The sequence below is a fragment of the Oxalobacter paraformigenes genome, from assembly GCF_000158475.2.
Classification (GTDB): Bacteria; Pseudomonadota; Gammaproteobacteria; order Burkholderiales; family Burkholderiaceae_D; genus Oxalobacter; species Oxalobacter paraformigenes.
In genome coordinates, this window is the sequence record NZ_KI392031.1 from 1,475,815 (window position 1) to 1,533,485 (window position 57,671).

A 57,671-nucleotide genomic window follows, 5' to 3' on the forward strand; every position below is an offset into this window, starting at 1 on the left:
TCGCCTGTTCTGGGAAGAAGACCTGTTTGCGTTCGATCCGCTTCATCCGGTTTTCAATTGCAGTTGCAGCCGCGAAAAAGTGGCCAGCATGCTTAAAATGCTCGGCAAAAAAGAAGTGGAAGACGCCCTGAAAGAACAGGGAAATCTGGCGATCAGCTGCGATTTTTGCGGACAGACTTACGCATTCGATCCAGTCGATTGCGCCCAGCTTTTTGCGGAAAATTCGTCTGGCGAACCGCCACCCTCCTCCCTCCATTGAAAACGGGAAAAGCGGTCTCCATGAAAAACCCGGTCTTAACCGGGTTCGTTCAGTTTGAGAATCAGGGTATTGATCCGGCCGATATCTTCCTCATCCGTCAGGACGGGCAATTCCAGCAACTGCCGTATTACCTCGCCGGCGACAAGCTGCTCGCTTCCGCCCATGGCTTCCTGTAACACTTCCATCTGTTTCCGGCGTCTTTCTTCTTCCAGATAGTGCGGCGAATCGAGACCGTAAACGATTTCAAACCGGAGAATGTGTTCCTTCATGGAAGGAACATTGTTCAGCAACCGTTTTCCATAAGCCCGGTTTCTGGCAGCCATCGCTTTCAAACCGTTATAAAAACGGTTTGACAAAACATTTTCCATTTTTTCCGGCAGCGGAGGCAAGGCTTTCCAGGCAGTTTCGTATTCCTCATCTTCGCAAACGGCATCGACAGAACCATTTTCTGTTTCCCGACACAAATCGACTACCCTGTTTTCGAGAGAACGACACAACGCGAGTTTTTCGTACAGGGATTTCAGGGCTTCCGTCATTTTTTCCGTTTTCAGCAATCCTATCCGGTTCCGGCATGCCAGAACGGCACTGTCAAGCCGTTTGCGGATGTGGGATTCGGCGTCTTTCGGAACGCTGCCCAGACTCTTCCAGCGATTCAGAAGCTCTCCAAGACGATGTTCCAGATCACCGGACTCGTCGGCCGCGCTCATGGCTTCCAGTTCGGCGCATATCGCTTCCTTCTGTTGCAAATGCTGCCATCTTTCCAGATCAACGGCCTTGTTTTTTTCCATCCGTCTGGCATGAAGATTTTCACAAACTTCGCGAAAACGCGACCATAACTTTCTGTCTTCGCGATTGTCCAGCGGAAAGGCTTTGGCGCAATTTTGCCACTTCTGCTGGACATCCCTGAGTCTTTTTCCGGCTTCCCTGTGCTGCGGATCGATAGCTTCCACTTCCCCGATCAATTGCTCGCGTTGCCTGATCTCCAGTTGCGTCTGCTCATACAGCTTTTCCCTGACAGGCTGCATGACGCTGGAAAACGCGTCATCCAGTCTTTTTTTCTCTTTCCTTCCTACCATTCCGATCTGGCGCCATGACTGTGACGTCTGCCGGTAAAAATTGATGACGGGTTTCCAGTCAAATTCGCCGTTACGCGCGATCGCATCGGCATAATTTGCATGAAACTCTTCTGCAAAAGCCCTTATTCCGGCGATAACGGTTTCGGCCTGAAGAATATTCTTTTCTTTTTCTTCAGCCTGTTGCCTTGCATGGGTCAACACCGGTTCATAAGCGCGATTGCAGGCATTGTCGAATTCGATCCACTGTTCACGGGTCGCCATACCCGAAACGCCATTCAGCGCTTTCCATTCTTCCCTGGCCTGAACCACGGCATCCGCCAGTTCCTCGACTTTAAGCTTCTGTTCGGGAAGACCCTGCACAAAAGAGATCAGTTTTTCGCGAGACAATTTCCCGCTCCATTTTGCCCAGCCTTTCAGGCGGCGAAGCTCGTTTCTCAAATGACCAAGCTGTGCCATCCTCTCTCCGGCCATACCCAGCCTATCGAGATCGAGCCGGCGCAACGCTTCATCATGCGTCAGGGCATCCTGAACCGAACCCGATTCCACAGCCTGTTGCAGCCCATTGATGTGTTCCGCGAAATAGGCCTGCGCTTCGGAAGGCGACAAATCGAATTTGGGAACGGAAACGGCAATAACAGGCGTCTTTACAGCCAGTTGTGCGAGTACCGCATTGAAACGTCTGTTCAATTCGGACTGTCTTCCCGCATCTTTCACGGCGGGAAATTCCGCCCATTGTTTTTCCAGTTCACTCCTGTCCAGTCTGGAAGGATCGGACCGTTCCCATTCCTCAAGCCGCGCCAAACGGTTCCGAAACACGTCATATTCCTTCTCGTAACGTTCGGAAGCTTCGGACAGATCGTTGAACTTCGCTTCGAAGTCGGACAACAGCTGGCGCGGCAGCGAAAACCGTTCCGGAGACTGTTTCCACTGCGCCAGTTTTTCCGAAAAAGTCTCCAGAAGACCGGCCCGTTCAGCCGGGCTCAGACTCAGGTTTTTGTCCATACCGGACAATTCTTCATAGCAGGATTTGACTTCCCACTGCAAAAGCAGCTGGGCTGACAGTCTCGACTCCAGTTGCAAGCGCAAGGTCTCGAACTGCGTTTTCAGTTCCGCTGGCAGCTTTTCAAGATCATCAGACGGTATGGCCTTCCATTCCCGATCCAGATCCGCAACGAGATTGGGAGCAAGGGCTGCTCCATCCACCAGCGCGGCTGCGCTGTCTGCAAGATGTGCAACTTTGGCAAAAACCGCTTCGATATGCGCAATTTCGTTCAGACGCGTTTGCATCAGCCTGTATACGCGACGGTCAGTCTTCCGCATCGCTTCCCTGACCTTTTCCATAACGGACACGGAATGAACTTTCTGCGCAGCGACATAGCGCGCATCGGCGAAGCGACACTGCAAGAGGAAATCGACGACAGCCGATTCATCGTCAGGCAATTGCCAGGCCATCTCCAGAGCGTCACGTTTGGCGTCGCGCGAAACGGAAGACTCTTTTTTATCTTCTGGCGGAGCGGCCTGACTGACCGGACGTTTTTTTCCAAAGAGCTGCGATAGAAAATTCAACATAGCATGTGAAATCCGACTTCATAAAAGAAGACATGATATCAAGAGGCGGAACAAATTGTTTTTTTCTTGCCTAAAAAAAAGAAAAAAAATCGGGAAAATTGATGAAACAAGGCGTTTTGCACCTTGCTGGCGCAAAAAGAAAAACCGGATGGAGAAAACGAAAAAGCGATCCGCGCCACGATCGATTTCATGTACGGTTTTCGCCTTCAGCGAACCCCCATCAAAATCCAATCGTGACAAAAGGCCAGTCAAACAACGGCAAAACGATCAGAGAACGTGAACATCCTCATCGGGAATTCGTGCAATTGCAGGGATGAGGCGATTCATTACCGCAACAGTCGGAAACGCGCGGTGTATTGACCTGGGTATGAATATTGGCCAGCAGATCGTAAGCCTGAGCCTTGCGGCTTTGAACACCAAGCATAATGTCACGATCCAGTCCCATGCTCATGTAACACCGTTTCAGCAGGTCTGCATGTTCTCTGGACATTGATTTTTTCATATAAAAAATCCTTTCCTTAAAATCTTTTTGAGATAATCGGGATTTTTCAATTCCGGCAAATAACCTGATAAGGCCAACCGTTTTGACGATCCCGCCGGTTATCGCGCATGACACATGCCCGATAACCGCGCTGCCCCGTCTGTCCTAACGGGAATCGAATACCGGTCGGGTTTTTCGATCTTTCGCGCTCTTCTATTATATCCGGTATTCCGTTTCAGCGATATGACTCCCGTAATTTCCAGGGCAGTTCCATTCCCTTTTTTCCTGAAACCCGAAACGGTTTTCATCGCTTTCCCAAAACACCGTGTCTTCTTCCATGATGGTTTCTGCCATTTCAAACCAGTTTTCATCGGACAAAACCGTTTTTGCCTGTTCCAGAAGAAAAACTTCTTTCTCATCGACCAGTTCCTCAATCAAACCGGTATAGACAGCGATCTGGCGTTTTATAAAAATGTCGCCAGCTTCCGGCCGCCAGGGAAAACAGGTCAAGATGAAATACATTTCGCTGATACTGTTTCGGCAAGCTCTGAGTTCATCAAGCACGACTCCGGAAATTTTTCCCGTATTCATTATTAGGGGCAAAACCGTTTTCTCGAAACGGCGAAGCCGGCATTTCTCATAAATTTCCGCAATGTATTCCACGATCTCTCCAGAACAGGAAACAGAGGCATCCGGCCATACCGTTTTTTCCTTCAGCCGGTCCAGTTTTCTCTTGAGCTTTTCATTGTCAATGGCTATGGCAACCTGAACATACATACTCGATAACATAATGTTTCCAGGGAATTTTTGAAGAAAAAACAGAACAGTGAAAAACGACTTTCACTTAAGGCCGTCCATTTTGCAAACGGCTTCGATAGGGAGGAAAAATATTAGCGAATCGCTTTCAGTCCTATTTTGAGAATGGGCAAAAACGGCTTTGGTTTCCAGAGGGAAACAGGCATTCCGGAAATCGGGCTCTCTTCAGATACCCGACTACAAAACGGGCTCACAGGAAGCAGCCAGGACAAAACTGTTCCATACGGAGGAAAGCATAAATCTGTTTCAACCCGCTAATACAGGCCAAAACCGGTATATTGCCTGTCAGGCAGGCTACCTATTTGACGCCAGGCCGCATCCGGTAGCCGAAATCAATGTCGAGTATCCTGTCCTGAAAAACGGCCTGAACAGTTTGTACAAAAACCTCGACATCGCTTTCGATCAGTTCAGGAAGGCCTTTCCGGATACTTTGCAAACCGCCCTGACTTTCAGCGAGCCCGATCAGCCTTCCGGCAGTGCATTTTTCCAGGTGGGAAAAAACGATTTCCCTGGCATACCTGAAATAAGCGCTGCCCCGGATATGGTTCAACTATTCGGCCTTGTTCCGGCGGATGAAAGAGGTAATGACGACATTATCTGTTTTCCCGATATACGCTCTCTTTTCAAACAGGTCGGTACAAGCTTTTTCGACCCGCCAGTCGGAAACGGGAGGCCAATCGCAATCGACTGTCGAAAAAATGCCGCCCGGTTTCAATACGCGATTGATTTCGCGCAAGCTGGATTGAGGTTCCATCCAGTGAAAAGACTGGCTGCACACCACCACATCGACCGATTCATCCGGCATGCCTGTACTGGAAGAAAACCCCTTTCTGGATGAAACGCCGGTCCTTTCCTTCTGTCTGGCCACAGCAAGCATGTCTTCGCTGGGTTCGATACCGACAAGCTCTTCACAATGGTTTCGCCAGACCGATGAAGACAGACCGGTGCCGCATCCCGGATCAACCACTATTTCAGGTTTTCTGCCAAGATACCGGCTAATGATTTCAACCGGATAAAGCGGCATGGCAGGACGCGCCTGATCGTACAGTCCCGCAAAACCGGTAAACCGTCCGGAATTTTTCGAAACACTGTCATCCATATAAGGCTCTTCCATTAAATAAAAAACCCTGCAAATACCGGATGTACTTGCAGGGGGACGCTCTGAAAAGGAACCATCAGCCGCAGGAACCGATCGCACCGCATGCGGTACAAAAGTCGCAGCCGTCCTTGCGGATAACCGTTGTATTGCCGCATTCGGTACACAACTTGCCGGCCATTCTCAGGGTAGCATGCCGAACTTCCCGGGTCGGTTCATCCGCTACCACGCCCAGCGGTTTCACCGGATGGCCGTCTGGCATGAGGATTCCCAGCATGGCATAACGATGAATGACCAGTTGCGCAATATAAGCGACAGTGGACGGGAAACTGGCCTGACGGGCCGCACCCGGAACGCGCGCGAGAAAATCGCCGCGCGGTTCGGCATAATTCAACAACTTGCGCAGTTTCATGCCTATCCATGCCGGATCGATCACGCGCATGTCCACTGACAGGAGTTTACACAGACCATCCAGCGCACGCGGGTGACCGCCCGTCAATCCCATACTGTAGGGACGGCGCGTTCCATCCGGCATTTCCAGTTCTTTCAGCATCAGGACAAAATCATCGCCCGTGGACGGATTTTGCACATCCGTCACCCATGCCAGCGTACCGTCGGTTCCGGTTCGGGGTTCATGAGGCGAAAAAAGCGCGTCAAGAACCGGCGACGGTTCATCCGGGTGATGATCCAGCGCGCCGAGCTGGTTGTAGCGCCACATGACAAGTCTGGCGAGAGCCGCCGTGGCGCTGGGAACCTGAATGAATTCGCCATTCGGCGGCATTGGCATTTCAAACGCATCGCCTCCGACATTGGAAAGCATGGTGAAACGCTTGTGCAGCCAGCTCCGGTCGTTGGCGCGCATATCGATCGACAAGGTTTTGGCAATGGCGTCCAGACCGCGGGGCGTCTGGCCACCCAGTACCCAGACTTCAAACGGAATACCGTCATGATCGGAAACGGCAACGGCAAATTCGCCCTGGGGCGACTGGATCTGTTCACTGACCCAGGCCGAAGCGCCTGCCGGCAACAGCGGCCTGGAAGGCCAGCGCAATGAGGAGAGAGGAGGCGCGATAGTCACTTCCTTCAGGATAATGCGCCTGTCCTGTTCCGACAGGGTAACGGAGTGGGTAGTACTCTTTTCTTCCGGGGCTTCCGCTTTCTTCTCCTCGGCGGGAACCGAAAGAATGGCCGTTCTGACATTGTTGGGCCGGTAAGTGGTAATCCCTTTCAGACCTTTTTTCCAGGCTTCCATATACAGATTCTTGAAATCCTCATACGGATAATCCTCCGCGACATTCACCGTCTTCGATATGGCCGCATCAATATAGGGAGCCACTGCCGCCACCATCAGCATATGGTCGATAGCCGATATTTCCAGGGCGGAAACAAAATAATCGGGCAGTTTCGACACGTCGTTATTCATCGAACGGTAGACACGATACGCATGGTCCTCTACCGTGTAATTTTTCCTGGAACCGTCCGGCATGCGCTTGACGCGGTTGTAGAACCAGGAAAATGCCGGTTCGATACCGTTTGAGGCATTGTCTGCAAAAGCCAGTGAAATGGTACCGGTCGGCGCAATGGAAGTCAGATGCGAATTGCGGATACCGTGTTTCCGGATTTTCTCTTTCATCTCTTCGGGCAAACGCGATACAAACCCGCCCTCCAGATAACGTTCGACATCCAGCATCGGAAAACCGCCGCGTTCTTTTGCCAGTTCGATCGAACCGGTATAGGCGGCATCGCGCATGGCTTTGGCGATCTCGGCCGACAGTATGCGCGCTTTTTCGGAATCGTAACGGATACCCAGCATGATCAGCGCATCGCCAAGGCCGGTAAAACCCAGACCGATACGGCGTTTTGCCGCCGCTTCCCTTGCTTGTTCTTCCAGAGGCCATTTCGTTGCCGTCAAGACGTTATCCAGCATGCGGACGGCAATTTTGGTCACCCGGGTCAACAAATTGAAATCGAATAGCGGCTGCGCCGAGAAAGGCGCGGTGATAAACGACGTCAGATTCAGACTGCCGAGACAGCAACAGCCATAATCCGGCAAAGGCTGTTCGCCGCACGGATTCGTTGCCTCAATGACTTCGCAATAAGCCAAGTTGTTTTCACGGTTGATGCGGTCGATATATAACACACCGGGTTCCGCGGCATTGTAGGTGCTTTTCATGACCAGATCCCACACTTCTCTGGCCTTTATCCGGTTGTAAACCCACTTGCCGTCAGCCCGCTTGAATGCGCCTTTTTCTTTCAGCTCGTCGTTTGGCTCGGCAGTATGAGCCAGTTCGAAATCGCTGTCGGTTTCGACAGCACGCATGAATTCGTCGGACACACCGACAGAAACATTGAAATTGCTGAGCTGGTTCTGTTCCTGTTTGACGGTGATGAATTCAAGAATATCAGGATGATCGATGTTCAAAACCGCCATTTGGGCGCCGCGACGCGCGCCTGCCGATTCAACCGTTTCACATGACCGGTCGAAAACTTTCATATACGAAATCGGGCCGGAAGCGCTGCTGCCCGTTCCGCGAACCTTCGCTCCACGTGGCCGGATAGACGAAAAATTGTAACCGACGCCACCGCCCCGGCGCATGGTTTCGGCGGCCTGAGCCAAAGCCGTGTAAATGCCGGGCTTGCCATCGACCATGTTGGTTATCGAATCGCCCACAGGCTGGACAAAACAGTTGATCAGGGTCGTTTGCAAACCGGTTCCTGCCGCGCTGCTGACCCGCCCTGCCGGAATGAAACCGTTTTGCATGGCCCACAGAAACTCTTCCGCATATTTTTTTCTGCTCTTTGGAGCCTCCACCTCGGCCAATGCACAGGCCACTCTTTCCATTACCTCTTCCGCACTGGTTTCGTCGCCCTTGGCATATTTTTCGAGCAGCACTTCGGTGGAAATTTCCTGTGGCGCAAATACAGACGAGGTTTCACTTTCAGAAACTGGCATAACGACTCCTTGATTCGAATGGTTTATTCGAAAACGGCTCTTCCCGGACCGGCAATTTTTCCAGACGCAACCGTACGATTTTTACAGCCTTCTCACGATTCAGGCTTTTTTGATGTTCAACTTAACTGCAATTTTACTGTTCAACTTGTCCGCGGTCAGCATCTGTGCAATTAGTCCAGTGCGGCAACCAGTTGCGGAACCAGTTCGTTCAAATCCCCGACAATACCGTAGTCGGCAGTCAAAAATATCGGGGCATCCGGATCCTGATTGATGGCAACAATGGTCTTTGAATCCTTGATACCGGCAACATGCTGGATAGCACCGGAAATCCCGATGGCAATATAGAGATCGGGAGCGACGATCTTTCCGGTCTGTCCGACCTGCAAATCATTCGCGATATACCCGGCATCGACAGCAGCGCGCGATGCACCGATCGCCGCACCCAGTTTATCTGCCAGTTGTTCAATGAGCTTGAAATTTTCAGCAGAACCGACACCCTGCCCGCCTGCGACGACAATTTGCGCACTGGATAATTCCGGCCTGGACGATTTGTCGGTCTGTGACGAAAGATATATGGATTTATCGCTGCCGGAAATGGCGACTATGGCTTCAACGGGCACGGAACTTCCTTTTTCCGCGGGGCTGAAAGCCGTGGTTCTGACAGTAATGGCCTTGACCGGATCGGATGACTGCACTGTTGCAATGGCATTGCCGGCATAAATCGGCCGCTCGAATGTATCTTCCGAAATCACTTTGGTGATTTCGGAAACCTGTTCGACATCCAGCCGGGCGGCAACGCGTGGCATCACGGCTTTTCCGAACGATGTGGCCGGCGCCAGCAGGTGGGAATAGGCTGAAGCGATTGCCAGTACCTGTTCAGCCAGGTTTTCAGGCAAACCACGCTCCAGCGACGCCGCATCGGCTAGCAGTACTTTCGAAACACCGGTAACGGTTGCCGCTTCATCGGCGGCATTTTTGCATTCATGGCCCGCTACCAGCAGATGGATATCCTGACCGCACTGCAAAGCGGCACTTACGGTATTTAAAGTACTGTTTTTCAAAGACTGATTGTCGTGTTCGGCAATAACGAGAATGGACATTTTCGAATTCCTGTATGAATCGTGTACGGTCGGACAAGGCTCAAATCACTTTGGCTTCGTTTTTCAGCAGGGAAACCAGCGTCGCGATATCCGAAACCATCCGGACTTCCGAGCGTGCAGCCGGTTCGGCAACCTTGAGAATTTTGAGACGGGATTCAACCGATACACCCAGTTCATCGGGTGTAGTCGATTCAATTGTCTTTTTCCTGGCCTTCATCATATTGGGCAAAGTTACGTAGCGCGGTTCATTCAGCCGCAGATCGACTGTTACCACCGCAGGCAGTTGCAATGCCAATGTCTCCTGACCTTCGTCGATTTCACGGGTGACTATCGCTTTTCCGTTTTCGATCACCAGTTTCGAAACCGAAGTAGCTTGCGGCCAGTCAAGGAGCGCTGCCAACATCTGTCCCGTCTGATTGGCATCGTCGTCGGTTGCCTGTTTGCCCAGAATAACGACATCCGGCTGTTCCTTTTCGACGATTTTTTTCAGCATTTTGGCAACCGCCAACGGCTGCAAAGACGCTTCCGTTTTGACCAGAATGCTTCTGTCGGCGCCGATAGCCATGGCCGTGCGCAAGGTATCCTGCGATTTTTCGACACCACATGAAACGGCAACGACTTCAGTTGCAACGCCTGCTTCCTTTTGCCGTACCGCTTCTTCGACAGCGATTTCATCGAACGGATTCATCGACATTTTCACATTGTCCGTTTCAATGCCGCTCCCGTCCGGTTTGACGCGGATCTTGACGTTGTAATCCACAACCCGTTTGACGGGCACCAGTATTTTCATGCGCTACTCCAAAATAAGCTGCTGTTTCCTGACGCTATTTTCTTTTGACGATAATGGTAAAGATACCGTTTTCTTCCGCCTCGCCCACCACTTCGTTACCGGTCTGGCTGCCGAAAAAATGAAAATCGCGAACCGCTCCCGGATCGGTTGCCAGTACTTTCAGCAACTGGCCCGACTCCATATTCGCCAAGGCCTTTTTTGCCTTCAAAATCGGCATCGGACATTTTGTCCCGCAGGCATCGACGGTCAAATCGGCATGCTTCAGCTCCCTGTCTTCCATTTCCGATCCATTAACCCAGACGTTCTTCTACCCAGTTTTTCACACTCTTTAAAGCTTCGGGCAAAGCGCTCGGATCGCTCCCCCCCGCCTGAGCCATGTCAGGACGGCCCCCCCCTTTTCCGCCGACTTGTCTGGCGACATGATTGACCAGTTCCCCAGCCCTGATTTTCGCCGTCATGTCGGATGTGATGCCTGCAATCAGACTGACCTTGCCGTCTTTTACGGACGCCAGCACAATCGCCGCCGTTTTCAGCCTGTCTTTCAGCTTGTCCATGGCATTGCGCAAACCGGGTACATCGGCGCCTTCTATCAGGGACGCCAGCACCTTGACGCCCTTGACATCCACTGCCTTTGCAGCCAGATCGTTTCCCTGACTGGAAGCGAACCTGGCTTTCAGAGTGGACAACTCGCGGTCGAGCCCTTTCATCTGATCCTGCAACTGGACAATACGGTTAACCAGTTCATCCGGCTGGGTTTTCAGCGCCACAGCCGCTTCACCGACTTTACGGGCCATTTCCTGCACCCAGTACATGGCGGCCAGCCCCGTTACCGCCTCGATACGCCGGATGCCGGCGGCAACGCCGCCTTCCGACACGATCTTGAAAAATCCGATATCGCCAGTCCGGGAAACATGGGTGCCCCCGCACAACTCGCAGGAAAAACCGATATCCAGCACCCGAACCACATCGCCATATTTTTCACCGAAAAGGGCTGTAGCGCCATGCGCAATAGCGTCATCGAAACTCATCTGCTGCGCCTGTGTCGGATTGTTTGCCACAATTTCACGATTGACGATTTCTTCCACCTGCCGGATTTCGTCATCCGTAACCGGGGCATTGTGACTGAAGTCGAAACGGGTTTTGTCCGGATCGACCAGCGAACCGCGCTGTGCAACGTGCTGCCCCAGTACCTGACGCAAGGCCTTGTGCATCAGGTGAGTGACAGAATGGTTGCGCATCGTCTGGGCACGCAATTCCATATTGACCCGCGCATCGACCTTGTCGCCGACAGCAATCGTTCCGGCAACGACCTTGCCATGGTGTCCGGCCACATCGGCCTGTATTTTCTGCGTATCTTCGACGTCAAACCGCATGTGCTGGCCAAGCAGCGCCCCCACATCGCCGACCTGACCGCCGGATTCCGCATAAAACGGCGTCACATCCAGTACGACGACACCGCTCTGCCCTTCCACGATTTTTTCCACAGGTGCGCCATCCTGGTACAAGGCCACAACCGTACCGGTTTCTTCCAGTCTCTCATAGCCGACAAAACGGGTCTTTTCACCGTTATATTCCAGCATGGCGGCCATTTTGAATTTGCCGGAAGCGCGAGCTGTCGCTTTCTGTTTTTCCATAGCGACGTCGAATCCCTGTTCATCGACCGTAATTCCCCGTTCGCGGCAGATATCGGCCGTCAGATCCAGCGGGAAGCCATAGGTATCGTACAGCGTGAAAGCCGTTTCGCCATTCAACACTTTCGTTCCGTCAGCCAGTGCGCTTTCCAGAATCTTCATGCCATTGTCGAGCGTTTCACCGAAACGCTCTTCTTCATGCCGCAGGATTCGCTGCACGTATCCGGCCGATTCCGCCAGTTCCGGATAGGCCGCCCCCATTTCCTTAACGAGATCCTCGACCAGTTTGTAAAAGAACGGTCTGGTCTGGCCCAGCTTGTAGCCGTGACGCAAGGCACGCCGGATAATCCGGCGCAAGACATACCCATGCCCGTCGCTACCCGGAATCAGGCCGTCCACAATCATGAACGTACTCGCACGGATGTGGTCGGCAATGACTTTCAGTGAATTATTCGTCAGATCGGCCGTTCCCGTTTCGCGGGCGGCAGCCCTGATCAGATTCTGGAACAGATCGATTTCGTAATTGCTGTGGACATGCTGCAAGACGGCTGCGAGACGTTCCAGCCCCATGCCGGTATCGACGCAGGGGCTTGGCAAGGGTGTCATATTGCCCTGTTCGTCCCGATTGAACTGCATGAACACGAGATTCCAGATTTCGATGTAACGGTCACCGTCTTCATCCGGACTTCCCGGAGGGCCGCCGGCGATTTCAGGGCCGTGATCGTAAAAGATTTCACTGCATGGGCCACATGGTCCGGTATCGGCCATCTGCCAGAAATTGTCGGAAGCGTAACGCGCCCCCTTGTTATCGCCGATGCGGACGATACGTTCTTTGGGAAGACCGATTTCATTGGCCCAGATGTCATAGGCTTCGTCGTCTTCCTGATAGACGGTCGCCCAGAGTTTTTCAGGAGGCAACTTGTACACCGTCGTCAGCAAATCCCAGGCAAAATGGATGGCATCGCGTTTGAAATAATCGCCGAAACTGAAATTGCCGAGCATTTCGAAAAAGGTGTGATGGCGCGCCGTATAACCGACATTCTCGAGATCGTTGTGTTTGCCGCCAGCCCGCACGCAGCGCTGGACGGAAGTCGCCCGGGTATAGGGACGCTTGTCCAGTCCCAGAAAAACGTCCTTGAACTGGACCATACCCGCATTCGTCAACATCAGCGTCGGATCGTTGGCAGGAACCAGCGGACTTGAACGGACGACAGTATGGCCTTTTGCTTTGAAAAAACTCAGGAACTTTTCACGAATTTCGGCAGATTTCATTTTTATGGCAAGAAAAGCAGTAATGCTGAAGAAAGGATTATAAAAGAAAAACTCCGGACACACGCGACAGTTTTAGGCTATCCGAAATGGCCCAAACCTTCCGGAACGGTTACAGAAAACGCGCTGTAAAAGCGCTCCCGGACAATCAGCATGCCAAAAATGAAACCTGGCAATTTTCATGGCTGTGGTTTAAATAAAACACTCCTCCCAACGGAAAACAGCCTGTCTTAAACAGGCTGTTTTCAAGCGCTTTAAAGCGGCTTCATCCGTTAGCCGACCCATTTACGGGCATTGCGGAACATACGCATCCAGGGGGAACATTCTCCCCAGAAATCCGGCGCCCAGGATTGCTGCACCGTTTTAAACACCCTTTCCGCATGCGGCATCAGTACCGTAAAGCGGCCATCCGGCGTCGTAACCGAAGTGATCCCCTGCGGAGAACCGTTCGGATTCAGCGGATAAACCTCGGTCGGCATTCCGTTGTGATCGATGTAACGCATGGCGACCAATGCCTTGCCGATATCGCCCTGTTGCGAGAAATCGGCCCTTCCTTCTCCATGCGAGACGACAATCGGCGCTTTCAGCCCATCCATCCCCTTAAAGAAAATGGAAGGCGATTTCGGAATCTCGACCATGGTGAAACGGGCCTCGAATTGCTCGGAGCGGTTCCGGACGAACTTCGGCCAGGCATCCGCCCCGGGAATAATGGCGGCGAGATTGCTCATCATCTGGCAACCGTTACAGATACCCAGCGCAAAGGTATCCTGCCGGAAGAAGAAGGTTTCGAACTGTTCTTTCAGCCTTTCGTTGAACAGGATGGTTTTCGCCCATCCCTCGCCTGCGCCGAGCACGTCGCCATATGAGAATCCCCCGACAGCGATCATTCCCTTGCAGTCGTCCAGAGACAGTCGCCCATCAATCAGATCGCTCATATGGATATCAACTGCCTCAAAACCGGCCTTGTGCATGACATAAGCGGTTTCGACATGGGAATTCGATCCCTGTTCGCGCAATATGGCGACACGCGGACGCTGGCCTTTGGCAATGAACGGGGCGGCGATATCTTCTTCCGGATCGAAGGGAACCAGCGGCGTCATGCCGGGGTCATTCGTATCCAGTATCCGGTCATATTCCATATCGGCGCACTCGGGATTGTCGCGCAGGCGGGCGATGCGCCAGCTCGTTTCACTCCAGAGGCGATGAAGATCGACGCGGGAATGCGTATAGACCGGCATGCCGCGCAATTTGAATTCCAGTGTTTCACCATCGGTAACGGAACCCAGGTAATGGGTGGCTCCTTCGAGACCGGCCGTTTTCAGTCTCGCCTTGACCTTGTCCAGATCGCCGAAACGGACCTGAATAACCGCGCCCAGTTCTTCATTGAACAGAACCGACAGAACATTTGCCTTGTCAGAACCTTTGGCAACCGCCGCATTGACCACGTAATCCAGATCGATATCGAGTCCGCAGCGGCTGGCAAACGCCATTTCACACAATGTAGCGAACAAACCGCCATCGGAACGGTCATGATAGGCCAGCAATTTGCCTTCCCGGTTCAGTTTCTGGATTACAGCAAAAAAGGCTTTTAGATCGCCTGCATCGTCCACATCCGGCACAGCAGAACCGATCTGCCGGGTCACCTGTGCCAGCGCCGATGCACCCATCCGGTTTTTACCGCGACCGAGATCAATCAGGATCAGCGCCGTTTCACCGATATCCCTCTTCAGTTGCGGCGTCAGCGCCTCGCGCGCATCCGTAACCGGCGAAAAAGCGGAAACGATCAGGGAAACCGGGGAAGTCACTTCCTTCTCGGTTTCGCCGTCCTTCCAGGTCGTTCTCATCGACAGGGAATCCTTTCCGACCGGAATACTGATACCGAGTGCGGGACACAACTCCAGGCCGACGGCCCTGACTGTATCGAACAGGGCTGCATCCTGCCCGGGCTGGCCACAGGCCGCCATCCAGTTGGCTGACAGTTTGATATCGGAAATGTCCCCTATCGGAGCGGCAGCGATATTGGTCAGGGCTTCGCCGATCGCCATACGGCCGGAAGCCGGCGCATCAATCACCGCCAGGGGCGTCCTTTCTCCCATGGCCATCGCCTCGCCGGCATATCCTTCATAACTCATCAGGGTAACGGCACAATCCGCTACCGGAACCTGCCAGGGCCCCACCATTTGATCGCGACTCGTCAAACCGCCGACAGAACGGTCCCCTATCGTGATCAGAAACGATTTGTCTCCAACCGCAGGCAACAGCATCACATCGCGGGCGACTTTTTCGATTTCGAGCTGGTCCAGCCTGACGGGAGGATAATGGCGAGCGACATGGGTAACATCACGGTGCATTTTCGGCGGTTTGCCGAGCAGGACATCCATGGGCATATCGACAGGATTGTTGCCATATTCGGGATCGACCACTTTCAGTTGCCGTTCTTCCGTGGCAACTCCCACGATGGCATAGGGACAGCGCTCCCGGCCACACAGTTCATCGAACAATTCAATGTCTTTCTGGGCGACGGCCAGAACATATCGTTCCTGTGACTCATTACTCCAGATTTCGCGCGGCGACAGTCCGCTTTCCTCCAGTGGCACGTTTCGCAAATCGAAAACGGCGCCCCTGTTGGCATCGTTGGTAATCTCCGGAAAAGCATTCGAAAGACCGCCGGCGCCCACATCGTGAATGGAGAGAATCGGATTGTTTTCTTTCATCGCCCAGCAGGCATTGATCACTTCCTGCGCCCGGCGCTGCATTTCGGGATTGCCGCGCTGGACGGAATCGAAATCGAGATCAGCCGTATTGGCGCCAGTTGCCATGGAAGAAGCGGCTCCGCCCCCCATCCCGATGCGCATGCCGGGACCACCCAGCTGAATCAGCAGGGTTCCGGTCGGCAACGGGTCTTTTTTCGTATGCAAGTCGGAAATCGAACCAATACCTCCCGCCAGCATGATAGGCTTGTGATAACCAAACACGCTGTTATCGACGTTCTGTTCATAGGTACGGAAATAACCAGCCAGATTGGGGCGGCCGAATTCATTGTTGAAGGCAGCGCCCCCGATCGGGCCGTCGATCATGATTTGCAGGGGAGAAGCAATACGATCCGGTTTTCCGTAAACCGTGTCGCCGTTCTCCTGATTCGCTTTCGTTACATCGGAGGCTGCTTCCCAGCTTCGCACGGCATCAGGCAATTGCAGATTGGATACAGTAAAGCCTGTCAGCCCGGCCTTGGGTTTGGCGCCACGGCCCGTTGCCCCTTCATCCCGGATTTCACCCCCCGAACCGGTCGCCGCCCCCGGAAACGGTGAAATGGCTGTCGGATGATTGTGGGTTTCCACTTTCATCAGGATATGAGCCAGTTCCTCATTGGGCCGATAAACGTAATCGCCTCTTCCGCCCTGCGGATAAAACCGCATGACCCTTTTGCCTTCGATAATGGAAGAATTGTCCTTGTACGCGACAATGGTTTTTTCCGGATGCCTTTCATGGGTATGGCGGATCATCGCGAAAAGCGAATCCGGCTGTTCCTTTCCATCAATCGTCCAACCGGCATTGAAAATCTTGTGACGGCAGTGTTCGCTATTGGCCTGGGCAAACATCATCAGTTCGACATCGGTCGGATTGCGTCCGGCCTGGGTAAATGCCTCGAAAAGATAATCGATTTCATCGTCAGAAAGCGCCAGCCCCAGTTCCCTGTTTGCCGCCACCAGCGCTTCTTTTCCGCCTGCCGCAATATCCACAAACTCAAGCGGTTTCGCGTCCAGTTCCTGAAACAGGGCTTTGGCATCGCCACGTTTGTCGAGCACCATTTCCGTCATGCGGTCATGCAGCCTGCCCACCAGTTTCAGACGTTCGGTTTCGGAAACGGGCGGCACGTTTTCCTGACGCCGGACACAATAGGAAATACCCCGCTCAACCCGTTTGACATCGTCCAGCCCACAATTGTGGACAATATCCGTCGCTTTCGACGACCATGGAGAAATAGTTCCGATACGGGGAACGACAACGTATTCCTCGCCTTTTTCCATACCGGTGAACGGATCTCCATAAGTCAACAACGTTGTCAGACGAGCAAGCTCTTCTTCCGACAGTTCATCAGCAGCGTCTACAAAATGCAGATAGCGCGCGGTAACTTCGGTAATGGCAGGATCGATTTCCTGCAAGGCAGACAAAAGGCGTTTGGCACGGAAAGCGGACAGAGCATTGGAACCCGGCAAAATAAGCATAGCGTATGTACAAAGAAAGGAAAAAAAGAACAGACCGACAAACTGTTATTATACCCTTGCCGCCGAAACAGAAACAGACAGCTCCCGAAAAAGACGCCCTGACAGACGTCCGTAAAGACAGTCTCAGGATGCTTTCGGGAACTTTGCCGCAGGAAAAGAAACCGAAACGATAAAGCCGCCGTTTTCCCGGTTTTCAAGACGGACACGGCCGCGATAACGTTTGGCAATTCGCGATACGATCGCCAACCCGAGTCCCGATCCGTTCGCCTGCCCCCGTGCATTGTCCATCCGGGTGAATGGACGCAACATCCGCTCCAACTCGGTTTCAGGAACACCGATACCGCAGTCTGCCAGTTCGATTTTCACCTCGTCCCCTGCCCGGTAGCACGTTATATCGACCTCGGCCAGATCGCTACCGGGCGTTTTCCCGTAACGCCCGGCATTGGTCAGAACATTGTTGACCAGCCGCCTGATATCGACTTCACTGGCGACAACAGTCAATCCGTCTTCTATCCGGGCAGTCAGCCGCAGCCCGGGACGACGTGCCGCTTCCTCGACAATTGAGTGCAAAAGCGAACTGAGATCGACAGTTTCGGATGCGGCCGGCGCACCCAGGCGAGCATAATCCAGAAACTGTCCGACAATGGCATCCATTTGGGAAATATCCGACTGCATCCCCTCCCGGCTTTCGGCAGGCAAAGACGACATTTCCAGTTCCAGACGCATGCGCGTTAACGGCGTTCTCAAATCGTGCGAGATGCCCGCCAGAATTTCCGTCCTGTCCGAATCGACCCGCTCGAGATCTTTCACCATCTGGTTGAAGCTGTGGTTCGCTTCCCTGATCTCGGTTATTCCTTTTTCCGGCAACGGTTCAGGCGATTTTCCGTTCGCCATCTGCCGGGCGGCATAAGCCAGTCTGGCCAGCGGTTCATTCAGGAGCCTTGAAATGAACCCCGCTCCCAAAAGCGAAAGAACCAGCACGATGCCGCCCCAGCCCAGCCAGCGCAAACCGGAAATTCCCCTGACGCGTCCATTATCCAGCCTGAGCCAGTACACATCGTCTTCTTCCAGTGCGAAACTGATCCAGAATCCCGGCATATCGTTGACTCTCGGAGACAAAATCGTGTCACTTCCCATTTTCTGCTGAATATAAGGCAACATGCTTTGCATCAGATCGTCGCCGCTGGCGGCCGGTTCGATCTGGTCTGTCGGTTCCAGAGGATAAATCCTGATACCTTCGTTACTTGCCAGATCGAACAACAATTCCCGTCTCGACTCCGGTTCGGAATGCACGAGCGCGGCACGGGTAATCGTCACGAGCGACACCACCTGTTCGGCGATCGCCCTGGCACGGGTTCCACGCTGTTCCAGACGGAAACTGGCAATCCATGCGCCCATACTGATGACCAGCACAATCCCGACAAGAAAAAAAGTCCGCCAGAAAAGGCTGCTTTTCCACCATGGCACAGGTGAAACGGGCAATACGGATTGCATGGAGCGGAGCTGCGAATGGTCGGACATGGCAGGCACTTACGATTTACCGGGCTGAGACACTTTATCCGGTATGAAAACATAACCCAGTCCCCACACCGTCTGGATATAGAGCGGGTGGGACGGATCGGGCTCGATCAGTTTCCGCAACCGGGATATCTGGACATCCAGACTCCGGTCAAACACTTCATACTCCCGCCCTTTGGCCAAAGACATGAGCTTGTCCCGCGACAAGGGTTGCCGGGCGTGGCTGGCGAATGCTTTCAGAACAGCGAATTCTCCCGTTGTCAGGGATATATTTTCACCATTCTTTCTCAAGGTCCGGTTACCCAGATCAAGCTGGAATTCCCCGAAATGGAAAACCTGTTGCGTTTCCGAGGGAGAACCGGGAATTTCGCCGGGATGCCGCCTTCTCAAAACGGCACCGATACGGGCCAGCAATTCGCGAGGATTGAACGGCTTCGGCAAATAATCGTCCGCTCCCATTTCGAGCCCGACAATCCTGTCCGTATCCTCCCCTTTGGCTGTCAACATGATAATCGGCGTTGTATCCCCGCCACCACGCAGGCGACGGCAAATCGACAGTCCGTCTTCTCCGGGCAACATAAGGTCAAGCACCAGCAAATCGAAACGTTCGCGCATCCAGAAGCGGTTCATGGTTTGTGCATTTTCTGCCGTCGTCACAGCAAAACCGTGTTCCGCAAGATAACGCCGCAACAGGTCTCTCAGACGAACATCGTCATCCACTACCAGAATTTTTGTCTGACGTCCCTGCTTTTCCAAATTTTCTTCTGTACCCATAGTGATATTGTCCGCAATTATAAAACCGTCAAAAAGAGACTAGACCAGAATTCAAAATTTCATGAAACGGCATTACACAAAGTTACAAACTTTAACGTTTTTTTATGACGGGATATTACTTTATTGACTACACTTGGGGAAACGGTAATTGATCTTTTCTTTATCCTCATTGAGGTGGAACGCATTTTCACCGATCGTAAAAGACATGAAAGTTTTTTTCTCGCTTATCTTCGGCTCGATTCTCCTGATTTTCGGGATAAATCCCCTGTTTGCCGGTTCCGCCTGCAATTCCTATGGCAACGCACAAAGCTGTTCGTCCGACAACGAAAAATCCTCCCTAGGTATCCGGGAAGATAAAGCCCACATGCGCTCTCTGAGAAGACAGCACACACGGGAAGCCTACAACCGGAACAACACGACCAATACCTCTCTTTCCGACGCCGATTGCCAGCGCTGCTACAGGGGAAAAAGAATGACGGTGGATGAGCGCATGCGCCTGAGACAGCAGATCGACGAAGCCGGACAGGCGATTTATCATCACTGAAAAGAAAAAACCTCCCACGTCAAATCCCTGAATGGGAAATCTGTTACGGTTACCGGGTTAAAAGTTGGCGGATGAATCTTTTTATGGCAGAATAATGTGTTTAAAAGTTTTGGCTGATCCAGTAAACTTTTTTAATCTTACCATTTGACTTAACCGGGCAAGTGGCCGGCAATCAGGTCGTGAAGCAGGCGGGACCTATGAAGTGCCGGTTGGCTACCACTATATCAGAGGCAATAAATGAAAGAAGGCATTCATCCAGAATATCGTGACGTCGTGTTCCAGGACGTTTCATGCGATTTCAAATTCATCACGCGTTCCACCATCCCGACACGTGAAACCATCATGTTCGAAGGTAAAGAATACCCGCTTGTGAAAGTTGAAGTTTCAGCGGAATCGCACCCGTTTTATACCGGCAAATACAAGATCGTCGATACAGCGGGCCGCGTTGAGAAATTCCGCCAGAAATTCGGCAAGGTCGGTTCCAAGGTTTCTGCCGGCTGATCGTTCAATCCGTGAAAAAGGCAGCTTCGGCTGCCTTTTTTTTTCCGAACCCCCTGTTTGGCTGAATCTGTACCTGTATTTGTCCGATGCCCGATACACAGCCCAGTCTGATCCCTCCCACCAAACCGGTACGCCTGCCGGCTTCGGCCACGCTGACCCTGCCGCGTTGGGGAATCCTGCTGCTCTGTCTGCTTTATATATTGCCCGGGCTGGTCGGTCGTGATCCCTGGAAAAACAGCGACGCCGCCGATTTCGGCGTCATGTGGACCATGGCACAGCACGGCTGGCAGGACTGGTTGTGGCCCAACATTTCGGGACTTCCTGTCGCAGGCTCCGGCCCGTTGACTTTCTGGCTTGGCGCGCTCTGCATCAAACTTTTCGGAGGAGTACTGGGCGCTCCGCTGGCGGCCAGAATCGCTCCCCTGTGTTTTTTCCTGATAGGCGCCTATTCTGTCTGGCACACGACTTATCTTCTGGGACGCCGTACAGAAGCCCAACCCATGAGACTCGCATTCGGTGGACAGCCTGAAGCGATGGCCTACGGCCGGGTTCTGGCCGACGGCGCCCTCCTGATTTACCTGGGCTGCCTCGGCCTTTTAATGCACAGTCACGAAACCAGCGTCGAAGCGCTGTTTGTCGCCCTGATCGCCTATACCCTTTACAGATGCACCCGTTATATCGACACCCCCAGCCTGAAAAACGCCTGTCTGCTCGGGCTTGCGCTGGGTGCCCTTACCTTGACCAACGGACTGGTTACGCCTTTGGGTCTGTATGTGTGCTTTATGACCGGGATTTTTTTCTGCAAGCCACCGAAAAGAAAACATGCCGTCAATCTGCTGGTTTCCTTTGCCGTCACCGTTGCAATCGTCTTTTTGTGGTGGGCAATATTGAGTCTGGCGCGCCCATACGACAGTTCGCCTTTCAATGCCTGGCTCGTCTGGAATTCGATGCAGATCGGTCTTCCGACTTTCGACTCTATCGGAAATTTTTTCCGGAACGGTATCTGGTTCTTTTGGCCGGCATGGCCTTTTGCGTGCTGGGCCATTTATGCCTGGCGAAAGGAGTGGCGTTCCGCTCATGTTCTGTTGCCTTTTTTGTTTACCGTTACTTTTCTTGTCCTCGCTTTTTTCAATCCGCAAAAAGAAGAAACCGTTTTGCTTGCGTTCCTGCCGCCGCTTGCCATACTGGCGGCGCTGGGACTGCCGACTATGAAACGGGGCGCCATTAACGCCATCGACTGGTTTTCGGTCATGACGCTGACCCTGTGCGCCTTGTTCATCTGGCTGGCCTGGCTGGCCAGACACACAGGCTGGCCGGCGGGCATTGCCAGAAACGCGACAAAACTGGCGCCCGGTTTTCTCCCGGAATTCAGCATCTTCGCCACTTTAGTGGCGGCATGTGCCACCCTGTTCTGGTTCGCTCTGGTTTACTGGCGCATTTCCCGCCAGCCCTCCGTTTTGTGGCGTGCGGTCGTCCTCTCCACAGGCGGCGTTATCCTGTGCTGGGTTCTTCTGGCAACCCTGTGGCTGCCATGGATCAACTACAGCAAGAGTTATGCCGGTATTGCCGTTGAAATGGCAAGCCATGTAAAAAAAGGCAAATACAGCTGCATCAAGACCAACGTATCGGCTGCCCAACGGGCATCGTTCGCCTATTTCGGCAACGTGCGCTTCGAAGGATTTATTGCCGAACCGTGCGATTATGTACTCCTGGGCGACCGCGTTCCCAAATACAATCGCCCCATTTCGCCAAAGACGTATAAGCGCATGAAACTCGTCTGGGAAGGTCACCGGCCAAGCGATCGGGGCGAGCGCTTCCGCCTTTACCAGTCCACAGAGTGAAAAAGGAAAAACGGACTTTCCGTCACTTTTTCGCCATCCTCGGCCTGGCGCTGCCGATATGGATCGGCCAGCTGGCCGCTATCGCCAATCCGGTTCTGGACACGGCCATGGTTTCACGCTATTCCGTTACCGATCTGGGCGCGCTTGCCGTCGGAGCCTCTGTCTACATCAGTGTTTACGTGGCCTTGAATGGCGTTATGCAATCGCTGGCGCCAACATTCGGACAATTGTATGGCGCGGGGAAATTCGCTGAAATGGGTAAAGAAGCCAAACAGGGCGTCTGGCTCGCCATTTTTCTCTCACTGGCCGGTTCCTGCCTGTTATATTTTCCCCAACCGCTGCTTTCGATAGCCGACGCCACTCCGGAAGTGACCGAAAAAGCGACCTTCTATCTCCGCATTCTGGCGTTTTCCCTTCCGGCATCGCTGAATTTTCTGGTCTATACTACCCTGAACAACGCCATGGCCCGTCCGAAAATGGTTATGGCCATTCAGGTCGCAGGCCTTCTTCTGAAAATACCACTCAATACCCTGTTCATTTTCGGCGGAATGGGCATTCCAGCCTTTGGCGGTCCGGGATGTGCGCTTGCCACGTTTGTTATCGTCTGGCTTGAACTTCTGATCGGTTATCTGATCCTCCGCTACAATCCTTTTTACAGGATAGTGCACCTTTTCGGAAACGGAATAGCCGGACCGGACTGGAAATCGCTGAAAGCGCTTCTGGCCCTCGGTATCCCCGTCGGTCTTAACTACTTTATAGAAGTCACCTCTTTCACTTTCATGGCCCTGTTCATTGCCAGACTCGGCATCAACGCTGTGGCCGGACATCAGATTGTCGCGAACTTTTCCGGCGTTCTGTACATGCTTCCCTTGTCTCTTGCCAGCGCAACCAGCACGCTGGTGGCCCAATCCATTGGCGCCGGACAGCTTGAAAGGGCACGCGACATTTCCTCGTCCGGCATCCGTCTGTCCGCGGCACTGGCCCTTCTGGCCGCCTGCTCCGTTTGGCTTGCCAAAGACTGGATCATCAGTCTCTACACAGCCATTCCTGTTGTCGCCGCCAGCGCATCCCCGCTTTTTCTCTTTTTGTGCAGCCTGCTTTTTTTCGATGCCATCCAGGTTAGCTCATCCTATGTTCTTCGCGCCTATAAAGTGGTTCTTGCGCCGACACTTTTATATGTCCTGACACTCTGGTGTATCGGACTGGGCTGCGGTTATGCCTTTGCCTTCAACCTCATCCCTTCTCTCATACCATCCCGGATAACAGGCTCCTCCGGTTTCTGGTTCAGCAATTGCATCAGTCTGGTCATCCTTTCCATCGGCATGAGCGTCCTCCTGAAAAAAACGGAGAAAAAAGTCAGGAAAGAAATGGAATCGTCTGTAAACTATCCAGACTGATGAAAAACAATCGTTTCCGACAGTAACGCTCCGCAAAGAAAGTATGCCATTCGTTTTTTACCCTGATAAATTGCCGCTACAGTCGAAAAACAGACTGCCTGGATATCGCTTTCGATAACGCATGATTTAAAAAGGCCGCTCCATGCTCCCTGAAACGCTTGCTTTACACCTGCCCGGAAACGCTGAAAAAACCCGGAGGCTCTTTGTCGCCTTGTTGCCGGACAGGCACACCAAAGAGAAGCTGGCAAGCGTACAGAAAAAGATAGCCGGCAGGAAAACCCCTCCGGAAAACTTCCACCTGACCCTTTTCTTTCTGGGCAATCAGCCTGAAAGTATTCTTTTTCCCCTGAAAAATTTTATGGATCGGGTGACTTTCGATCCTTTTGTTCTTTCACTGGACAAAACAGGTTATTTTTCAAAAATCCGCCTAAGCTGGATCGGCCCGACGGAAATTCCGCCCGGCCTTGTCCAGCTCCATAACACAACACGCCAGTTTCTGGTTCCGGCTTATCTTGAAGACAAAAGGGAATCTTTCCGCCCCCATGTTACACTCGCCAGAAAATCGCTGCCGCCATCGGTGAAAATAACATCCCCCGTCGTGTGGACTGTCGATCGCCTTGCCCTGATGGAATCCATTTTAAGCAAGGAACCCGGCAGACATCCCCAATACCGGATAATGCATGAAAAAACCGCCAATACCCCAACCGGATATCCCGATATCTGAAAAACGGCCACATTTTGGAACAGAAATATCCGGAACGGGTTCGTTCCCCTTTTTTTATGTTCCGTTTCCTTCCGCATCGGATCGTTCCGACAGAAACACACTCCCCTGTGAAACAGAAGCCGTCAGACCGCGCAACTGTCTCCAGCCCATCCCTCGCAGGGCGTCCGCCTTCCGGCAATTTGCCTTCTTTTTCAGACGCGAGCAATACGTTTCAAAACGTAGGCGGCGGCAGCCATCCCAAAACCGGCCGTTACCGCCATCGCCGTCCCGAAGCCTGCCGGATTCAGCCCTGCAATTTTCACCGCGCTTTCCGGTTCATTTCTTTCAGGGTCTGGATAGCGGACCGGTTCCAGAGAATAAACGGCATCAATGCCGAATCTGTTTTTCGGATTGCGCGTGAATCCATATTGCGAGCGCAAACGCTTGCGTACTTTTGCCAGCAAGGGTTCCTGTTGTGTTCGAGACAGATCGCATATGTCGATACGGGTTGGATCCATCTGTCCTCCGGCGCTCCCCACCGTAACGACAGGAATCGAACAGTCGCGGCAGTAGGCAATCAATTCAGCCTTGTCCCGGACACTGTCAATGGCGTCGATGATGAAATCGAACTTGGCGCTTCCAATCAATTCATCGATATTTTCCGGCGTCAGGAAACACTGAAGGGATACGACTTTACACTGCGGATTGATGGCGGCAATCCGGTCGGCCAGAACGGATACTTTCGATCTGCCCAGCGTATCGTCCAAAGCCTGAAGCTGCCTGTTCATATTGGAGACGACAAGAAAATCGCCGTCGATCAGGGTCAGGGAGCCAATCCCGCTCCTTGCCAGGGCTTCTACGGCCCATGAGCCGACTCCACCGACACCGACAACAGCTACATGAGCCTGTTGCAAGCGATAAAATCCATCTTTCCCGAACAGACGGACTGTACCGGCAAAACGGAGAGAAATGTTTGAATCGTCCATCATTGACAAGGGCATTTTCCATTCAGACTTTCCTTAAAACAAAACCACCCGGATTAAAGAAAGATGACTTGTTTTTCAGCAAGGAAAGCCTGTCGACTCTTCCATGAAGTTCAGGTAGCATGCTTTCAGCGCTATTGCATGAGCCAGCCTGGCAGACCTGACCGGTTATTTTATCGGACGCGCGCCACCATAGCCAGTAGCCCAAGGGATAAAACCCGTTGAAAACAGGCAAAAACGGCGCACCGCCCGTTTTCCTGGCGGGAAACCTTTATCTTTTTTATTCAGCCTGTTTAACAAAACAAGCTCTTGCTTTTTAAAAAAAGAGTAAATCGGAAAAGAAATATGCTATTAATTTCATATTAACTGCCCTGCCCCTTCCATTTTCCAACACAAAGTGGGATATGCCTTACGGAGAGAAAAAAACTGATTTAAAATCTAAGAGTAATAACGTGCCCATCAATGGTGTAGCCAGATCGGGGACGCGAAAGAATTTTCAGATAAAACCATCATGGGGAGGGAAACTGTGTTCTGGGAAAAGAAATTGGCAAACTGGGTTAACGACGTACGCAAAACGTCTCAATTACCGTTGCGTCTGGAATTATGGACCGGACAAAAATACGACCTTAACCCCAATGAAGACCCGAAAGTCGTCATAAGAATACCTGAACTCGCATCCCTTAGCTATCTTTTGAAGCCGACCCTGGATAATCTGGGAACCGCTTATGTAGAAGGCAAAATCGAAGTGCAGGGTACCCTGAACGACATGATCACCATGGGCAATTCGCTGGCCGATCTCTTCGATACGCCCGCCTCGGCCACTGCGGCCAAATTCAGACATTATTTCGGAGGACGCCACAACCGGAAAATCGACGCCGAATCCATCGGTTACCACTATGACGTTTCCAACGAATTCTATCAGCAGTGGCTCGATCCCAATATGGTTTATTCCTGTGGATACTTCGAAAATGGAGACGAAGATCTGGCGACAGCTCAAATCAAGAAAATCGACCATATCCTGACCAAAATCAGGGTACGCCCAGGCGACCGGTTACTCGATATCGGCTGTGGCTGGGGCGCGCTTGCCATCCGGGCGGCGGAAAAGTACGGCGCCAATGTCGTGGGCATCACCCTTTCCAAAAACCAGTATGAACTGGCGCGTCAACGCGTCCGTGAAAAAGGTCTGGAAGACAAGATCGACATTCGTATTCAGGATTACCGCGATGTAACCGGACAATTCGACCGCATCACCAGTGTCGGCATGTTCGAACACGTCGGTCTGCGTTATCTTGTCGATTATTTCAAGATTATTCACAAGCTGCTTAAAGACGACGGGATTGCCATGAACCACGGCATTACCAGTTGCGATGCCGAAAGCGGGGAAACGCCTTTCGGCGGTGGCGAATTCATCGAAAAGTATGTTTTCCCGAATGGCGAACTGCCTCATATCGGCCTGGTACTGAAAAACATGCAGGAAGCGGGACTGGAAGCGCTCGATATCGAAAACCTGCGCCATCATTACGCAAAAACCTGCGGTATCTGGGCGGAAAACTTTGAAAAAGCGACCTCCGCCATCAAGCAGTTGACCGACGAAAAACGATACCGGATATGGCGCGTTTATCTGGCAGGCTGTTCCTACGCTTTCGCCCTGGATCGTGTAGCCATCTTCCAGGTTGTCTGCATCAAATCCGGCCGTACCTCGCCTCTCTTGCCGATGTCGAGAAACTATATGTACGAAAAAAAGGACTGAACGCCAGCGGTTAATACCTTGTCGCTCTCATCATGACATGCCCGGCACTGCCGGGCATTTTTACAGGGATGAATCTTTTAGACGATCGGCAAACATTTTCCGGAATTCCGCAAGCTTCGGTTCAATGACATAAATACAATATCCCTGATCAGGATTCTGCCGGTAAAAGTCCCGGTGATAATCTTCCGCAGGATAGAAACCTTCCAATGGAACCAGTTCGGTAACCAGAGGAGACGACCACACACTTCCCATAGCGGCAATCACCTCTTCCGCGATTTTTTTCTGTTCCGGAGAGTGGTAAAAAACGACCGATCTGTACTGCGGCCCGATGTCGTTGCCCTGTTGGTTCAATGTCGTAGGGTTATGCACAGTAAAAAAGATGTTCAGGATATCACGGTAACTGATCACATCCGCATCAAATGTAATCTGTACCACTTCCGCATGTCCCGTCATCCCACCGCAAACTTGCAAGTAAGAAGGGTTATCGACATGCCCCCCTGCATATCCCGACACAACCCCCGTTACTCCTTTCAATTGCTGGAAAACCGCTTCCAGGCACCAGAAACATCCGCCTCCGAGCGTCGCTTTTTCAAGTGTCATATTGTTTATCTCCGATTAATGCCAAATACAGTATTTCATAAGTCACATCTTGAAAGAATATAATAAACTGTTTTTAAAAAAGTTTTTTGACATACCCATAAAAACCGAAATAAAGCTCAATTTATTCAGGATTGACGGTACAGGCAAAGGCCTTAAAAATAAAATCGCATTTCATCATTTAATGCAACACATTCAACGAAAAACATTCATGCAGGATATCAGTATCGCTGTTATGGCAATCCTGTTTGATAACCGGTTTTTTCTGGGAGAAAAATCATGTTCAAGAAAATACTCATCCCGACAGACGGCTCTGCACTGGCTACCCAGGCGGCACTGGAAGGTATCGATTACGCAAAAAAAGCAGGCGCTGAAATTGTTTGCGTTTTTGCCGCGGGAGAAAATCAGGCGGCCGTTTTCGACTTTACCCATATCCGGCCTGAAACACACTGGCCAACCGATGAGGAGTACAGGCAAGCTGTCACAGACACATCCCGGGCATTCATGGCTCCCATCCGCGAAGCTGCGGCAACGGCAGGCGTCAAATTCAGTGAAGAAACCTACATTTCCAGATCCCCGGCGACCTCTATCGTCATGGCCGCCGAAAAGAATGGATGCGATCTGATTTTCATGGCTTCCAGAGGACGCAGCGGCTGGGAAAAAGTCCTTCTCGGCAGCGTCGCCGCCAGGGTAATGGCTTCAAGCCCGATTCCGGTACTGGTTTACAAAGTCAAAAAAGAAGCGCTTCCGGCAAATTATATGGATTACACCCCGCTGGAATAAGCCTGTTTTTGCCGTTTCGCCGTATCGGTCAACCTTGGCGAAACGGCTATCGCAAACGCCTTTTCCTCACTATTCCTGCTAACACTTAACTGGAGGCAGCCAGAAATAGCCGGAAACACGAGGTTTCCGGCAAATAACGTTGCCATAAGAGACAAAAAAAGGCGCTCCCTGCCGCTGACGCGCCCGGTTCGGCAAAAGCCGCTAACCGTTTTTCACACAAAAGCGCCCTGAACCACGAAAGTCCCACAGATGACGATTCAGGACAATACCACTTTTTCCAGAAAACACCGGACAGGCAGCCTTGTACCGAAACGATGGACAATTTTTGAAGAGTGCTGCAAGGACAGCACTCCAGCGTAAAAGGACGCTTTGAGTGCAAAAAACATTTTTCGGACAAGACGTTTTTCAATGTCTCTTTTTATCCTGTCCGAACTCATGAACCTTCATTTTGAAAACCGTTTAAAAATAATACAATCACCTGTTTTTTAAAACTTTTTTGAAAAAGTGGCAAAACTCAAAATAAAACTTCTTTAATTAGTCATTGACGGCCTATGAAAAATGCATAAAAATGAAACAGCAGTTAACGAGTTTTACACAGCGATGTCCAGAAAAAATACTGCCAGTATTAATGTCGCTGTATTGGCAATCCTGTTTCATAACCGGTTTTTTCAGGGGAGAAAAATCATGTTCAAGAAAATACTCATCCCGACAGACGGCTCTGCACTGGCTACCCAGGCAGCACTGGAAGGTATCGAGCTTGCTAAAAAAGTAGGCGCTGAAATTGTTTGCGTTTTTGTAGCCGGGGAAAATCAGGCGGCCGTTTTCGACTTTGCGCATGTAAAACCGGACAACAGCTGGCCGACCAATGAAGAATACAAACAAGCGGTCAAAGGTGCTGCAAAAGAATTCATGACCCCCATCCGTGAAGCGGCTTCCGCAGCCGGCGTCAAGCTGGATGAACAGACCTATATTTCCAATTCGCCAGCGCTTTACATTGTCTCCGCGGCCGAAAAAAATGGATGCGATCTCATTTATATGGCTTCCCGGGGACGTGCCGGCTGGGAAAAAATGCTTCTTGGCAGCGTAGCTGCCCAGGTTATTACGGCAAGTCCGATTCCTGTTCTGGTCTTTAAGGTAAAACAGGAACAACTCCCGCCGAAAACCCAGAAGATCGCTTACCCTGACCTTATCCCGATGGTCTAGGAAAGCGTTTTGCCGTTTCGCCTGTTTTTATCCGGAAACTGGCGAAACGGTCAGTCTGTTTCCTTGACTCCAGCCAATTGCTCGATCGTTCCCAGACCGTTATAGGCGGCTCGTTTCAGTCTGTCGTTTACGCCTTTCCAGGTTTCCGTCTCAGGGGTTGCCTCAACCAGAATCACATCTGCGCCAGACCTGTCCAGTTTGCGCAATGAGGCATATAACTGATGGGAATAGACATCGGGGGCGCAATACAGTCCGACTTCCCCGGCCAGTGACATTTTCCTGGAAGCCGGAAGCGAAGAGTAATGCAGCAAGGCAACACGATGCCCGTTCTCTTCCAGACGAACGAGTAGCTGTAGCAGTTTATCGGACGGTATCACAGCAACAGGCGTTCGAGGTGCATAATGGGAAGCCAGCGTACCGGAAGCACGGGGAGCCCCATTATCGGGAACTTTCGGCATCATGCCGATTACTTCCGCAATTTGAGAAGCGCCGATTTTCCCCGGACGAAGCAAAACCGGACCCGCTGTTTCAATTCGGGAAAGGTCGAGAATCGTCGATTCAATGCCCACTTCACTCTGTCCGCCATCCAGTATGGCGCCAAGACGGGGATCGTCACCGAATTCGTCCCGTACATGCTGCGCCATGGTCGGACTGACATGCCCGAAACGGTTGGCTGAAGGGGCCGCGACACCGCCCCTGCCCTGTTTGAACAAACCCAGCAAAGCCTGGGCAACCGGATGGGACGGACACCTTAAACCAACCGAATCCTGCCCGCCCGCCACATCGGGAAGAACATGGGACGCCCGTTTCAAAATCAGGGTCAACGGCCCGGGCCAGAAGGCCGCCATCAGTTTTCTTGCCTCATCGGGAATACGGTCAGACCAGTAAGCGATATCGGAACCGGATGCCACATGGACAATAAGCGGATGGCTTGCCGGCCTGTTTTTCAACGCATAAATGGCTGCAACAGCTGCCGGATTTTCCGCGTCCCCCCCCAATCCATAGACCGTTTCTGTCGGAAAAGCGACCAATCGCCCGGATTCGAGAATCCGGGCGGCCGCCAGAATATCGTCCGCATTTTTCATTGCTACATCACGCTGTCAGAAGACGCAAAGCCTCATTGTATTTTTCCGTCGTTTTCTGCGCGACTTCTTCCGGCAAACGGGGAGCAGGCGCTTTTTTGTCCCACGGTTGCGCCTCCAGCCAGTCCCGAACGTACTGCTTGTCGAACGAAGGAGGCGATATGCCGACCGCATAACTGGCGGCAGGCCAGAAACGGGAAGAATCCGGCGTCAGGATTTCGTCGATCAGATAGACCTTGCCTTCCTCATCGACACCGAATTCAAATTTGGTATCGGCAATCAGGATACCTTTTGTCGCCGCAAAATCGGCCGCTTCCCTGTACAAGGTAATAGCCAGATCGCGGACTTTTTCAGCAATATCGGCGCCGACGATCTCTTTCATTTTTTCAAATGAAATATTCTGGTCATGTTCCCCGACCGCGGCCTTGGTCGAAGGCGTGAAAATCACTTCCGGCAATTTCTGCGCTTCTTTCAGGCCAGCAGGCAATTTTATGCCGCAGATGGCTCCGGTTTTCTGATAATCTTTCCATCCTGTACCGATGATATAACCGCGAACGATAGCTTCGATCGGCAAAGGCCTGAATTTTTTGACGACAATGGCACGACCTCTGACCTGATCCCGCTCTTCCGGCGCCACCAGCGATTCCGGATCAATATCCGTCATGTGATTCGGCATCAGATGACCGAACTTTTTGAACCAGAAATTCGACATGGCCGTCAGAATCCTTCCCTTGTTGGGAATAGGGTCTTCCATGACCACATCGAAGGCGGAAAGACGATCGGTCTGGACGACCAGCATCTTGTCGTCGCCTACCGCATAAATATCCCGTACTTTTCCCCTGTGCAGGAAAGGAAGGGATTTGATAGTGGTTTCCATTAAGCCTGGCATGAAAATACCTCCGTCAGTCCAGTTCAGGCAACGTTGCCTTGCGGACTTTTTCCGACTGCTTTTCGCGGAAAGCGATCAGCTTCTTCTTCAAATCGTCGTCATTGATGGCCAGAACCGCAATAACGGCCAGAGCGGCATTGGCAGCGCCCGCTTCACCGATGGCCAATGTGGAAACGGGAATGCCTTTGGGCATTTGAACCGTTGCCAGCAGGGAATCCAGACCCTTCATGTATTTTGAAGGAATCGGAACCCCGAAAATCGGCAGAATTGTATGCGAAGCGACCACACCGGCCAGATGCGCCGCGCCGCCTGCGCCCGCGATAAACGCCTTGCAGCCGCGTTTTTCCATACTGATGATCCATTCGCCGAGTTCATCGGGCGTCCGGTGAGCCGACAAGGCACGCGCTTCGAACGAAACGCCGAAATCCCGGCACATTTTCGCCGCTTCCTTCATGACATCCCAGTCGGAAGTGGAACCCATCACGATTCCGATCAGTTTTTCATCTTTATTGTTTTCTGCCATTTTTTACTCAAATTCATCAAACGCAACAGTCAAAACGACACAGGTGCGACCGGATCCGGTCGCACCTGCATATTGTGCTACTTTTTTCGGAAAAACGATATTATTTCACGATTTGGGCGAGTTCGCCTTTTTTATATTTTTCCGCCATCTTTTCCAGAGGAATCGGTTTGATTTTCGAGGCCTGACCCGCACTGCCGAAAGCGATATAACGCGACATGCACATCTTCTTCGCTTCTTCTTTCGCCGCCTTCAGATAGTCGCGCGGGTCGAAATGCGAGGGATTCCGGGCCAGATAACGGCGAATGGCCGCCGTCATCGCCAGCCGGATATCCGTATCGATATTGATCTTGCGAACGCCGAACTTGATGCCTTCTTGCAACTCTTCCACCGGAACGCCATAGGTTTCACGGATATCGCCACCGTATTCCCGGATAATCGCCAGCAGTTCCTGAGGTACGGAAGACGACCCGTGCATGACCAGATGCGTATTGGGAAGACGGGCATGGATTTCTTTCAAACGGTCGATCGCCAGAATATCGCCTGTCGGTTTCCGGGTAAATTTGTATGCGCCGTGTGACGTCCCGATAGCGATCGCCAGCGCATCGCACTGGGTTTCACGGACAAACTCGGCAGCCTGTTCCGGATTGGTCAGAAGCTGTTCGCGTGTCATGGTTCCTTCCGCGCCGATGCCGTCTTCCTTGTCGGCCTTCATCGTTTCCAGCGACCCCAGTACCCCCAGTTCCGCTTCGACAGTAATGCCGACGGCATGCGAAAACTTGACGACTTCTTTCGTTACCTCCAGATTGTATTCATATTTGGCCGCCGTCTTGCCGTCCGGCATCAGCGAGCCATCCATCATCACCGAACTGAACCCCGAACGGATCGCCGTCATGCAAACGGCTGGCGACTGGCCATGATCCTGATGCATGACGATGGGAATATCAGGGTAAGCTTCGGCAGCGGCCTCAATCAAATGACGGAGAAAAGGTTCCCCGGCATAACGTCTCGCTCCGGCGGAAGCCTGCATGATAACCGGCGAATTCACTTCGGAAGCCGCTTCCATAATAGCCTGAACCTGTTCCAGATTGTTGACGTTGAAGGCAGGCAATCCGTAACCGTTTTCTGCGGCATGATCCAGCAATTGGCGCATGGATACAATAGACATCTGTTTCTCCTTGACTGTATTTTTAATGATTGGCTCGTTGCATCAGAATGTCGACAGCGGGCAAGGTCTTTCCTTCGAGGAACTCAAGAAAAGCGCCCCCTCCGGTAGAGATATAACCGATCTTGTCGGCAATGCCGTATTTGGCGATTGCCGCCAGCGTGTCGCCGCCGCCGGCAAGCGAAAAGGCTCTGGAATGGGCAATCGCTTCCGCCACCGCTTTGGTACCGCCGCCGAACTGGTCGAATTCGAATACGCCGACCGGACCATTCCAGATAACCGTACCCGCCTTCGCAATCAGGCTGGCATAAAGTTTCGCCGTTTCCGGGCCGATATCCAGTATCATGTCGTCCGGTTTAACATCGCTTACCTTTTTGACAGTCGCCGGCGCACTCGCGGCAAATTCCTTGGCGCAAACGACATCGACGGGCAAGGGCACAGACGCTTTCCGGTATTTCATCATCGCCATAATCGATTTCGCTTCCTCTACCAGATCCTCTTCAATAAGCGATTTTCCCACCGGATAACCGGCAGCCAGCAAAAACGTATTGGCGATACCACCACCGACAATCAGGCTGTCCACCTTGTCAGCCAGTTTGCGCAATACTTCCAGTTTCCCGGAAACCTTGGAACCGCCGACAATCGCCATCATGGGACGGTACGGATTGGTCATCGCTCTGGTTAACGCATCCAGTTCGGCCGCCAGCAAGGGACCGGCACAGGCAACCGGCGCATATCTGGCGATACCATATGTCGTCGCTTCCGCACGATGGGCCGTACCGAACGCATCATTGACATAAACGTCGCAAAGCGCCGCCATCTTTTTCGCCAGTTCGTCGCTGTTTTTCTTTTCGCCCTTGTTGAAACGGGCATTTTCCAGCAAAACGACCTGTCCGGGCTGGACATCGACCCCATCGATCCAGTCACGCTTCAATTCCACCGGCTGTCCCAGCAATTCAGACATGCGTTTCGCGACAGGAGCCAGCGATTCTTCAGGAGTAAACTCGCCTTCTTTCGGACGACCCAGATGGGACGTTACCATGACGGCCGCGCCGCCTTTCAAGGCATCCCTGATGGCGGGGATCGATGCACGGATACGGGTATCTTCCGTAATATTGCCTTCGGCATCGCGTGGAACATTCAAGTCGGAACGGATAAAAACGCGCTTTCCCTGCAGTTCGCCTTTATCCACCAGATCGGTCAGTCGTTTATATGAAGGTTCGGATTGCATGATGGTGGTTATGGATAGTGAAAGAATACTGTTATTTTACCGTACCAGCTGGATGAATAACCATTTTGCGGCCTACAGATTGTCGCAGGTCATACGCCAAAAAGTCACACAAACCGCAGTCGTCTTTCACAAATTCATTGTGCTGTCTGTTTATTCGACTAAAATAACTTTTTTGACTGAAATTCAGGAGAAATCTCATGTCACCGATGCACGATCGTGATGGAAAAATATGGCAGGACGGTAAACTGGTCGACTGGCGAAACGCCACCATTCATGTGTTGACTCACTCTTTGCATTACGGCATGTCGGTATTCGAAGGCGTCCGCGCCTACAAGACAGACAAGGGAACCGCCATCTTCCGTCTTCCGGAACATACGAAACGCCTTTTGAATTCGGCCAAAATATTCCAGATGAACGTGCCCTACGATATGGAAGCGCTGATGGAAGCCCAGAAACAGGTTATCCGGGAAAACAATCTGGAATCGGGTTATATCCGCCCCATCATCTGGGTCGGTTCGGAAAAACTGGGCGTATCCGCCAAAAACAATACCATCCATACCGCCATTGCCGCCTGGCCGTGGGGAGCCTATCTGGGCGAGGATGGCATCAGCAAAGGCATCCGGGTCAAAGTCTCTTCCTTCAACCGTCATCATGTCAATGTTTCACTGGTACGCGCCAAGGCATCGGGCTACTACATCAATTCCATCCTTGCCAATCAGGAAGCGACTGCCGACGGTTACGATGAAGCGCTGTTGCTGGATACGGAAGGTTTCGTTTCCGAGGGTTCCGGAGAAAACGTTTTTATCGTCAAAAACGGCAAACTCTACACACCGGATCTGGCAAGCTGTCTGGATGGCATCACCCGCGATTCTGTCATTACGCTCGCTGGCGACCTGGGCATAGAAGTCATCCAGAAACGCATTACCCGCGATGAAGTCTATTGCGCCGACGAAGCCTTTTTCAGCGGAACCGCCGCCGAAATCACCCCGATACGCGAACTCGACAATCGCCCGATCGGTATCGGTTCCCGTGGCCCGGTCACCGAAAAAATCCAGTCGCTCTTTTTCGATGTGGTTTCCGGCAAAGTGCCGAAATATGCCCACTGGCTCAGTCCGGTCTGATAAAGAGCCTTCTGAATCAATAAAGCGCGAACCTTGTTCGCGCTTTATTGACAAATCATCCCCACTATCCCGTCTTACAAGATACTGCCCAATCGCCTGATCCCTTCAGTAATGACTTCGGGTGTGGCATTCGTATAATTCAGACGCAGGGTATTCACCTCCCGTCTGGATACATAGAACGGATCGCCCGGAACGAAAGCCACTTTCTGTTCCATGGCTTTCGGAAACAGTTTCAGCGCCGACTGGCCTTCCGGCAATGTGGCCCAGATAAACATGCCGCCTTCCGGTCTGGTATACGAGACGGAAGCGGGGAAATACGTTCCCATGGCGTCCAGCATGGCCGTTGCCTGTGTCCGGTAAAGCTCCACAATCCTTTTGACGTGTTCCTCATAAGGATTGTTCAGCAGATACTCGTGAATGGCATACTGGGTGAAAATATTGGTGTGAAGATCGCTCCCCTGCTTGGCTGTCACCAGATAACGCATCAGCTGGGCATTTTTGGTAATCAGAAAACCCAGCCGCATGCCCGGCGTGACCGTTTTCGAAAACGACCCGAGCAAAATACTGTTTTCCAGATAACCGGCGCCAATATAAGGCAAGGATTCCCCCTGGAACCGCAGCTCTCCATAAGGATCGTCTTCAATAAAGGCGAGATCGTATTTCGAAACAAGCTCCCGTATCGCTTTTCTTTTTTCCATCGAATACGTCAGCCCCGTCGGATTCTGGAAATTCGGCACGCTGTAAATCAGTTTGACGGGATGATTTTTCAGGACTTCTTCCAGTTTCTCCAGATTCAGCCCGTCTTCTTCCAGCGGAACGGACAGAAATTCCGGTTCGCACAGCGAAAACGCCTGAATCGCCCCCAGATAACCCGGTTCTTCCATCAGCACCTTGTCGCCCTTGTTCAAAAGCACAGTACCGATCAGTTCAAGCGCCTGCTGCGACCCGTTTGTAATCAGAATATCTTCGGATTGGATATCCAGACCGAATTTTCGGCGATATTTTTCCGCGATCAATTCGCGCAAGGGAGAATAACCTTCCGTTGTGGAATACTGGAACAGTTTGCTGCCGTTCTTCCGGATGGCCCCGTCGATCGCTTCTTTCAGTGCCTCAATCGGAAACGAAACCGGATTGGGCAAACCGCCGGCAAAGGAAATGATATCCGGCGCGTCCAGCACTTTCAGAATGTCGCGAATGAAAGAGGACGGCGTATTGAGGATTCTGTCGGAGTACTTCATGGAGAAAATTCAGCGTCAATGTTTTCATTCATTATAGCTCTGTAAAATCCTTAATGAAACGCCACAACCGGCAAATCGGAAATTTCCCTTGTCAAAAACGATTGCCGCCCCTCTGGAAAACCGGCATCTTGCGCTCGAAAAAAGTGGCGGTGTTCCACCGAACGGAAAGAAACGTGCGCCAGCTTCTGGAAAAATACCGGCTGTTGAGTATCCAATTCCGGTATAACTTGATGAAAAAGCGAACCGGTTTTTGAACCGGAAAACCGGGTTCTTGTGAAATGTTTGCCAGCAAATCCTTTTAAACGGGCAGTCGCGAAATAAAAAGCCGATAAAAAGTACTGAAACATTTAATGAAGGCTACAGGCTGTTCTCTCAACCCGGAAAATCGTAAATTTCCCGAAATGAACATCTGTAAACCACATCCAGACAGGTATTCCTTGTCCTGCAAGCCACAAAAGCTGCCTTACGACACGCAAAAACCTCTATCCGTTCCAGATTTACCGTCAACAAGACGGTTTCTTTTCATAAAACGATTCCATTTTCTGGCAATTTTTTTTCTGCCCATAAAAGGCAGGTATTGGGCAACCGGCAAAAATTCGTTACAACCGAGACCATCAACCAAAACCAGCTTAGGCCGATCGCTCCGGTCATCGACAAGAATGTTGGAAAGCACCAGATCGCAAACAACAATGTTAAATCTGTAAAGGTAGTCGAAAAGATCTTTGAACAATCCTTCTTTGTTCCCCTTCAGGGAAGAAGGAAAACCCGGCCACCTTATACTTCCCATAAAATCGCCCAAAGATGGGGCCGGATTTCCCTCTTTATCCAGTATCAACTCTTGCTCAAAACCAATATATCCTTCCAATTCGATGATTCCCTTAAACTTCGGGATATGCGTAAAAGGAACGTCTTGTCTTTCAAGATATTGAAAATATCTGATTTCACGAATAGTCTGTTTTGCATTCGAAACGGGGCTGACCTTTATCACATTTCCGGGATTGCCGGGGGACCGGAAACAAAGCCTTTCGGATCCTTTCCCTATTTGAAAAGGCATTAATTCTTCAATAGCGCATTTCATTGGCAAGCCCATCAATGTCGATAACAATAATCCGGATTTTCCATACCCTCTTCCAAAAACGCAGGCATAAACCGTTCAGGATCTCCAATGCGCGAAAAAGGAATACCCGCCATGAACACAGCACCACAACTGGCAAACTGTCGTAAAATCCTGTTGACGCTTTTTGTGCTTCGCCTTCCTGTTCGATACGTTGCCGGAAACCATGGTTTTGCAGGTTCCAAAACAAGCTGTCCCAGCCCTGTTTTGCCGCATCTGTCCCATCCGCGCGAAGTGACGATGTACACACTATGAGCCAAATGAATAAAACGTCAGGTGAATAATTTGTGAAATTTATATAACGTGCGTTAAAAAAATGTTAAAAAGGACGCGGCATGGCTAAAATCCTCATCATTGAAGACAATCAGGACATTCGCTACAATCTGGTGGATTTTCTTGAAGCCAAGGGTCACAAGACTGATAACACCGATGATGGCCTGAAAGCGCTGGCTCTTCTGACATTGCAGTCATTCGATCTCATCATTCTCGACATTATGCTCCCGGGTATGGATGGTCTTGACCTGTGCAGGGAACTGCGCGCGCGGGGAAACGAAACACCTGTTCTTTTCCTGAGCGCACGCGATACGGTGCAAGACCGCATTCAGGGACTGTCAACCGGGGCTGACGATTACCTGGTCAAGCCGTTTTCACTTGCCGAACTGGAACTGAGAATCAGTGCGATCCTGCGACGCGTCAAAAGGCCGGCATTCCACCTCCTGCAAGTCGCCGATATCGTCATGAATCTGGACGAGCTGACCGTCACACGCGCCGATGTGCCTGTCCGTCTCAATCCCATGATGTTCAAAATCCTGAAGCTTCTCATGCTTAAAAGCCCTTCCGTTGTCTCCCGCGAAGAAATGGAAAACGAACTCTGGGGCGATGACCGGCCGGACAGCGACAGTTTGCGTACCCACATTCATAATCTTCGTGCCGTTATTGACGGTCCTTTCGGCACATCTCTCCTAAAAACCGTATCCGGTTTCGGCTGGACATTAAGGGAAACCTGAACGTGACAAACAGCGAAACTCCCTGGTACAAGCGTCTTTTCACCGGTACGATCAAAACGCGTTTTGCCTTCATTTACGCTATCACTGCATTCATCATCGGGCTTATCTACAGCGTGTGTCTTTTGTACGTTACTTTCCAGACAGAAGCGCAACTGATGAGTTCTACCATGGAAAGCACGCTTGCGGCTATCGTCGCCAACGATCTCGCACACGACAAACCTCCCCGGCTTGACCAGTTTTCCCGCCTTTACGTCGCTGAAGATCCCGTCCATGGCATTCCGGAACATTTCCGGGATCTGCCCGACGGTTACAGCGAGTATACCGGCAAGGAAGACTTGCATATTTTCGTCAAGGAAATCGGCAATAAAAGATACGTGCTGACCCGAAATCAGGATGAATTCGAAACCTGGGAAAGAAAACTTTTCCTGAAAGGGCTGATTCTTCTGTCTGCCATAGGACTTGTTTCCCTCGTATTGGGATTCTGGATAGTCAAGCATTCTTTCCGGCCCATGGATCGTCTTTTGAACGAAACGCGACGTCTGAATCAGGAACTCAAGGAAGGGCGGCTTGGCTCGGGATCCTTTTCCGGCGCATGGGAAAAAAACGAAATCGGCGAACTGGCCGAGAGTTTCCAGCTGACAACAACACGATTGCACCACCTGCTGATGAGTGAGCGACAGTTCGCTTCCGAAGTCAGCCATGAACTGCGCACTCCTTTAACCGTGATGAGCACCTCCATTGAACTTCTTGGCAATTCCGGAAATCTGAGCGCGCATGAGCGACAGATCGTTTTACGGGCGCAAAGGACCGCCTCCCGGATGGAAGAACTTTTGGGCGTATTCCTGAACCTGGTCCGGCAAGACCACAATCACGCCGAAAAAATCGCCGAAATTGCCGAAATCGTCGAGGAAAACGAGCCTGTCTGGAGACGTGAATCGGAAGCCAAGGGGCTGCAACTGGCTGTTGAAATCCGCGATGATATTTGCACGGAAAAATTCAACGCCATTCTGGTAGCGTCAGTCTTCAACAATCTTGTTTTCAACGCTATCCGGTATACTGAAAAAGGTTTCGTGAAAGTCATTCTGGGCAAAAATTTTTTCCGGGTTCTCGATACCGGCGCGGGCATTTCCGCGCTGGAAAAGGAACGTGTTTTCGACAAGGGTTACCGTGGAAAACAGGCGACCAGACAAGGAATCGTCGGCTATGGTCTGGGACTCTCTATCGCCAGCCGGATCTGCGATGCCCTGAACTGGCAAATCGCCATGGAAAGCCAGGAAGGAGCCGGCACCACCTTTACGGTAACTTTCGGCCAGGGATAACTCCGCTTCAGAACCACCTTGCGTTTCAGGTAAAAAAACAAATAGATTTTTTGCATACCTTGCATAAAATCCGCATTATTCCGGGACTTTGGCGCTGCCTGCCGGCTTGTCGTATCGCCCGATATCTTTTCTGCGCGTCCTGTACTGTCCGGCTGGGAAATCCCCCCCTCCACTCTCTGCATCCGAAAAAGCCGGTTACGTATGAGCGCATCATGCCAAAGTGATGCGCACAAGCTGTGTTTCATGAAAAATAAATTTTGTACCATGCATTTCACTTTATAGGCCTTGAAATATCAGGTATAACCTCTATATGGGTTTCATTCATTTAACTATTGCTGTCCATGAAGGAAAAATAAATGGCTGAATCAGAAAAACAGACTCTGGGTTTTCAGGCAGAAGTAAAACAGCTTTTGCAACTCATGATCCACTCGCTTTATTCCAACAAGGAAATTTTCCTGCGGGAATTGATTTCGAATGCCTCGGACGCAATCGACCGGCTCCGTTATGAGGCGCTGGACAAACCCGAATTGCAGGAACACGATACAGACTTGCGAATCCGTATTTTCTTCAATCCGCAAACCCGTACCATTACCGTTTCAGACAACGGTATCGGCATGAGCCGGGAAGAAGCCATTACCCATCTCGGAACGATCGCCAAATCCGGTACCAAAGAGTTTATTTCCCGCCTGTCGAACGACCAGAAAAAAAACGACGCGTTAATCGGCCAGTTCGGTGTCGGCTTCTATTCCGGTTTCATTGTCGCCGACAAAATAACAGTCGAATCCCGCCGTGCCGGTTTGCCTGCTACGGAAGCCATTCGCTGGGAATCCACCGGTGAAGGCGATTTCAGCATCGAAAACATCGAAAAATCGTCACGCGGCACCGACATCACGCTTCATCTTCGGGAAGGAGAAGACGATTTCCTGACCAACTGGCGTCTGAAAGCGATCATTCGCAAATATTCGGATCACATTTCCCTTCCGATCCAGATGCTGAAAGAGGAATGGGACAACGAAGCCAAGACCATGAAAACCGGGACGGAACTGGAGACCGTCAATCAGGCCAATGCATTATGGGCCAGAAACAAGGCGGATATTACCGACGAACAGTACCGCGAGTTTTACAAACATATCACTCACGACTTCAACGATCCGCTGATCTGGACGCATAACAAGGTAGAAGGCCGTACCGAATACAATCAATTGCTTTACATTCCCAGGGAAGCGCCTTTCGATCTGTGGGATCGCAACAAGCGGGGCGGCATCAAGCTGTATGTCAAGCGCGTCTTTATCATGGACGATGCGGAACAGCTGATGCCTGTCTATCTCCGGTTCGTTCGGGGCGTGATCGATTCCAACGATCTGCCGCTGAATGTTTCCCGTGAAATCCTCCAGGAATCGCGCGATGTCAAAATGATCCGGGACGGCTCGACGCGCCGCGTCCTTTCCATGCTTGAAGAACTGGCCCAGTCAGACGATCCGGCCAAAAAAGAACTGTATGCCCACTTCTGGCAGCAATTCGGGCAGGTTCTGAAAGAAGGCGTCGGCGAAGATCCGTCCAACAAGGAACGAATCGCCAAACTGCTGCGTTTCGCTTCCACGCATAACGACTCCGACGTACAGAACGTTTCGCTGGATGATTACATCTCGCGGATGAAAGACAGCCAGGTTCGTATCTTCTATATCACGGCCGAAAACTACACGGCCGCCAAAAACAGCCCTCATCTTGAGATCTTCCGCAAGAAGGGGATCGAAGTCCTGATCCTGACGGATCGCGTCGATGAATGGATGCTCTCGTTCCTGCAGGAATATAACGAAAAGAACCTCGTTTCTGTCGCACAGGGCAGTCTCGATTTGCTGAAACTGGCAGACGAGGAAGAAAAAAAACAGAATGAAGAAAACCAGACCGAGTTCAAGGACACGATTGAAAAAATGAAAAATGTCCTGGGCGACAAGGTCAAGGATGTTCGGGTAACTGTTCGCCTGACCGAATCGCCTTCCTGCCTGATCGCTGATGAAAACGACTTGTCCGGCAATCTCCAGCGGATGCTGAAAGCCGCCGGCCAAAAGGTTCCGAACATGAAACCGATCCTGGAAATCAATCCAAATCACCCGCTTGTCCAGAGTCTGAAATATGAAGGCCAACACTTCAACGACTGGACAAATCTGCTGTTCGACCAGGCCGTGCTGGCAGAAGGAGGTTCCCTAAAGGATCCTGCCGCTTTTGTCAAACTGATGAACAGTATGCTGCTCGGCACACTGGAAAAGAAAAGCGACTGATCTCTTCTTTTTCCAACAATCCAAACCCGGCATAGCCGGGTTTTTTTACAAGATGACTTTCCTTGTCGTTTTCTTCCTGCATTCTTCTCGGCATAGAAGTGACAAGCTCCAAAAAAGCCGCCGGGTAATCCGGTTCATCTTGCAGAAAACGGCATGGCGTCTTTCATGCATTCCGGCCAACCGCCAAAATATTTCCCGAAAACAACAAAAAATAGGCATAATCTTGTAGCCTATCTATTAACGGCAGATACCGGTTTCCCAGCCAGCGAAATTATGTCCGGTTTCGTTAAAACCGCTTCCAAACGAACCGGATTTTTGCTTTTGGAATTTTTTCCTCACCCATCCGGACGGCCTCCAGAAAACAGGAGAGCAATATCATGAGTTTGTTGTCCCGCAACGTGCGTCAAACGATACTTCCAGCTCTCCTGGTGATAGTATTTGTCCTGTTAAGCGTCATCACGATTTATTCCATCACCAGGCTCCACGGACATGCCCGTGTCATCAATTACGCCGGCCTCGTCCGGGGAGCCACCCAGAGGCTTGTCAAACAGGAACTTCATCACAAACCGAACGATTCCCTCATCGCGTCGCTGGATGAAATTCTCTCCGAATTGGCGCAGGGAAACGGGAAAAACAGACTGGTCATCCTTCACGATCCGGCTTATCAGGCACTCCTTTATCAGCTCCAGAAAAAATGGGAAATTGTAAAAATCGATATCCAAAACGTCCGGCAGGGCGGTGATCCCGCCAAACTGTTCGAAAACAGTGAAAAACATTTTATTGTGGCCAATCAGGTTGTTTCAGCCGCGGAAGACTATTCGGAAAAAGGTATTTACCAGACACGGCAATGGCTGATCGGACTGAACATCGTATTTATCGGACTCGTCATTTTTCTGTATAGCTATTCTGCGCGACAGAAGAAACTGAGCGCCGATCTCCTGGCCGCTGAAAATGCCAGCCGGGAAAAAAGCGAATTCCTTTCCCGCATGTCGCATGAAATACGGACACCCATGAACGGCATTATCGGCATGACGAAAATGGCCAGAATGTCTGTCGACGACAAAAATAAATTGCTAAACAGTCTGGACAAAATCGACTTTTCTTCCCGGTTTCTTCTGGCCCTGATCAATGACATTCTCGACATGGCGCGAATCGAAAGCGGCAAGGTCGAACTCTACAATCAACCCTTCGATCTTTTGCATCTGGTTGACGGCATCGAAATCATGTTTCGTCAAAAAGCCGTCGACAATCAAGTCACTTTCCGGGTGAATACGCACGATCTGTCTGTTCCGGGAGTGGTCGGCGATGAACTGAGGATCAACCAGATCATCATTAATCTGGTTTCCAATGCGCTCAAATTCACTCCCGCCGGCGGACAGGTCATGCTGGATATCAAGGCACACCGGACATCCGGCAATGCAGTCCGGCTCGAATTCAGGATAAGCGATACCGGTATCGGCATGTCTGAGGAATTCATGCAACGGATGTTCGAACCCTTCGAACAGGCCAGCGAGTCTGCCATGCAATATGGAGGCACCGGACTTGGCCTGGCCATCTGTCACAATCTGGTCCACATGATGAACGGCACCATCAATGTGACCAGCAAGCCCGGAAATGGCTCGCAGTTCACCGTCATACTGACGCTGGAACACTCTGCCGACGGTACCCCTTCCCTTCCCAACGAGAATCCATCCCCTTCCCCGGGGGATGCCGATTTCTTAAAAGGCCGGCGTATCCTGATTGCGGAAGACAATCCACTCAATGCCGAAATCGTCATGGCCATGCTCGAAGCGGCCGGCGCCGTTCTGGAACATGTGACGAATGGAAAAGAAGCCCTGAACGCTTTCCGGAAATCGCCGCCCGGCAGCTACAGCATGATCCTGATGGATGTGCAAATGCCGGAAATGAACGGCATGGACGCCACGGAAGCGATCAGAAAGCTGCACCGGCCGGATGCCGAAACCGTACCGGTCATTGCCTTGACGGCCAACGCTTTCCAGGAAGATATGGACGCCGCCTTCAAAAGCGGAATGAACGGTTACATTACCAAGCCAATCGACTTGAACAAGCTGTACGAAACCCTTTATACTTTCCTGAAACAAAAACCATGAAAAAAGACCCGGCAATGCCGGGTCTTTTGCACACAGACTGGTCGCTTGCCTGAAGGCTTCCCTTCATCAGTAGTGGTAAGCCGATTCGCCGTGAGAGGTTTTGTCCAGACCGTCCCGTTCTTCATCTTCCGAGACCCTCAACCCCCAAACCATACCGATAAGCTTGTAGGCCATAAAAGAAACGACACCAGACCAGACAATTGTCACCATAACGCTTTTGAACTGTATCCAGAGCTGAGCCAGCATCGAATATTCCCCACTGCTCAAACCTGTTCCACCCAACGCAGGCGAAACCGCAATACCGGTCAAAATAGCGCCAAGAATACCGCCTACGCCATGAACCCCGAAAGCATCGAAAGCATCATCCACTTTCAGCATTCTTTTCAAACCGGTAACCCCCCACAGGCAGACAGGACCGGCAATGAGTCCCATCACAAGCGATCCCATCGGCCCGGCAAACCCGGCAGCCGGTGTAATCGTGACCAATCCTGCCACCGCACCGGAAGCGGCGCCCAGCATGGAAGGTTTGCCTCGGGTAAACATTTCACCCAATAGCCAGGACAAGGTGGCTGCACCCGTTGCCACCACAGTATTGACAAAAGCAAGACCGGCAAGACCGTTTGCCGCGCCGGCAGAACCGGCATTGAATCCGAACCAGCCTATCCACAACAGGGAAGCGCCGACCATCGTCAATACCAGTGAATGCGGCATAAACGCTTCCTTGCCGTAACCGAGCCGTTTGCCGATCAGATAAGCGCCGACCAGCCCGGCAATCGCCGCATTGATATGAACGACCGTACCGCCGGCAAAATCAAGCGCACCGTCTTCTCCCAGAAAACCGCCTCCCCACACAATATGAGCCATCGGGACATAGCTGAAAGTAAACCACAAAGCCATAAACGCCATCACAGCGCCGAATTTGATCCGCTCGGCAAAGGCGCCGACAATCAACACTGCCGTAATACAGGCAAAAGAACCCTGGAAAGCCGAAAAAACATATTCCGGAATCGTCGGAAGCACTGTTGACAGGGTATCCGGTGTAATACCGTTCATGAACAATTTATCGAAATTGCCGATAATCGCCCCTTCCCCTGAAAAGGCCAGCGAATACCCGTACAGGAACCAGAGCACGGTAATCAATGAAAACGTCACAAAGACCTGCATCAAAACGGAAAGCATGTTTTTGGTACGGGCCAGTCCGCCATAAAACAGGGCCAGTCCTGGTACGACCATCAATAAAACCAGTAATGTCGAAGTCAGCATCCAGGCCGTATCGCCCGGATTCAACGCAGAACTTGCTTCCACTGTGGCTATTACTGCCGTTTCCACTGCCACCGTTGCCGTTTCCGACACCACCGACGCGTCCTGTGCAAGCACTTCTCCGGCAAAACCGGCAGTTATTGCTGCCAGCATTCCTGAACACAAGTTTTTCATGATATTTCTCCTTCTTTACAGTGCTTCTGTACCTGTTTCACCGGTACGGATCCGGATCACCTGCTCAAGATCGACAATGAATATTTTTCCATCGCCGATTTTTCCGGTTGACGCCGATTTTCCGATCGCTTCGATGGCCTGTTCCAGAAGTTCATCGGCAATGGCGACCTCGATTTTGGTTTTCGGAAGAAAATCGACCACATATTCCGCGCCACGGTACAGCTCGGTATGCCCTTTCTGCCGTCCGAATCCCCGAACGTCCGTTACCGTCATGCCCTGAATTCCGATGGACGCCAGCGCTTCCCTGACTTCATCCAGCTTGAATGGCTTGACAATGGCACTGATCAATTTCATATCGTTCTCCTCCTGAACCTTTATCGTTGAAAATATCTAGAAAGCTTTACTGACCGACACAATGAACCGGGCATCGGCATTGGCTTCGTCCTTGTTGTCGATATTGGTATCGACGTAATGCAGACCGAAGCCGAAGCCCCGATAAGTAAAAGTGGCACCCAGTTTCCAGTCGTTGTACGAATTGCCATGCCCGGTAATGAACTGGCGTCCGAAATGGCCGTCCAGCGTCAGCCTGTCCATGACCGGGTAAGCGACGGAAAAATCAATGTATTTGCTGTTTCGCGTATCCTGCGCCCCGAACAGATCGGTAAATGAATGGGAATATTTGAGCGACAGGTATTTCCATGAACCTCCTACATACCCTTCCAGGGTATGGGGATCCGTCATCCCGTTGGCTTGTTTCCAGGCGCTTTTGTAACTGCCCGGATAATAGTAATAAAGCAGACCCGCATCGAGACCGAAATCCCCGAACTGACGCTTGTAACCGCCTGATATGTCGAGTTCAAGACTGCTGCTTGGCGCGCCGCCTTCCGACATGTCATGCAACCATGAGATGCTCGATCCCCAAAGGCTGGCATAAAAACCGCTGTCGTGTTCGAAACCGAAACCGCCCTGAATGGCAGGTCGTTCATCCGTCTGGCTGATGCCCCGATACGCATAATCGGACGTCAGGCTTACGTTGGCGCTGAAAGGACCTTTCACCTCTTCCGCGTGTCCGGCGGACAAACCTGTCAATGACAAACCGATCAGGGAAGAAACGGCAAGGATATTTCTTTTCATAAGACTCTCCATTTACAGATTTTTGAATTACTCTTGCGCTTTTAAACGCATAGACCATGCCAACTTTTATAAAAGATGGGCCGTAAAAAACTCATAGATATGGATGAGAAAGAGATAAAGATTTCATGAAAAACCCTTCTTTCCCGTGTAGAAAACCTTGTGAAACCGCTTGCGCGCCAAAAGAGTGCGAAAAAGAAAGCAAAACAGGACAGATTCACGACCATATGCGTTATCTCGCCCGAAAATGCGCCACAACTGTGCCTTCTCGCCACAAATGGCCGACAAATGTGGAGAACGGGAAAAATGTCCGGAGAAATTCTTGCTGGGACAGGCTATAAAAAACAATCCGTTCATGTATTCTGCCGATTCGGAAAAAGCAGGAAAACCGAGCGATAATCCAGGGATGAATCCTGAAAAGCGGCCACGAAAAAGCGCCGTATAAAAGAAACAGCAAATCGGGTATTAACCTGAGCCGATTTTGCTGGTATAATTTCTGTTTGTCGGGTTGTTAGCTCAGTTGGTAGAGCTGCGGACTCTTAATCCGTAGGTCGAGCGTTCGAGTCGCTCACAACCCACCAAAGAATTCAAAGGGTTACGTGAAATCACGTAACCCTTTTTTATTGCTCTGCCAGACAGAACATGAGAATCAGACACGCTGATTTGACGTCTCTGTTTTTTCCTCTTTCAATTTTTCGCCTTCCTCTCATCAGCCAGGGCAAGCCAGTCAACTTTCGGCACGAGAATGACAAGGCAGTTGAGTTTTATACCACGTTTTGTTTTGATGAAAGGTATCCAGCGCAAACCACCGCCAAAACATTCACGGGTAAACCCATACAATTCTTCATTTCCATCATGGCCGAGTCAAACTGACGGACTGCTTCCTGTTTGCTTTCGATCGGTTGGAAAACCGGGAAAAAATATCCGCTGCCCAACTGTTTCCAAACCATCCGCTATTTGTTGCAGACGCCTTTAGCCGTTCCTCGTTCCTTGGAAAACATTCAAAACAGTCGTCAGCCGTATCCCTCAGCCATTCCGATGAAAAGCCGCCCGTGTCTTCCTGAATCATGGCTGACATGTCCTGACTTCCCGGAACTATCGCTTCAGCCCCTACCGGACTCATATCGATTCGCCCATCAACAGGCGAATCCGCCTCTTTTTTCGGCTCCCATTGTTCAGGATTCCAGACTTTACCGGACAGATAAGCCGCCATCAGAGCTTCATGTAATGGCTTATACCTGTTGCTGAGCCAAAGCATGGGCAGTCGGTTGAGCTTTGTCTGCTCGATTAACGACATGAAACGGACGGCTGGATATCGCTTGCCACGGTTTTTCTCAGCTTAAAAAATACCCTGCAATTTTGAAATCTTTGGGGAGCTTAAAAGTTGCCCGTCAGGTTCAGGTAATGCTCTTCACAAATACTTTTTCCTTACGGCACGTGAAAGGAAAAGGCGAATCGGGTGTATGTCATTGCAGACGAGCCGGCTCTTTCTGAAACTCCCGTCTTTCTTTAAAAGACATAACCTGGATCCATTATCTTCAGACGCAGCGAATACCCTAAATCCCTGCTTTGACAGAATCGGGCGCTCGCCAGATATCCAATCATTGTCAAAAATATCCACACTGTACCTCCCTTCACGGCTCATCCCGAAAAGAAAAACCGCATCTTTTGACTTCAGGAAACTCATTCAGATTAATGAAAGTTTGGCCAAATCCTGTTTACGAAACGGGAAAACCGAGTCCATGAAAAACCGCAAGAGTACGCTATTTGTGAGTTGTCCTGTACTGAAAGAAAACCCTTCTTCGGTTTTTCCTTCTTTATCGAAGAAAAAATATGTAACAAAGTAAGACACGCCATTTTGCCAGTAGCCAGAAAAAGATGGCGCTTCCCCTTGTTTTTAAAGAAAAAAACTAACCCGCCCCGGTACAAAGGCAAAAAAACGTATACCGCCCCTTAACAAAAAATTCATGCATTTTTCACTTCTCCAAACCGAGAATACGCCTGTTCAATCAAAACGGATTTTCCCGCTTTTATTATGATGAGAAGTTTTTTCGCAAAATTGTTCGTCTGCCGGTTTCATCTAAAAAGTCAGTGGCTCATCCTTTTGGCCGCGCTTTATTTCACGACCGCCTTAAATCTGGGACTCTGGCGTTACTTTATTGCCCATCTTGAAATTTCGGGCATCAGGATGTTCTTTTTCGGGATCAGTGTACCGGTTTTCATCTTTACGGCGCTTTACCTGATTTTCAATTTCATCCTTGTCCCTTACCTGGCCAAGCCATTACTGATTTTCCTGCTGGCCGTTTCCAGTGTCACAAATTATTTCATGTGCAATTTTGGCGCTTTCATCGATTCGAACATGATCCGGAACGCGCTTGAAACCAATTCGCGCGAGGCTTTCGATCTGGTGACGTTTCATGCCATAAGCTGGGTCGTTCTCGGGGGTGTGATTCCTTCGCTGTTTCTGCTTTTCACAAAAATCGAATACCACGTTTTCAGGAAAGAATGCCGTATCCGTCTTTCCGCCATTTTCGGCTGCGCCCTTGTGATTGGGGGTATCGCAGCACTTTTTTTCAAGGAATATGCCGCTTTCGGGCGCAATCACCGTGAAATGCCGCGACTGATCAATCCGGTCAATTACCTGCATGCCACTGTCCGCTACTATCGCCTGCAATCGCTGGTCAACCGCCAGCTCCAGCGACTGGATGAAACGGCCAAACTGGTTCCCTATGAAGATGCGGCGCCAACCGTCTTCATCATGATCGTCGGCGAAACGGCCCGGTCGGCAAACTTTTCGCTAAACGGTTATCCCCGCGAAACCACGCCCCTGCTTTCGCGTGAAGACGTCATTTCCTTCAAGAACGTCTATTCCTGCGGCACGGCTACCGCGATCTCCGTTCCGTGCATGTTCTCCAACATGCCGAAAAACCGGTTCAACGCGGACAATGCCAAGTATTCGGAAAATCTGGTCGACCTGATGCAACAGACGGGCTTTCAGGTCTTGTGGCGCGAAAATGACGACGGCTGCAAAGGTGTCTGTAACCGGGTTCCTCATGAAAATATGGTTCAGATGAATGACATCCGTTATTGCGACGGAAAAAGCTGTTTCGATGAGGTATTGCTGGAAAACCTTGAAGCATATCTGGCCAATGTGAAAAAAGACGCCTTCATCGTGTTGCACGCCATCGGCAGTCATGGACCTACCTATTACAAGCGTTATCCTGATTCTTTCAAAAAATTCACTCCTGCCTGCGACACGGCCGACATCCAGAAATGCACGCGGGAAGAAATCGTCAACACTTATGACAATACTATTCTCTATACCGATTTCATCGTCTCAAAAGCCATCCATACCCTGAAGAAATTCCCTCATCTGGAATCAGGACTGCTTTATGTCTCCGACCACGGCGAATCGCTCGGGGAAAACAACGTTTACCTGCATGGCTTGCCATACGCAATGGCGCCTGACGAACAGAAAAAGGTTCCCATGATCTTATGGATGTCTGAAAACATGAAAAAATTCGACCACCTCGACTACGCCTGTATTGCAAAAAAAGCGGAAGAAAACAGGTATTCCCACGACAACCTATTCCACACATTGCTGGCACTGATGGAAATCAAATCCAGCACCTATGACAAGTCGCTTGATATCTTCGATGAATGCCGGCTTGACCCGTTGCCCTGAATCTTTCTTCCACGACGAAAAGGCGCTTTATCGATAGCAAGCGAAACCGGAACGCACTCAAGTTTACTTTGCCTGAAAACAGTGGTCTAATAATCCGCGACGCCAGTCCGATCCACAAATCCGTGCCTCATTCCATCAAGGAGATTTTTCATGAACGAAACGATCAGCGTGATGCTTTCCCGCCGTAGCATCCGTTCCTATAAAACCCGGCAAGTTTCCGACCGCGATCTGAACTGGATACTGGAAGCGGGCATTTATGCCGCGACTTCCAGAAACATGCAAGCCTGGTATCTGACCGCCGTCCAGAACCCGGAACTTTTGAAACGGCTGAGAGACGCCGCTTGTGAAACCATGCTCAAATCGGACAATGCGCGCAATCGGGAAAAAGCCCTCGATCCGGATTTTTCTCCTTTTTACAAGGCGCCGACTCTCATCATCGTTTCCGGCAATGAATCAAGAAACGCACGGGTCGATTGCGCCAACGCGACCCAAAACATGTGTGTGGCCGCCAATTCGCTGGGACTGGGTTCATGTTATCTTGCCAGCTTCACGATGGCCTTTGAAGATCCTGCCGTTTCCGCTACGCTCTTAAGGGATCTGGGCATACCGGACGGCTATTTTCCCCAATTCGGCGTCGCGCTGGGATACGCTGCCGAACACCCCGATACCCCTCATCGCAGACGGGATGTAATCCGCATTATCAAATAAGGGTGAAAAAAATGCATGGGTTCCGCAAATATGGCATCGGCGTACTGGCTGCACTGGGCTTATCCGCCACGGCAGCATGCGCCGACATACCACTTCCTGCCCCCCAGCAGAAAGGCGGACAGGGCATTTTCACGACGCTGGAATCGCGCCATTCCGCCACCCCGGCCGATTTTCCCCTGAAAAACATTTCCATGCAGGAGCTTTCCAGTCTTTTGTGGGCGGCGACCGGAGAAAACCGGGCCGGCAAAGGCTGGACCGTTCCGCTGGCCATGGGTAATGCGCCCTATAACAGAATTTATGTTTTAAACGACAGCGGTATTTACCGGTACCACTGGAAGCTGAACAGACTGATCGAAGTATCCCGGAAAAATATTAAAAACGAAGTCGGATTGCAAGGTATCGTTGGCAAATCACCTGTCGTACTGGTCTTCGTATCCGATGGCAACGTCAGGAGAGAGTACGCTTATATTGCTACTGGCGCAATGACCCAAAACATTTATCTGGCTGCCGCTTCAATGGGCATTGAAGGACGATTTGTCATTTCCATGAATGAAAACGCCATCCGGCAAGCGCTTCAATTAAAAGAAAACGAGGTGCCGCTCAATCTGATGCTGATCGGCAAAAAGTGAAGGTATGACGCTTCCGCAAATCAGGCGCTTCCTCACGAAAGCGCTTTTTGTTTTCCAGACAATCCCGTTTCCCTGACACAAAACTGTTCCGCCTCATACCGTTTCAGACAATACAATAGAAAATACTGCGAACCAAAGAAAATTGGCAGGGTCACACACTTCTGTAACGCATTTAAACCTGAAATCGAACGGTATAACAGACAAATTGAAACACATTTGATTTTTTAAAGTATCCCGACTCTGGCAAATGGTACATTTTTCATGTTGGAAAACCGGTACATATCAAATTGAACCATTCATTTCGTGTAGCAAAACCATCCACGGAGAAAAACATGAAGCGATATCTCTTATCTTTACTGGCAATTCCTCTTGTTCTGGCCGGCTGTGCACAGCTCCCCGAATCCAATCCTCCCGTTTCGCAAGCGGTCGATTCCCTGGACGCGTTCCACTGGCAACTGACCGATGCCACCAGCCGCAACGGCAACCGTCTGGACTACCTTTTTGTCCAGCCCGGCAACCCTGTCCAGCTGGATTTCCAGACCAACCGTTTTACGGTTTCAAACACCTGCAATGTCATAAGCGGCAATTATCTGCTGACCGACAATGTGATTACCTTCTCCAACATGGTCTCGACCAAAATGCTCTGCGCCAATCCGCAGTTGAATACGCTCGAACAGCAGGTCGCCTCCCAGTTGCAGAACCGGGCAGACATCGACATTTACCTGTCGGCAACCCCCGTCCTGAAACTGCGTTTTTATGACGGCAACACCCTGACCTTTACGGGCCGCCCGACAGCCGGTGTCCAGTACGGCGGAACCGGAGAAACCGTTTTCATGGAAATCGCCTCGAATACCATCACATGCAGCGCACCGATGATGCCACAAAAACAATGCCTGCAAGTGCGCGACGTTTACTATGACAACGGCGGCGTTATCACCGGAACCAGCACATGGCGTCCTTTCTATCCGAACATCCAGGGTTATCAGCATCGGGAAGGAATCGGCCATATTCTCCGCCTGAAACGGTATAACGTTCCCAATGCGCCGGACTATGCGAATCAGGCCTATGTTCTGGATATGATCGTCCAGTAAGCCGCCCTTCCCCGCGTTTAAAACCCGATGTCCGTGACACCGGGTTTTTTCATGCACTGGCCATCCTGCAACCGGAATACAGGATAGAGGAAAGGTTATTTCCCTGTCTGATATTTTTCCGACAAAGCCTGCCGGTTCGGTCGGAAAATTTTTCCGTACCCTTCCCGAGCCGGGCTAAAGCATGATTTGCCGTTTGACCGCCTCAAAAGAATGGATCGATTCGACCAGCAGATTCTGTAATTCCTGACGGTCTGTTTGCGGAAGCAGCCAGACGATATCGACGGTTTTGACCGGAAGACGGCTCATCAGGCCAATGGCCCGATACAAATAATCGAATCCGCGCTGCAAATTTCTCTTTTCAAGAATACCCAGGCCGTTTTTCTGGGCAAGATCGAAAAAATCCGTACGCAATTTCTCGTCGTCGAGCCGCCAGAAACCGTCCAGCGAAAAACTGTCCAGTTCGTTTTTATCGACATCGACACAGAGAAATTCCATGGAGTCCTGCAAATTGATAATGAGAATGCGCAAACGGCCGTCCAGAATCGTTCCATACATTTGCGCAAGCAGCAAAGCATTGTTTTTCTTTTGTTTTTTCACATAAAAAGCAAAAACGGCCACCAACACCAGGATGAGGGCGATACCGGCTGCCGCCAATATATCGGCCATACCGGACGAACCGGACATTTTTTCAGGAACGGATGCCATTGCCGGCGCCTGCCATGCCGGAATGGACAGCGCAAATAGCAGAAAACATGGTTTGAAGTGCATATTTATCCGGAAATGGAGTTCAAGTCGAAAAAGTTACCGCTTTTTCAATAATAGATTTCCGGACGGTTTCTGGCTATCCATAGCTGAACGCTTTTGCGAATGTGTCTCTTTTTAGAGAAAAACATTCACAAAACGGACCTTATCCAGAACCACCCGATTCCGCTTTTCACTCAAAACAATTTCCGGCTTTATTCGTTGTACTTCCGGTCCGATCCCCGGTTTTTTTCAACAGGATATTTCAGCGCGTTCTTCTCCATTTTCGCAAGCGCAGCCTGTTGCAGATCGATTTTTGCCAGAGAAGCGAAACGGATCAGATAAAGCAGGATATCCGCCAGTTCCTCTTCCGTATGTTTGCGGACAGAACTTTCGGCATCGATTTCCTGCCAGCCATGCTGACCTCGCGTCCACTGGAAGATTTCCAGCAATTCGGAGGCTTCGACAGAAAGCGCCGATGCGATATTTTTGGGCGTATGAAACTGATTCCAGTCCCGTTCGGCAGAAAAACCTTCCAGTTTCCGGGCCAGCATTTCGTCATCGATCATTCCGCTTTCTCCTGTATTTCCGCCGCTTTTCCTGGCACAGTTTCCCCACTACCGCTTACGCTGCCGGAAGACACGTTTTCGATCACCCGGATTTTCTGGAAATCGCGTCCGCTCGGCTGTTGATAAGCGAACAGGCCGAATTGCGGCAATATGGAGTAAAGATGGTCGAAAATATCCGACTGGATGCTCTCATATTCATTCCAGGCAGTCGTCGCCGTAAAACAGTAAATTTCGATCGGCAGCCCCATCGCCCCGGGATCCATCTGCCTGACCAGAACAGTTTCGTTCTGTAAAATTTTCGGATGATGATACAGATACTGTTCGACATAAGCGCGGAACGTTCCGACATTGGTCAGCCTGCGACGGTTGACGAATCCGTTTTTCGCGTCGTCCAGACGGCTGTTCCACTCCGCGATTTCTTTTTCCTTGGCAGCCAGATAAGGTTTAAGCAGCCGGAGACGATGGACATTGACGCTTTCCCGCTCTGTCATGAAGTGAATGCTCGTCTGGTCAATGTAAATTGAACGCTTGATTCGCCTTCCGCCCGATTCCTGCATGCCCCGCCAGTTTTTGAAAGGATCGGAAATCAGGCGACGCGTCGGAAAAGTCGTGATCGTCTTGTCCCAGTTCTGAACCTTGACGGTATGCAAGGCGATATCGATCACCGTACCGTCCGCATTCAGATTGGGCATTTCAATCCAGTCCCCGACCTTGACCAGTCCGTTGGCCGATATCTGGATACTCGCGACAAGAGAAAGCAAAGTATCCTGAAAAACGAGCATCAGAACGGCAGCCATCGCTCCCAGCCCCGATAACAGAATAACCGGTGACTTGTCAATCAGGGTAGCGATAATCAAAATGCCGGCGATCAGATAAATCCCCAGTTTCACGAGCTGGATATATCCCTTGATCGGACGGCTTGCCGCAATGGGTCGCTGGCTGTAGAGCGCATTGACAATATCCAGTGCCGCACCCAGCGCCATGGCAAACGTCAGGATAATGAAAGAAGCGGCAACATTTCTGACAACGAACGCAATGCCTTCCGGCAAATGCGGAACCCAGACGATACCGTGGGTAAAAGCCATGGCCGGCACAATATTGGCCAGTCTGGCGATGACTTTTTCGATCAGACCGTCTTCAACCTCCGAAATCGGAGTCAGCTTGAGTGCCCGCCGAACCAGACGAAGCAGAACTTTTTTGACAATAAAATTCAATATACCGGAAACGGCAAACAGGAAACCGAGCGCCGCCAGGGTATACATAAAAGGCGAACCGTCAAAAAAAGAGAGATAGTGATTTACCAGCGACATCATAAGAATTTATCTCCTGGAACAGGCGACCGGGAAACGAATACATTCAAAACAGGACTTGAATAATTGCGCAGCAATATAACACATTCTGTCATTTTCACCCTTTCCGCCAACCCAACAGCCAAACAGAAAAAAACCGGCCGATCCATTTTGGAAAGTAGCCAGACAAACGACTGCCGGAATCCGCTTTCTTTTTCCTCTCGATACGTTGAGATCCAGGCAACCGCTCAAAACGACGGATTGCCTCTCTTTCGGAATTTGCCGAAAATGGCCGGCAAAGCGTCTGCAAATAGCGAACCCACCCGAAACGTTCAACAGACAGACAAGGAAAAGCCTTCCTTTTCACATGTACAGAACGGTTATGGAAAAAGGCGGATCCTCCCTCTGTTTCATCGGCAGTCTGACGCGACTATTTTTCGCAAATCAAACCTGCTTCACGGATGAAATTGGTATGATGGCGGTATTATTCCGATGAATTTTACATTTAACCTATGGCGACCACATCAAATACACAGGATTTTCCTTTCAAAGGACTCAAACCGGTATCGGTCTGGAAGCACTTTGCCGCCTTGTGCGCCATTCCCCGTCCCTCCAAACATGAAGGCCCTGTCAGGGATTACCTGCAACAATGGGCTACCGGACAGGGACTTGAGAACATCATCGACAAGGGCGGCAATCTCGTTATCCGGAAACCGGCCACGCCCGGCCGTGAAAACGTACCGGGCGTTATCCTTCAGGCCCATCTGGACATGGTATGCCAGAAAAACGATTCGGTAACCCACGATTTTTTCCACGATCCCATTCACGCTACTGTTCGCGATAATCTCGTCCTTGCCGAAAATACGACACTCGGCGCCGACGACGGCATCGGGGTTGCACTGATTCTGGCGGCACTGGAAGACCGTTCCCTGACGCACGGTCCCCTTGAAGCATTGCTCACCGTCGATGAAGAAGAAGGCATGGGCGGAGCCAGCACACTGGAGACCGGTGTCTTGAAAGGCAAAATACTGCTGAATCTTGACAGTGAAACCTGGGGCGACTTTTGTCTGGGTTGCGCCGGCGGCATGGATATTTCAGTCCGGCACGCCGGGCATGCAGAGGCTTTTCCGGGCGGCTGGCAGGCTGTACAAATCGATGTTACCGGTCTGCGGGGCGGCCACTCCGGCATCAATATTCATGAAGGACGCGGCAATGCCATCAAAATCCTGACCCGTATCCTGAATTCGCTGGAAAACCGTTTTCCCTTGTGTCTTTCCGGTTTCACCGGAGGAACCGCCCGCAATGCCTTGCCGCGGGAAGCGTCCTCCGTCATCGGCATACAGCCGCAAAGTATGGCTTCCCTGAACGGTCTTCTGCAACAATGGCAAAGCCTGATCCGCAAGGAACTGGCTGGCGTCGATGAAAACGTCCGGATCAGCTGGACACCTGTCACAACCG

48 protein-coding genes and 1 tRNA gene (2 of these 49 only partly in view) are annotated in these 57,671 nt (G+C 51.2%); 21 read left to right on the top strand and 28 right to left on the bottom strand.

From position 1 onward, the window contains the following. On the top strand, nucleotides 1-259 hold the end of the coding sequence (hslO, locus tag OFAG_RS11185) for an Hsp33 family molecular chaperone HslO (RefSeq protein ID WP_005875948.1). 668 nt of this gene lie to the left of the window's left edge; 259 of the gene's 927 nt are visible here — the last part of the coding sequence; the start codon falls outside the window, past its left edge; it ends in the stop codon at nucleotides 257-259. 35 nt (nucleotides 260-294) lie between these two features. Here hslO and OFAG_RS11190 read toward each other — a convergent pair whose 3' ends face one another. From OFAG_RS11190 to ompR, 13 genes are all read right to left on the bottom strand, one after another. Continuing rightward, nucleotides 295-2,904: a DUF349 domain-containing protein gene (locus tag OFAG_RS11190; RefSeq protein ID WP_005875946.1), complete on the bottom strand. Its 2,610-nt coding sequence runs from the start codon at nucleotides 2,902-2,904 to the stop codon at nucleotides 295-297. A 286-nt stretch (nucleotides 2,905-3,190) separates the two neighbouring features. Then, on the bottom strand, nucleotides 3,191-3,406 hold the full coding sequence (locus OFAG_RS11200) for a hypothetical protein (protein ID WP_020995301.1): 216 nt from the start codon (nucleotides 3,404-3,406) through the stop codon (nucleotides 3,191-3,193). Between the two features lie 195 nt (nucleotides 3,407-3,601). Next, a complete protein-coding gene (locus OFAG_RS11205) occupies nucleotides 3,602-4,174 on the bottom strand; it encodes a hypothetical protein (RefSeq protein WP_005875944.1) in 573 nt (190 codons plus the stop codon). Between the two features lie 325 nt (nucleotides 4,175-4,499). Beyond that, nucleotides 4,500-4,751: a hypothetical protein gene (locus OFAG_RS14230; protein ID WP_005875941.1), complete on the bottom strand. Its 252-nt coding sequence runs from the start codon at nucleotides 4,749-4,751 to the stop codon at nucleotides 4,500-4,502. Then, entirely contained in the window at nucleotides 4,752-5,300 is a 549-nt protein-coding gene (locus tag OFAG_RS11210) for a class I SAM-dependent methyltransferase (RefSeq protein ID WP_020995302.1), read from the bottom strand. Between the two features lie 76 nt (nucleotides 5,301-5,376). Beyond that, nucleotides 5,377-8,250, bottom strand: a complete 2,874-nt coding sequence (locus OFAG_RS11215; protein WP_005875936.1) for an adenosylcobalamin-dependent ribonucleoside-diphosphate reductase — start codon at nucleotides 8,248-8,250, stop codon at nucleotides 5,377-5,379. A 170-nt stretch (nucleotides 8,251-8,420) separates the two neighbouring features. Then, the gene (locus OFAG_RS11220) at nucleotides 8,421-9,350 is read right to left on the bottom strand and encodes an electron transfer flavoprotein subunit alpha/FixB family protein (protein WP_005875934.1); all 930 of its coding nucleotides are present in this window, start codon (nucleotides 9,348-9,350) and stop codon (nucleotides 8,421-8,423) included. A gap of 40 nt (nucleotides 9,351-9,390) precedes the next feature. Continuing rightward, nucleotides 9,391-10,140 carry an electron transfer flavoprotein subunit beta/FixA family protein gene (locus tag OFAG_RS11225; RefSeq protein ID WP_005875932.1) on the bottom strand — a complete coding sequence of 250 codons (750 nt, stop codon included), beginning with the start codon at nucleotides 10,138-10,140 and terminating at the stop codon, nucleotides 9,391-9,393. A gap of 34 nt (nucleotides 10,141-10,174) precedes the next feature. Continuing rightward, entirely contained in the window at nucleotides 10,175-10,420 is a 246-nt protein-coding gene (locus tag OFAG_RS11230; protein WP_020995303.1) for a sulfurtransferase TusA family protein, read from the bottom strand. A 10-nt stretch (nucleotides 10,421-10,430) separates the two neighbouring features. After that, nucleotides 10,431-13,043: an alanine--tRNA ligase gene (gene alaS, locus OFAG_RS11235; protein WP_005875928.1), complete on the bottom strand. Its 2,613-nt coding sequence runs from the start codon at nucleotides 13,041-13,043 to the stop codon at nucleotides 10,431-10,433. Nucleotides 13,044-13,312: 269 nt separating this feature from the next. After that, nucleotides 13,313-17,266, bottom strand: coding sequence for a phosphoribosylformylglycinamidine synthase (purL, locus tag OFAG_RS11240; RefSeq protein ID WP_005875926.1), 3,954 nt, complete (start codon nucleotides 17,264-17,266; stop codon nucleotides 13,313-13,315). 123 nt (nucleotides 17,267-17,389) lie between these two features. Then, the gene (locus OFAG_RS11245; protein WP_020995304.1) at nucleotides 17,390-18,787 is read right to left on the bottom strand and encodes an ATP-binding protein; all 1,398 of its coding nucleotides are present in this window, start codon (nucleotides 18,785-18,787) and stop codon (nucleotides 17,390-17,392) included. Nucleotides 18,788-18,796: 9 nt separating this feature from the next. After that, nucleotides 18,797-19,558: an osmolarity response regulator transcription factor OmpR gene (gene ompR, locus OFAG_RS11250; protein WP_005875921.1), complete on the bottom strand. Its 762-nt coding sequence runs from the start codon at nucleotides 19,556-19,558 to the stop codon at nucleotides 18,797-18,799. Between the two features lie 205 nt (nucleotides 19,559-19,763). Between ompR and OFAG_RS11255 the strand changes: the two genes are divergently transcribed. From OFAG_RS11255 to thpR, 5 genes are all read left to right on the top strand, one after another. After that, a complete protein-coding gene (locus OFAG_RS11255) occupies nucleotides 19,764-20,102 on the top strand; it encodes a hypothetical protein (RefSeq protein ID WP_020995305.1) in 339 nt (112 codons plus the stop codon). A 237-nt stretch (nucleotides 20,103-20,339) separates the two neighbouring features. Continuing rightward, nucleotides 20,340-20,603 (top strand): type B 50S ribosomal protein L31, encoded by a 264-nt coding sequence (locus OFAG_RS11260; protein WP_005875917.1) that lies wholly within the window; start codon nucleotides 20,340-20,342, stop codon nucleotides 20,601-20,603. An 86-nt stretch (nucleotides 20,604-20,689) separates the two neighbouring features. After that, nucleotides 20,690-22,444 carry an ArnT family glycosyltransferase gene (locus tag OFAG_RS11265; RefSeq protein WP_005875916.1) on the top strand — a complete coding sequence of 585 codons (1,755 nt, stop codon included), beginning with the start codon at nucleotides 20,690-20,692 and terminating at the stop codon, nucleotides 22,442-22,444. Continuing rightward, nucleotides 22,441-23,841 (top strand): MATE family efflux transporter, encoded by a 1,401-nt coding sequence (locus OFAG_RS11270; RefSeq protein WP_005875914.1) that lies wholly within the window; start codon nucleotides 22,441-22,443, stop codon nucleotides 23,839-23,841. Before OFAG_RS11265 ends, OFAG_RS11270 begins: the two co-directional genes overlap by 4 nt. Nucleotides 23,842-23,983: 142 nt before the next feature. Further along, complete coding sequence (thpR, locus tag OFAG_RS11275; protein ID WP_005875912.1) at nucleotides 23,984-24,565, top strand: RNA 2',3'-cyclic phosphodiesterase; 582 nt, start codon at nucleotides 23,984-23,986, stop codon at nucleotides 24,563-24,565. Between the two features lie 191 nt (nucleotides 24,566-24,756). On the opposite strand, the gene OFAG_RS11280 is transcribed toward thpR, so the two are convergent. Next, nucleotides 24,757-25,533 carry a tRNA threonylcarbamoyladenosine dehydratase gene (locus tag OFAG_RS11280; RefSeq protein ID WP_231371700.1) on the bottom strand — a complete coding sequence of 259 codons (777 nt, stop codon included), beginning with the start codon at nucleotides 25,531-25,533 and terminating at the stop codon, nucleotides 24,757-24,759. Between the two features lie 520 nt (nucleotides 25,534-26,053). Here OFAG_RS11280 and OFAG_RS11285 point away from each other — a divergent pair. After that, nucleotides 26,054-27,277 carry an SAM-dependent methyltransferase gene (locus OFAG_RS11285; RefSeq protein WP_005875908.1) on the top strand — a complete coding sequence of 408 codons (1,224 nt, stop codon included), beginning with the start codon at nucleotides 26,054-26,056 and terminating at the stop codon, nucleotides 27,275-27,277. 60 nt (nucleotides 27,278-27,337) lie between these two features. Here the strand turns inward: OFAG_RS11285 and msrA are convergent, their stop codons facing one another. Then, on the bottom strand, nucleotides 27,338-27,877 hold the full coding sequence (gene msrA / locus OFAG_RS11290) for a peptide-methionine (S)-S-oxide reductase MsrA (protein ID WP_005875906.1): 540 nt from the start codon (nucleotides 27,875-27,877) through the stop codon (nucleotides 27,338-27,340). Nucleotides 27,878-28,153: 276 nt separating this feature from the next. On the opposite strand from msrA, the gene OFAG_RS11295 reads away from it, so the two are divergent. Both OFAG_RS11295 and OFAG_RS11305 read left to right on the top strand, forming a co-directional pair. Further along, nucleotides 28,154-28,657, top strand: coding sequence for a universal stress protein (locus OFAG_RS11295; protein WP_005875904.1), 504 nt, complete (start codon nucleotides 28,154-28,156; stop codon nucleotides 28,655-28,657). Between the two features lie 558 nt (nucleotides 28,658-29,215). Further along, a complete protein-coding gene (locus OFAG_RS11305; protein ID WP_020995306.1) occupies nucleotides 29,216-29,860 on the top strand; it encodes a universal stress protein in 645 nt (214 codons plus the stop codon). A gap of 50 nt (nucleotides 29,861-29,910) precedes the next feature. Here OFAG_RS11305 and OFAG_RS11310 read toward each other — a convergent pair whose 3' ends face one another. From OFAG_RS11310 to OFAG_RS11330, 5 genes are all read right to left on the bottom strand, one after another. Next, entirely contained in the window at nucleotides 29,911-30,945 is a 1,035-nt protein-coding gene (locus OFAG_RS11310; protein WP_005875900.1) for an L-threonylcarbamoyladenylate synthase, read from the bottom strand. A 7-nt stretch (nucleotides 30,946-30,952) separates the two neighbouring features. Then, the gene (locus OFAG_RS11315; protein WP_005875898.1) at nucleotides 30,953-31,831 is read right to left on the bottom strand and encodes a phosphoribosylaminoimidazolesuccinocarboxamide synthase; all 879 of its coding nucleotides are present in this window, start codon (nucleotides 31,829-31,831) and stop codon (nucleotides 30,953-30,955) included. 13 nt (nucleotides 31,832-31,844) lie between these two features. Beyond that, nucleotides 31,845-32,354, bottom strand: a complete 510-nt coding sequence (gene purE, locus OFAG_RS11320; RefSeq protein WP_005875896.1) for a 5-(carboxyamino)imidazole ribonucleotide mutase — start codon at nucleotides 32,352-32,354, stop codon at nucleotides 31,845-31,847. A 100-nt stretch (nucleotides 32,355-32,454) separates the two neighbouring features. Then, entirely contained in the window at nucleotides 32,455-33,519 is a 1,065-nt protein-coding gene (gene fba, locus OFAG_RS11325; protein ID WP_005875894.1) for a class II fructose-bisphosphate aldolase, read from the bottom strand. Between the two features lie 22 nt (nucleotides 33,520-33,541). After that, nucleotides 33,542-34,747, bottom strand: coding sequence for a phosphoglycerate kinase (locus OFAG_RS11330; RefSeq protein WP_005875892.1), 1,206 nt, complete (start codon nucleotides 34,745-34,747; stop codon nucleotides 33,542-33,544). A gap of 197 nt (nucleotides 34,748-34,944) precedes the next feature. On the opposite strand from OFAG_RS11330, the gene OFAG_RS11340 reads away from it, so the two are divergent. Continuing rightward, nucleotides 34,945-35,868 carry a branched-chain amino acid transaminase gene (locus tag OFAG_RS11340; RefSeq protein ID WP_005875890.1) on the top strand — a complete coding sequence of 308 codons (924 nt, stop codon included), beginning with the start codon at nucleotides 34,945-34,947 and terminating at the stop codon, nucleotides 35,866-35,868. Between the two features lie 74 nt (nucleotides 35,869-35,942). Here OFAG_RS11340 and OFAG_RS11345 read toward each other — a convergent pair whose 3' ends face one another. Continuing rightward, on the bottom strand, nucleotides 35,943-37,106 hold the full coding sequence (locus OFAG_RS11345; protein WP_005875888.1) for an aminotransferase-like domain-containing protein: 1,164 nt from the start codon (nucleotides 37,104-37,106) through the stop codon (nucleotides 35,943-35,945). Nucleotides 37,107-37,569: 463 nt separating this feature from the next. Continuing rightward, entirely contained in the window at nucleotides 37,570-38,211 is a 642-nt protein-coding gene (locus OFAG_RS11355) for a YrbL family protein (protein ID WP_155979206.1), read from the bottom strand. 84 nt (nucleotides 38,212-38,295) lie between these two features. Here OFAG_RS11355 and OFAG_RS14400 point away from each other — a divergent pair, with 84 nt between their 5' ends. The 5 genes from OFAG_RS14400 to OFAG_RS11380 all read left to right on the top strand — a co-directional run bounded on the left by OFAG_RS14400 (nucleotide 38,296) and on the right by OFAG_RS11380 (nucleotide 44,936). Next, nucleotides 38,296-38,475, top strand: a complete 180-nt coding sequence (locus tag OFAG_RS14400; RefSeq protein WP_155979207.1) for a hypothetical protein — start codon at nucleotides 38,296-38,298, stop codon at nucleotides 38,473-38,475. A gap of 80 nt (nucleotides 38,476-38,555) precedes the next feature. Next, nucleotides 38,556-39,227 (top strand): response regulator transcription factor, encoded by a 672-nt coding sequence (locus tag OFAG_RS11365; RefSeq protein WP_005875884.1) that lies wholly within the window; start codon nucleotides 38,556-38,558, stop codon nucleotides 39,225-39,227. 2 nt (nucleotides 39,228-39,229) lie between these two features. Next, nucleotides 39,230-40,546, top strand: a complete 1,317-nt coding sequence (locus OFAG_RS11370; RefSeq protein ID WP_005875883.1) for a sensor histidine kinase — start codon at nucleotides 39,230-39,232, stop codon at nucleotides 40,544-40,546. A gap of 356 nt (nucleotides 40,547-40,902) precedes the next feature. Further along, a complete protein-coding gene (gene htpG, locus OFAG_RS11375) occupies nucleotides 40,903-42,825 on the top strand; it encodes a molecular chaperone HtpG (RefSeq protein ID WP_005875882.1) in 1,923 nt (640 codons plus the stop codon). Nucleotides 42,826-43,202: 377 nt separating this feature from the next. Then, on the top strand, nucleotides 43,203-44,936 hold the full coding sequence (locus OFAG_RS11380) for a hybrid sensor histidine kinase/response regulator (RefSeq protein WP_005875881.1): 1,734 nt from the start codon (nucleotides 43,203-43,205) through the stop codon (nucleotides 44,934-44,936). 66 nt (nucleotides 44,937-45,002) lie between these two features. On the opposite strand, the gene OFAG_RS11385 is transcribed toward OFAG_RS11380, so the two are convergent. The 3 genes from OFAG_RS11385 to OFAG_RS11395 are packed head-to-tail and all read right to left on the bottom strand — an operon-like array spanning nucleotide 45,003 to nucleotide 47,504. Continuing rightward, nucleotides 45,003-46,370, bottom strand: a complete 1,368-nt coding sequence (locus tag OFAG_RS11385; RefSeq protein WP_005875880.1) for an ammonium transporter — start codon at nucleotides 46,368-46,370, stop codon at nucleotides 45,003-45,005. 15 nt (nucleotides 46,371-46,385) lie between these two features. Beyond that, nucleotides 46,386-46,724 (bottom strand): P-II family nitrogen regulator, encoded by a 339-nt coding sequence (gene glnK, locus OFAG_RS11390; protein WP_005875879.1) that lies wholly within the window; start codon nucleotides 46,722-46,724, stop codon nucleotides 46,386-46,388. A gap of 36 nt (nucleotides 46,725-46,760) precedes the next feature. After that, on the bottom strand, nucleotides 46,761-47,504 hold the full coding sequence (locus OFAG_RS11395) for a TorF family putative porin (protein ID WP_020995312.1): 744 nt from the start codon (nucleotides 47,502-47,504) through the stop codon (nucleotides 46,761-46,763). A gap of 502 nt (nucleotides 47,505-48,006) precedes the next feature. On the opposite strand from OFAG_RS11395, the gene OFAG_RS11400 reads away from it, so the two are divergent. The 5 genes from OFAG_RS11400 (at nucleotide 48,007) to OFAG_RS11435 (ending at nucleotide 53,614) form a co-directional block, all read left to right on the top strand. After that, nucleotides 48,007-48,082: transfer RNA gene (locus tag OFAG_RS11400), tRNA-Lys, on the top strand. A gap of 1,454 nt (nucleotides 48,083-49,536) precedes the next feature. Beyond that, nucleotides 49,537-51,186 (top strand): phosphoethanolamine transferase, encoded by a 1,650-nt coding sequence (locus tag OFAG_RS11420; RefSeq protein ID WP_005875877.1) that lies wholly within the window; start codon nucleotides 49,537-49,539, stop codon nucleotides 51,184-51,186. A 150-nt stretch (nucleotides 51,187-51,336) separates the two neighbouring features. Next, on the top strand, nucleotides 51,337-51,894 hold the full coding sequence (locus OFAG_RS11425; protein WP_005875875.1) for a nitroreductase family protein: 558 nt from the start codon (nucleotides 51,337-51,339) through the stop codon (nucleotides 51,892-51,894). Between the two features lie 11 nt (nucleotides 51,895-51,905). After that, on the top strand, nucleotides 51,906-52,523 hold the full coding sequence (locus tag OFAG_RS11430; protein WP_020995314.1) for a nitroreductase family protein: 618 nt from the start codon (nucleotides 51,906-51,908) through the stop codon (nucleotides 52,521-52,523). Nucleotides 52,524-52,855: 332 nt separating this feature from the next. Beyond that, nucleotides 52,856-53,614: an META and DUF4377 domain-containing protein gene (locus OFAG_RS11435; RefSeq protein WP_005875871.1), complete on the top strand. Its 759-nt coding sequence runs from the start codon at nucleotides 52,856-52,858 to the stop codon at nucleotides 53,612-53,614. 174 nt (nucleotides 53,615-53,788) lie between these two features. On the opposite strand, the gene OFAG_RS11440 is transcribed toward OFAG_RS11435, so the two are convergent. The 3 genes from OFAG_RS11440 to OFAG_RS11450 form a co-directional block, all read right to left on the bottom strand. Next, nucleotides 53,789-54,382 (bottom strand): hypothetical protein, encoded by a 594-nt coding sequence (locus tag OFAG_RS11440; RefSeq protein WP_005875869.1) that lies wholly within the window; start codon nucleotides 54,380-54,382, stop codon nucleotides 53,789-53,791. Nucleotides 54,383-54,570: 188 nt separating this feature from the next. Next, nucleotides 54,571-54,924: a nucleotide pyrophosphohydrolase gene (locus OFAG_RS11445; RefSeq protein WP_005875867.1), complete on the bottom strand. Its 354-nt coding sequence runs from the start codon at nucleotides 54,922-54,924 to the stop codon at nucleotides 54,571-54,573. Further along, nucleotides 54,921-56,237 carry a mechanosensitive ion channel family protein gene (locus OFAG_RS11450; protein ID WP_020995315.1) on the bottom strand — a complete coding sequence of 439 codons (1,317 nt, stop codon included), beginning with the start codon at nucleotides 56,235-56,237 and terminating at the stop codon, nucleotides 54,921-54,923. The genes OFAG_RS11445 and OFAG_RS11450 overlap by 4 nt, the downstream gene beginning before the upstream one ends. A 488-nt stretch (nucleotides 56,238-56,725) precedes the next feature. On the opposite strand from OFAG_RS11450, the gene OFAG_RS11460 reads away from it, so the two are divergent. Further along, a protein-coding gene (locus OFAG_RS11460) for an aminoacyl-histidine dipeptidase (RefSeq protein WP_005875863.1) crosses the window boundary here: on the top strand, nucleotides 56,726-57,671 show its 5' portion. Its footprint extends 527 nt past the window's final position; the window shows 946 of its 1,473 coding nt (coding positions 1-946); the start codon lies at nucleotides 56,726-56,728; its stop codon lies off the right edge, out of view.

Bases quoted from the DNA above. Each gene is read 5' to 3' on its own strand.
- OFAG_RS11190 (WP_005875946.1), bottom strand. From the start codon at position 2,904: ATGTTGAATTTTCTATCGCAGCTCTTTGGAAAAAAACGTCCGGTCAGT.
- OFAG_RS11200 (WP_020995301.1), bottom strand. From the start codon at position 3,406: ATGAAAAAATCAATGTCCAGAGAACATGCAGACCTGCTGAAACGGTGT.
- OFAG_RS11205 (WP_005875944.1), bottom strand. From the start codon at position 4,174: ATGTTATCGAGTATGTATGTTCAGGTTGCCATAGCCATTGACAATGAA.
- OFAG_RS11210 (WP_020995302.1), bottom strand. From the start codon at position 5,300: ATGGATGACAGTGTTTCGAAAAATTCCGGACGGTTTACCGGTTTTGCG.
- OFAG_RS11215 (WP_005875936.1), bottom strand. From the start codon at position 8,250: ATGCCAGTTTCTGAAAGTGAAACCTCGTCTGTATTTGCGCCACAGGAA.
- OFAG_RS11220 (WP_005875934.1), bottom strand. From the start codon at position 9,350: ATGTCCATTCTCGTTATTGCCGAACACGACAATCAGTCTTTGAAAAAC.
- OFAG_RS11225 (WP_005875932.1), bottom strand. From the start codon at position 10,140: ATGAAAATACTGGTGCCCGTCAAACGGGTTGTGGATTACAACGTCAAG.
- OFAG_RS11230 (WP_020995303.1), bottom strand. From the start codon at position 10,420: ATGGAAGACAGGGAGCTGAAGCATGCCGATTTGACCGTCGATGCCTGC.
- alaS (WP_005875928.1), bottom strand. From the start codon at position 13,043: ATGAAATCTGCCGAAATTCGTGAAAAGTTCCTGAGTTTTTTCAAAGCA.
- purL (WP_005875926.1), bottom strand. From the start codon at position 17,266: ATGCTTATTTTGCCGGGTTCCAATGCTCTGTCCGCTTTCCGTGCCAAA.
- OFAG_RS11245 (WP_020995304.1), bottom strand. From the start codon at position 18,787: ATGTCCGACCATTCGCAGCTCCGCTCCATGCAATCCGTATTGCCCGTT.
- ompR (WP_005875921.1), bottom strand. From the start codon at position 19,558: ATGGGTACAGAAGAAAATTTGGAAAAGCAGGGACGTCAGACAAAAATT.
- OFAG_RS11255 (WP_020995305.1), top strand. From the start codon at position 19,764: ATGAAAGTTTTTTTCTCGCTTATCTTCGGCTCGATTCTCCTGATTTTC.
- OFAG_RS11260 (WP_005875917.1), top strand. From the start codon at position 20,340: ATGAAAGAAGGCATTCATCCAGAATATCGTGACGTCGTGTTCCAGGAC.
- OFAG_RS11265 (WP_005875916.1), top strand. From the start codon at position 20,690: ATGCCCGATACACAGCCCAGTCTGATCCCTCCCACCAAACCGGTACGC.
- thpR (WP_005875912.1), top strand. From the start codon at position 23,984: ATGCTCCCTGAAACGCTTGCTTTACACCTGCCCGGAAACGCTGAAAAA.
- OFAG_RS11280 (WP_231371700.1), bottom strand. From the start codon at position 25,533: ATGATGGACGATTCAAACATTTCTCTCCGTTTTGCCGGTACAGTCCGT.
- msrA (WP_005875906.1), bottom strand. From the start codon at position 27,877: ATGACACTTGAAAAAGCGACGCTCGGAGGCGGATGTTTCTGGTGCCTG.
- OFAG_RS11295 (WP_005875904.1), top strand. From the start codon at position 28,154: ATGTTCAAGAAAATACTCATCCCGACAGACGGCTCTGCACTGGCTACC.
- OFAG_RS11305 (WP_020995306.1), top strand. From the start codon at position 29,216: ATGCATAAAAATGAAACAGCAGTTAACGAGTTTTACACAGCGATGTCC.
- OFAG_RS11310 (WP_005875900.1), bottom strand. From the start codon at position 30,945: ATGAAAAATGCGGACGATATTCTGGCGGCCGCCCGGATTCTCGAATCC.
- OFAG_RS11315 (WP_005875898.1), bottom strand. From the start codon at position 31,831: ATGCCAGGCTTAATGGAAACCACTATCAAATCCCTTCCTTTCCTGCAC.
- purE (WP_005875896.1), bottom strand. From the start codon at position 32,354: ATGGCAGAAAACAATAAAGATGAAAAACTGATCGGAATCGTGATGGGT.
- fba (WP_005875894.1), bottom strand. From the start codon at position 33,519: ATGTCTATTGTATCCATGCGCCAATTGCTGGATCATGCCGCAGAAAAC.
- OFAG_RS11330 (WP_005875892.1), bottom strand. From the start codon at position 34,747: ATGCAATCCGAACCTTCATATAAACGACTGACCGATCTGGTGGATAAA.
- OFAG_RS11340 (WP_005875890.1), top strand. From the start codon at position 34,945: ATGTCACCGATGCACGATCGTGATGGAAAAATATGGCAGGACGGTAAA.
- OFAG_RS11345 (WP_005875888.1), bottom strand. From the start codon at position 37,106: ATGAAGTACTCCGACAGAATCCTCAATACGCCGTCCTCTTTCATTCGC.
- OFAG_RS14400 (WP_155979207.1), top strand. From the start codon at position 38,296: ATGAACACAGCACCACAACTGGCAAACTGTCGTAAAATCCTGTTGACG.
- OFAG_RS11365 (WP_005875884.1), top strand. From the start codon at position 38,556: ATGGCTAAAATCCTCATCATTGAAGACAATCAGGACATTCGCTACAAT.
- htpG (WP_005875882.1), top strand. From the start codon at position 40,903: ATGGCTGAATCAGAAAAACAGACTCTGGGTTTTCAGGCAGAAGTAAAA.
- OFAG_RS11380 (WP_005875881.1), top strand. From the start codon at position 43,203: ATGAGTTTGTTGTCCCGCAACGTGCGTCAAACGATACTTCCAGCTCTC.
- OFAG_RS11385 (WP_005875880.1), bottom strand. From the start codon at position 46,370: ATGAAAAACTTGTGTTCAGGAATGCTGGCAGCAATAACTGCCGGTTTT.
- glnK (WP_005875879.1), bottom strand. From the start codon at position 46,724: ATGAAATTGATCAGTGCCATTGTCAAGCCATTCAAGCTGGATGAAGTC.
- OFAG_RS11395 (WP_020995312.1), bottom strand. From the start codon at position 47,504: ATGAAAAGAAATATCCTTGCCGTTTCTTCCCTGATCGGTTTGTCATTG.
- OFAG_RS11420 (WP_005875877.1), top strand. From the start codon at position 49,537: ATGATGAGAAGTTTTTTCGCAAAATTGTTCGTCTGCCGGTTTCATCTA.
- OFAG_RS11425 (WP_005875875.1), top strand. From the start codon at position 51,337: ATGAACGAAACGATCAGCGTGATGCTTTCCCGCCGTAGCATCCGTTCC.
- OFAG_RS11430 (WP_020995314.1), top strand. From the start codon at position 51,906: ATGCATGGGTTCCGCAAATATGGCATCGGCGTACTGGCTGCACTGGGC.
- OFAG_RS11435 (WP_005875871.1), top strand. From the start codon at position 52,856: ATGAAGCGATATCTCTTATCTTTACTGGCAATTCCTCTTGTTCTGGCC.
- OFAG_RS11440 (WP_005875869.1), bottom strand. From the start codon at position 54,382: ATGCACTTCAAACCATGTTTTCTGCTATTTGCGCTGTCCATTCCGGCA.
- OFAG_RS11445 (WP_005875867.1), bottom strand. From the start codon at position 54,924: ATGATCGATGACGAAATGCTGGCCCGGAAACTGGAAGGTTTTTCTGCC.
- OFAG_RS11450 (WP_020995315.1), bottom strand. From the start codon at position 56,237: ATGATGTCGCTGGTAAATCACTATCTCTCTTTTTTTGACGGTTCGCCT.